Annotated in this window: 29 protein-coding genes and 5 pseudogenes; 23 read left to right on the forward strand and 11 right to left on the reverse strand. The window is 58.5% G+C overall.

The window, feature by feature from the left end:
• Nucleotides 1-1,178: 1,178 nt before the first annotated feature.
• Nucleotides 1,179-1,898: a MerR family transcriptional regulator gene (locus tag IVB24_RS10470; protein WP_247403307.1), complete on the reverse strand. Its 720-nt coding sequence runs from the start codon at nucleotides 1,896-1,898 to the stop codon at nucleotides 1,179-1,181.
• 1,811 nt (nucleotides 1,899-3,709) lie between these two features.
• Nucleotides 3,710-4,654, reverse strand: coding sequence for a LysR family transcriptional regulator (locus tag IVB24_RS10475; RefSeq protein ID WP_247444402.1), 945 nt, complete (start codon nucleotides 4,652-4,654; stop codon nucleotides 3,710-3,712).
• Between the two features lie 442 nt (nucleotides 4,655-5,096).
• On the opposite strand from IVB24_RS10475, the gene IVB24_RS10480 reads away from it, so the two are divergent.
• From IVB24_RS10480 to IVB24_RS10540, 13 genes are all read left to right on the forward strand, one after another.
• Complete coding sequence (locus tag IVB24_RS10480) at nucleotides 5,097-5,513, forward strand: response regulator (protein WP_247340056.1); 417 nt, start codon at nucleotides 5,097-5,099, stop codon at nucleotides 5,511-5,513.
• Nucleotides 5,510-6,142, forward strand: a complete 633-nt coding sequence (locus tag IVB24_RS10485; RefSeq protein WP_018455474.1) for a NodA family N-acyltransferase — start codon at nucleotides 5,510-5,512, stop codon at nucleotides 6,140-6,142. The genes IVB24_RS10480 and IVB24_RS10485 overlap by 4 nt, the downstream gene beginning before the upstream one ends.
• A 17-nt stretch (nucleotides 6,143-6,159) precedes the next feature.
• Complete coding sequence (gene nodB, locus IVB24_RS10490; protein ID WP_247340057.1) at nucleotides 6,160-6,798, forward strand: chitooligosaccharide deacetylase NodB; 639 nt, start codon at nucleotides 6,160-6,162, stop codon at nucleotides 6,796-6,798.
• Between the two features lie 14 nt (nucleotides 6,799-6,812).
• A complete protein-coding gene (nodC, locus tag IVB24_RS10495; RefSeq protein ID WP_247340017.1) occupies nucleotides 6,813-8,171 on the forward strand; it encodes a chitooligosaccharide synthase NodC in 1,359 nt (452 codons plus the stop codon).
• A gap of 22 nt (nucleotides 8,172-8,193) precedes the next feature.
• On the forward strand, nucleotides 8,194-8,823 hold the full coding sequence (gene nodS, locus IVB24_RS10500; protein ID WP_247444403.1) for a nodulation methyltransferase NodS: 630 nt from the start codon (nucleotides 8,194-8,196) through the stop codon (nucleotides 8,821-8,823).
• 11 nt (nucleotides 8,824-8,834) lie between these two features.
• A complete protein-coding gene (nodU, locus tag IVB24_RS10505; RefSeq protein WP_247340021.1) occupies nucleotides 8,835-10,547 on the forward strand; it encodes a nodulation protein NodU in 1,713 nt (570 codons plus the stop codon).
• Between the two features lie 4 nt (nucleotides 10,548-10,551).
• On the forward strand, nucleotides 10,552-11,466 hold the full coding sequence (nodI, locus tag IVB24_RS10510; protein ID WP_018455479.1) for a nodulation factor ABC transporter ATP-binding protein NodI: 915 nt from the start codon (nucleotides 10,552-10,554) through the stop codon (nucleotides 11,464-11,466).
• A 3-nt stretch (nucleotides 11,467-11,469) separates the two neighbouring features.
• A complete protein-coding gene (locus IVB24_RS10515) occupies nucleotides 11,470-12,258 on the forward strand; it encodes an ABC transporter permease (RefSeq protein ID WP_247340026.1) in 789 nt (262 codons plus the stop codon).
• 190 nt (nucleotides 12,259-12,448) lie between these two features.
• On the forward strand, nucleotides 12,449-14,458 hold the full coding sequence (locus tag IVB24_RS10520; protein WP_247340028.1) for a carbamoyltransferase: 2,010 nt from the start codon (nucleotides 12,449-12,451) through the stop codon (nucleotides 14,456-14,458).
• A 171-nt stretch (nucleotides 14,459-14,629) separates the two neighbouring features.
• Nucleotides 14,630-15,628: a nodulation protein NodZ gene (locus tag IVB24_RS10525; protein WP_247444404.1), complete on the forward strand. Its 999-nt coding sequence runs from the start codon at nucleotides 14,630-14,632 to the stop codon at nucleotides 15,626-15,628.
• Nucleotides 15,629-16,545: 917 nt separating this feature from the next.
• Nucleotides 16,546-17,382 carry an SDR family oxidoreductase gene (locus tag IVB24_RS10530; protein ID WP_247296043.1) on the forward strand — a complete coding sequence of 279 codons (837 nt, stop codon included), beginning with the start codon at nucleotides 16,546-16,548 and terminating at the stop codon, nucleotides 17,380-17,382.
• A gap of 260 nt (nucleotides 17,383-17,642) precedes the next feature.
• Nucleotides 17,643-19,400, forward strand: a complete 1,758-nt coding sequence (gene nifA, locus IVB24_RS10535) for a nif-specific transcriptional activator NifA (RefSeq protein ID WP_247772850.1) — start codon at nucleotides 17,643-17,645, stop codon at nucleotides 19,398-19,400.
• A 407-nt stretch (nucleotides 19,401-19,807) separates the two neighbouring features.
• Nucleotides 19,808-20,674: an electron transfer flavoprotein subunit beta/FixA family protein gene (locus tag IVB24_RS10540; protein ID WP_247444406.1), complete on the forward strand. Its 867-nt coding sequence runs from the start codon at nucleotides 19,808-19,810 to the stop codon at nucleotides 20,672-20,674.
• Nucleotides 20,675-21,155: 481 nt separating this feature from the next.
• On the opposite strand, the gene IVB24_RS10545 is transcribed toward IVB24_RS10540, so the two are convergent.
• From IVB24_RS10545 to gmd, 4 genes are all read right to left on the reverse strand, one after another.
• On the reverse strand, nucleotides 21,156-22,505 hold the full coding sequence (locus tag IVB24_RS10545; protein ID WP_247340037.1) for an MFS transporter: 1,350 nt from the start codon (nucleotides 22,503-22,505) through the stop codon (nucleotides 21,156-21,158).
• A 978-nt stretch (nucleotides 22,506-23,483) separates the two neighbouring features.
• Complete coding sequence (gene glmS / locus IVB24_RS10550) at nucleotides 23,484-25,310, reverse strand: glutamine--fructose-6-phosphate transaminase (isomerizing) (RefSeq protein WP_247340039.1); 1,827 nt, start codon at nucleotides 25,308-25,310, stop codon at nucleotides 23,484-23,486.
• A 218-nt stretch (nucleotides 25,311-25,528) separates the two neighbouring features.
• Nucleotides 25,529-26,506 carry a GDP-L-fucose synthase gene (locus IVB24_RS10555; RefSeq protein WP_276001279.1) on the reverse strand — a complete coding sequence of 326 codons (978 nt, stop codon included), beginning with the start codon at nucleotides 26,504-26,506 and terminating at the stop codon, nucleotides 25,529-25,531.
• Nucleotides 26,487-27,572, reverse strand: a complete 1,086-nt coding sequence (gene gmd, locus IVB24_RS10560; protein WP_247337061.1) for a GDP-mannose 4,6-dehydratase — start codon at nucleotides 27,570-27,572, stop codon at nucleotides 26,487-26,489. The genes IVB24_RS10555 and gmd overlap by 20 nt, the downstream gene beginning before the upstream one ends.
• Before the next feature lie 5,778 nt (nucleotides 27,573-33,350).
• Here gmd and bioB point away from each other — a divergent pair.
• From bioB to IVB24_RS10605, 9 genes and pseudogenes are all read left to right on the forward strand, one after another.
• A pseudogene (gene bioB, locus IVB24_RS10565) lies at nucleotides 33,351-34,335 on the forward strand (biotin synthase BioB).
• A gap of 50 nt (nucleotides 34,336-34,385) precedes the next feature.
• Nucleotides 34,386-34,739, forward strand: coding sequence for an aspartate 1-decarboxylase (gene panD, locus IVB24_RS10570; RefSeq protein ID WP_247400744.1), 354 nt, complete (start codon nucleotides 34,386-34,388; stop codon nucleotides 34,737-34,739).
• Nucleotides 34,740-34,826: 87 nt separating this feature from the next.
• Nucleotides 34,827-35,975 carry an 8-amino-7-oxononanoate synthase gene (locus IVB24_RS10575; protein WP_247400747.1) on the forward strand — a complete coding sequence of 383 codons (1,149 nt, stop codon included), beginning with the start codon at nucleotides 34,827-34,829 and terminating at the stop codon, nucleotides 35,973-35,975.
• Nucleotides 35,972-36,604 (forward strand): dethiobiotin synthase, encoded by a 633-nt coding sequence (gene bioD, locus IVB24_RS10580; RefSeq protein ID WP_247400749.1) that lies wholly within the window; start codon nucleotides 35,972-35,974, stop codon nucleotides 36,602-36,604. The genes IVB24_RS10575 and bioD overlap by 4 nt, the downstream gene beginning before the upstream one ends.
• Nucleotides 36,601-37,635: pseudogene (locus IVB24_RS10585) on the forward strand (adenosylmethionine--8-amino-7-oxononanoate transaminase); the annotation flags it as partial. The gene bioD and the pseudogene IVB24_RS10585, both read left to right, overlap by 4 nt.
• Before the next feature lie 227 nt (nucleotides 37,636-37,862).
• Nucleotides 37,863-39,328, forward strand: a pseudogene (gene istA, locus IVB24_RS10590) (IS21 family transposase).
• Entirely contained in the window at nucleotides 39,325-40,137 is an 813-nt protein-coding gene (istB, locus tag IVB24_RS10595; protein ID WP_247300139.1) for an IS21-like element ISBj11 family helper ATPase IstB, read from the forward strand. Before istA ends, istB begins: the two are co-directional and overlap by 4 nt.
• Nucleotides 40,138-40,266: 129 nt before the next feature.
• Nucleotides 40,267-40,497, forward strand: a pseudogene (locus IVB24_RS10600) (adenosylmethionine--8-amino-7-oxononanoate aminotransferase BioA); the annotation flags it as partial.
• 488 nt (nucleotides 40,498-40,985) lie between these two features.
• Nucleotides 40,986-41,592: pseudogene (locus tag IVB24_RS10605) on the forward strand (3-methyl-2-oxobutanoate hydroxymethyltransferase); the annotation flags it as partial.
• A 448-nt stretch (nucleotides 41,593-42,040) separates the two neighbouring features.
• Here IVB24_RS10605 and nolL read toward each other — a convergent pair.
• The 4 genes from nolL to IVB24_RS10625 form a co-directional block, all read right to left on the reverse strand.
• Nucleotides 42,041-43,162: a nodulation factor fucose acetyltransferase NolL gene (gene nolL, locus IVB24_RS10610; protein WP_247342295.1), complete on the reverse strand. Its 1,122-nt coding sequence runs from the start codon at nucleotides 43,160-43,162 to the stop codon at nucleotides 42,041-42,043.
• Nucleotides 43,163-44,236: 1,074 nt separating this feature from the next.
• A complete protein-coding gene (ectB, locus tag IVB24_RS10615; RefSeq protein WP_247342293.1) occupies nucleotides 44,237-45,499 on the reverse strand; it encodes a diaminobutyrate--2-oxoglutarate transaminase in 1,263 nt (420 codons plus the stop codon).
• 1,203 nt (nucleotides 45,500-46,702) lie between these two features.
• A complete protein-coding gene (locus IVB24_RS10620) occupies nucleotides 46,703-47,089 on the reverse strand; it encodes a response regulator (RefSeq protein ID WP_026232963.1) in 387 nt (128 codons plus the stop codon).
• Between the two features lie 90 nt (nucleotides 47,090-47,179).
• Nucleotides 47,180-47,809 carry a response regulator transcription factor gene (locus IVB24_RS10625; protein ID WP_051112989.1) on the reverse strand — a complete coding sequence of 210 codons (630 nt, stop codon included), beginning with the start codon at nucleotides 47,807-47,809 and terminating at the stop codon, nucleotides 47,180-47,182.
• Between the two features lie 2,160 nt (nucleotides 47,810-49,969).
• On the opposite strand from IVB24_RS10625, the gene IVB24_RS10630 reads away from it, so the two are divergent.
• The gene (locus IVB24_RS10630; RefSeq protein ID WP_247772851.1) at nucleotides 49,970-55,537 is read left to right on the forward strand and encodes an AAA family ATPase; all 5,568 of its coding nucleotides are present in this window, start codon (nucleotides 49,970-49,972) and stop codon (nucleotides 55,535-55,537) included.
• 742 nt (nucleotides 55,538-56,279) lie between these two features.
• Here IVB24_RS10630 and IVB24_RS10635 read toward each other — a convergent pair.
• On the reverse strand, nucleotides 56,280-56,924 hold the full coding sequence (locus IVB24_RS10635) for an FMN-binding negative transcriptional regulator (RefSeq protein ID WP_247342287.1): 645 nt from the start codon (nucleotides 56,922-56,924) through the stop codon (nucleotides 56,280-56,282).
• Nucleotides 56,925-57,671: the final 747 nt, after the last annotated feature.

Here is a 57,671-nt window from a genome sequence, read left to right on the forward strand (position 1 = left end):
TCCGAGCCCGTCTCAAAGTCCGCGGTGATCAGCACGGATCGGATCAGGCGGGCGCACGGCGTTATCCCGGCGAATACCTGTTTCAAGAGGGGAGGAAACGCCACGTCAACTCGGCCGAACAGCGCTGCTAACGTGGCTTGAACTCGCGTAATCCGCAGACAGACTGCGCACGCCTGACATGTTGCCACAAGCTACGTTCCTTCTAAAGAGGTCCGCGCAGCTCACTCCCGAGAGCGAGGTGCGCATCAGTGTCACTAGGTGGAAGAAGACACGATGTTCGTCGGCCTTACGATTGTGGAAGTGATGCTCATTCCAGTGGTACCAGACGAATGGGAACGTACTCTTCGGGCGGCCGTTCGGGCGCGCACGACAGCTCTGATAGCATTGCCGCGAGGGCGAGAAATGCCGCGAGTGCGGCGACTGCGACGCACGTGACCAGCGCGTAATCGCGAGGCCTAGAGTGGTTCATCATTCAACGCTCCGTGCGGTGTTGGTGCGGGCGGTCAGGTCTGCGCGACCACGTCGACGGTATTGTCGCGCCAGCGGTAAACGATGGACCCAGGAGCGGCATTGTCTCCCTTGGAGTCGAATCGAACCGTGGCAATGGCCCTTTCGATTGAGCCCGAGGTTCGGCCGCAGCGACCCGCGTGGCATCGACGGTGCCCGCCGTCTGACCGAGCCTGCCCATGCTTGAACTGGGGGCATAAGCGTAGCCTGCAACCTGCGGCAGATTGGCTTGAAGCCTTGAGCTTGGCGACATCGGCTGCCCCTGCAGCATTCTTCGTCGAGTGCGGCCTGGAGTTAAAGAGCGTGCCGTTTGCGGAGTCGCCGGCAATGGCCAAAGACGTGCATCCACCGAATTGCCCTCGCCCAGCGCTCTCACCGGGAACTTCCAAAAGTGGTGCAGATCATTGGAGTCTCCATCGGCCTAGCCGGCGCTCTGTCCGCCGCCCCGCCGCTGCGTCGATACTTTTAGAAGGTACAATTTGACGCTACGTACGGATCAAGTACTTCGAAGCGTGCTCGTCGAGCTTGGCAGAGCGAAGTCCCCAAGAGTGCCGACAACGCACATTCGCAGGCGAATTGCTACGGGCCAACGATCCTCAGTCAGACAAGGATCAGCATCAGCTCATTCAGTTAGAGACATTTGAGCAACCGAGTCCGGGCAGCCGGGTGCGTCAACTCTTTCCGAGCTGGCTCTCCAGCGCGGCGAGGGCGAGATCCAGGTATCGCATGAGGCTCGCATCCCAGCCGGCGAGATTGTGTGGTTCAGTCAATCGCGTCAGCACCTTCAGTATCATCGAGACAGTCGAATCAACTCCTGCGATCTCAGTCAGCAGCGAACGGGCCTGACGCGCGACCGCATTTGGTCGCTCACTGCATGGCGGCTCGCCCCGATCCATGCAGCTTCGTAGCTCATCCCGAATCTTGCGCCACCGATCTTCGCGGCTAGCGTTAGAGGCGCATGTGCAGATGGCCGAGGGGGCACGTTCCTGAATCCGCGACATTGCATCTAACGTGGCCGGCAGCTCGTCGACACTAACTTCTGTCTCACCTTGCGTCGTCATATTGCGCAATCGATCCCGTAATAATGTCGCCCGCGCGACTTGAATTTCAATTCGCTCGAGATGGTTGCGCAATAGGTCCGTGAGAGACGACCGCCCCTCGATGGCTTTGCGGATCTCAGGAAGCGAGAAGCCGAGCTCACGCAGCGCCCGTATCTGACAGACGCGTTGTAGGCTTTCACGATCGTACATGCGGTGACCGCCACCGGTACGTTCCGCGACCGTCAACAACCCCGTATGTTCGTAATGATGCAGAGTGCGTACCGTTACACCGGTCGCCTCTGCAAGTTCTCCAATGCGCCATCGGCGCCGTCGTGGTGTGGCTTTTGTCATGGTCCTCAATTTGCAAGCCTACAACCTGACGTCACGTGAGAATCAAGTGATTTCAATGATCTAGATGATGGTGTCTTGCTGCGAACCCCAGGAGCACTGAGCGCATGCTGTTAATCAATCAGCCGAGACAAGTGCAAGCATCAAGTTCGCCAGCGACGCCAATTCGTCCCTCGCTGCGCGTTGGATCACAAGTCTGGCGATCGCTACGCGATTCTCGCCGGTTCGCATGCATGTCGGTAAAGACGCGATTGCTCGATCAAAAAGATTTCCCAAGCTCGCGAGATCCTCCGGGTCGTAGACTCCGCTCGGCTTCTCCAACAGTAAGCTCCTTTCATTGCGGCACCTTCGCTGCACGTGGCGAAGCCGTTTGGCTGTGGTAGGGCAAAAACGAGACGGAGCGGCGACGTGCGCGAAAGAATGTGACAGGTGCGTTCGTGTGGTGCCGTTGTGCAACACGGCGTTTGCTTCCCTTTTGTCCAACACTGCCTGACCGAAACTGTGCAATTTCCGCTGGATGCTGCCGCAGCAGCGGCCATTTGCTGTCTGATCGCCACGCGAAGCGAAAGCAGGTACATGCAGCCCCGCTTGCTCTTGAGACACAGCTTCACGAACGGCTGCCCAGACAAAGTACTGATCTGATCAGATGGGTGGCGCGGCCGCCCGCTCGGCACCTAGCAGCGTTTTCGACGCGCTGCTAGTCCTGTTGAGATGGTTTTGTGGGCGCGAAGGCGTTGTTCGCGCATGGCAACATCTGGTTTTGGAATGCCACCAGATGATGGCTGCTCTTCAACGGCGCAAGTCTGCGACGCAAAGCGCCAGTATGATGAGAGAAGGCGGGCCGCAAAAACCATTCCCGGTATGTATCTGAACGCAAGCGCAGCTCGCGCGGTTGGCGGAACGTTACTCGCGATTGAGGACGAGCCTCGAAGGATCGCTCCGATACCCGTTGGACGTGGAGGCGCTCAAAACGAGTCAACACGCCCCCAGCGCAGCGCGGCCGCGCCGGGAAAAAACGACGTGCCATAACTCCTACAGCAATAACTCGCATATCCAGACGTGAGCCGGATCAGTGTTGCGCAGCACAGTCCAGCTGTCGCGGGTAATGGCTTGCTCGTCCAGAAGCTCACTCACTTTCATCCTCGAACAGTATCGCTTTGGGGTGCGAGCTGGACATAGATGCTTTGGGTAAGATTGGCAAATCATGTTACCGCACCGAAGTAGCTCTTCGAAGTCAGCGGTGAGGGGCCGCAACTCGGGAGTAATGGCGGCGGCATCCCGCGCGCCACGCGCCACGACACTTTCGAAAATAACACCACGGTCGCGAGATCCGAAAGGATGACCTGCACCCACCATCCGATGTGGTGCTTTGGCATTACTGCTGCGATCGCCGGGACCGTAGACGGCAAGGAGAATGCCCACCGGAGGCCAACAGCGGTGCGGGTGCCTACCAGTGTCCACGTTTGCAGCCTCGATCGCAGGTGTTGGTCTACAACCTGACGCGGTGTACGATTCAAGGGTTTTTAGTGCCAAGCCAGATTTCTTTCACCTGACTGGCCGGATCATTTCGCGAGCTCTGAGCTCAGCTCATGTAGAACAGTGCGATGCAGCCGTCGTGTCAGGAAAGTCATGCGGAGCGCCGCCGAACGAGCTGTATGAAGCGCAAGATCGTCACGCCAGCGCGAGATCAATAGCGCCGCCGACCCGATCAAACTACGCTCAAACGCGCCAATCCGAACACCAGCGAGGACCGGAGCCTCGAGCCTGGCGTAGATCTGGTTAACCGAGATTAGATCGCAAACGGCCGAACAATGCTAGAACGGGCCGTGACATTGGTTGGTCTCGGACGGAGAGACCATCATGGATGCCTCTTGCAAGAACATGTTGCGCATCCAAATGCTTGCAGGATCAGTATTATGAATGGCCGGCCACTGGACGGCCTCGGTGAATGTGAGAAGTCGCAGCGGAGGTTCGATGACCCGCAGGGGCATCGTGTCTGCGAAATGGCTGACCAGTCTTGAGGGCATACTCGCTATACGGTTGGTGCCCAATAACATAGGCGGAATCATACCAAAACCCTGCACTGCGACCTCGGTGCGTATTTTGAAACCATGCTCGAGCAAGAGCCATTCGTGAAAGGAGGGCCTCAGGGAGCCCCCGAACCGGGCTTCCACGTGCCCGATCGACATGTACTTCTCGAACGTAAGTCGCGGCGCCAGCTGCTTGTTCATGGGGCAGCCCACGCAAACGAACGTGTCCTCGAACAGTGCCGCCTTGGGATGCGCACTCGACATGAACATCTCCGGATACATGAGAAAATCGACTTCACCGCGCCGGAGAAGTTCATCGGGTTCCTCTAAGGGCGGCAGCAACTCGAAATTGATCGTCGGAGCTTCCCGCGCGACGCGGTCCACGATTCTTCGAAGAAACACGACAGTCATGAAGTCGGACAGGATGATCCTGAATCGCCGATTCGATTGAGACGGAGTGAAGCCCTCCGGAGAAATGATGGAGAGCTGAATGTGAGCGAGAGCCTCGCGAATTGGGGCTGCGAGCGCTTGAGCCCGCGGCGTTGGGAGAAGCTTCCGACCCCTCATCGTGAATAGCTCATCGCGAAAGTAAGTGCGAAGCCGCGCGACGGCAGCACTCATGGCAGGTTGACTGAGGTTGATGCTTCTTGCCGCCGCAGTGAGATTGCCTTGCGTCACCAGGGCGTCGAACGCGACGAGGAGATTCAGATCGAGGCCCTTGAAACGCATAATCTTGAGTGATCCACCGTGTGAATGTGTTCTATCGATACAATCGATTTTACCATTTGTACCGACTGAGGATAGCAAAGGATAGTTTAGCGAGATGCCAGATCTATCAGAATGGTTACAAATCGTAGCGCGTCTCAGCCCAGCGCCAGGGATCGATCAAGACATCTGGACCGTGCGGTCGCAGTTTCGCGCGTGTTGCGCAAGCCCTATCTCGGCGAGCTAGCACGGTGGGGATCCGCAAATGTGCGTGGGCGTATAGGACGAGCAAACCATCGTATGGCTTCGCCAACCCATTCTATACCGGCCGTGTACCGCTGTAGAATTGAGCGAACGCTTAACCTGACCGTAGATTTCCCTCCAGTTGGACCCCTTCGGTTGCGGGTGCCAAATGTGTTTTGGTCGCATCCGATTGCGTCCTTGCTGCGGAGAAATCGTGCCGAACATGCAAGCGAAGCCGTCCTTGGTGAATCTGATGCGAGTTGCGCACACGCTCGACGTCGTATCCATTGTGAATGCAGATCGGTCAGTGCGTGAAGGTCTGACAGATATGGTTTTTTCGGCGGGTTACGTACCCGAACCCTTCGAGAGCGCAGACGAGTTCTTGAAATCGGGCCGCCGTTTGATCACGTCGTGCTTGATCGCGGACATGCAGTCGAGCGTGATGAGTGGCTTTGAGCTTTTCCATCATCTGGCTGCATCCGGAGGCGCGATTCCCACCGTTCTGCTCACAGACAGCTTCGAAAACGATATGAGGCGAGTCCTGCAAACGGGACTCCAGTTTTTGAGCAAGCCTTTCGAGCGTAGCGAACTGCTGGCGTGCGTCAGGAGCCAGATAATGAATAGGAATTACTCTCTATGAAAATGATCGCGCCCGGATCCACACGAGGTGCTTCGGCGCGCCCTCCAGTTCGTTGGAGGCTGTGCTGGGAGAACGAGCTTCAACTTGCTGACCATATTGAGTTGTCCGACTTCTTCCGGAAGACCTATGGTCCGACCGGGGCATTCAATGCAAAGCCCTTTGAAGGTCATCGAAGCTGGGCCGGCGCAAGGCCTGAGATTCGCGCAATCGGCTACGATGATCGTGGTGTTGCGATTCACATCGGCGCACTGCGCCGCTTCATAAAAGTGGGTGAGGTCGATCTGCTTGTGGCTGAACTCGGATTGTACGGGGTGCGCCCGGATCTCGAGGGGCTCGGAATCAGCCACTCCATCCGCGTGATGTATCCCGTATTGCGAGATCTTGGGGTGCCGTTCGGTTTTGGCACGGTCCGATCTGCCCTGCAGAAACATATTACCAGGCTGCTCGGGCGACAGGGATTGGCGACTGTTTTGCCAGGGCTCCGTGTCCGGTCCGCTCGTCCGGATATCTATCTCACTGTGCCTCCGACGCGTGTGGAGGACGTGGTCGGCCTCGTTCTGCCGATTGCGAGGCCAATGAGCGAATGGCCGGCCGGTGAGATGATTGAACGAAACGGGCCAGAACTGTGACGTCCGCAGACGGCGAAATTAAAGCGCGGAGCGACTACGCCGACCCCGGCGGAGAGCACTGCGTCTATCTCACATTTGATGATGGGCCCAACCCGCATTGCACGCCGGCTATCCTAGATGTGCTGGCGCAGCATCGGGCCCCCGCCACCTTCTGCGTGATCGGTGCATATGCAGCGGGTCAGCCGGAGCTGATGCAGCGCATCGTCGCAGAAGGGCACGAAATCGCAAACCACACAATGACGCACCCGGATTTATCCAAATGCAAGCCCGATGAGGTGGAATACGAGATCCTCACAACGAACAAGGTCATCGGAATGGCCTGCCCGCGAGCCTCTGTGCGGCACATGCGTGCGCCGTATGGGACTTGGACCAAGGAGGCCCTCGCCGCGTCGGCGAAGGCCGAACTGGCAGCCCTGCATTGGTCAGTCGACCCGCAAGACTGGTCTCGTCCTGGCGGCGAGGCGATTGTTGCCGCGGTGCTGGCCTCGGCACGCCCGGGGGCGATCGTGCTCCTGCACGACGGGTGCCCTCCCGACGAGTTGGAACGCTGCCCTCACTCTGGTCGGCGCGACCAGACTGTGACGGCGCTCGCCAAGCTCATTCCAGCACTGCATGACCGTGGATTTGCAATCCGGTCGCTTCCTCAAACAAACTGAATAGATCAATTCCCATGAGCCTGCTTGCCACCATCGGCACCGTTGCTGTTGCCTCATACGCGTTGCTCTCCAGCGTTCATAAGAGCGCGCAGGCGCTTTATGCGCTGCGAACCGACGCCTCACTGCCGCCGTACGACTCGGTCGACGCCGGTGCTCTGCCCAGCGTGGACGTCATCGTGCCCTGCTTCAACGAGGACCCGCGCACGCTGGCGGCCTGCCTGAAGTCTCTTGCAAGCCAGGACTACCCAGGGCGATTGCAGGTTTATGTCGTCGATGACGGCTCTGCAAATGTCGCAGCAGTGGCCCCGGTCCATGCGAGCTACGCATATGACCCGAGGTTCGACGTCATTCTGCTGCCAAGCAACGTTGGAAAGCGCAAGGCGCAGATCGCAGCGATACGCCGGTCGTTCGGCGATCTCGTGCTCAACGTCGATTCCGACACGGAAATCGCCAGCGACGTGGTCAGCAAACTCGTACGCAAGATGCAGGATCCAGCCGTCGGCGCGGCCATGGGGCAATTGACGGCCAGCAACCGGAACGACAGCTGGCTGACCCGATTGATCGACATGGAGTACTGGTTGGCTTGCAACGAGGAGCGCGCGGCGCAGACGCGCTTTGGTGCCGTCATGTGCTGCTGCGGGCCGTGTGCCATGTACCGCCGCTCCGCGCTGCTATTGCTGCTGGACCAGTACGAGACGCAGTTCTTCCGGGGAAAGCCGAGCGACTTCGGTGAGGACCGCCATCTGACGATCCTCATGCTCAAGGCAGGGTTTCGAACCGAGTACGTTCCGGACGCCATCGCCGCCACGGTGGTCCCGGACAGGCTCTTGCCCTATCTGCGGCAACAGCTCCGCTGGGCGCGGAGCACTTACCGCGACACGCTGTTGGGCTTGCACCTGTTGCCCGGCCTGGACCGGTACCTTACGCTCGACGTGCTCGGACAGAACCTCGGGCCGCTGCTGCTCGCCATCTCATCGATTGCCGCGCTCGCTCAGCTCGCGCTCACCGGCACCGTGCCCTGGTGGACCGGTCTGACCATCGTCGCGATGACCATGGTTCGATGCAGCGTGGCGGCCCTCCGTGCCGGCGAGCTTCGATTTATCGGCTTCTCGCTGCACACCCCGATCAACATCTTCCTCCTGCTCCCGATGAAAGCCTATGCGCTCTGTACCTTGAGCAACAGCGACTGGCTCTCGCGCAAAGTAGCGCAATCATCAGACGTCGATGAGTCGAAGGCCTCGATCGAAGACGCGACAAATGGACCAAGCCTTAACCCGGGATCGGAAGCGCCTGGCTCAATTCGCAGGGCAGGTCTTTCGCGCGCTCCCTCGCAGCTGATCGCGTCTGATGGCATTGCCGCCGCGACTGACTGACAGCTTTGTAGGGGATTTAGTGGTGAGCGTGGACAAGACATATCAATCGTTGCAACGGGAGCTGACCAACGATGACCCATGGCGGCTTGACGACAATCCGTTCGAACGTGAGCGTCACACCCAATTGCTACGGCTATCGCTGTCGAACGGCGCCGTCTCAACCGGCCTCGAGATCGGGTGCGCGGCCGGTGCATTCACAGAGAAGCTTGCTCCTCACTGCAAACGGCTCACGGTCATCGATGTTATGCCGCGAGCGATCGGTCGAGCGGTCCAGCGGACCAAGAGGTGGTCGCATATCAGCTGGGCGGCGACCGATATTCTGCAGTTCTCGACCGAAGAGCTGTTCGATCTGATCGTGGTCGCCGAAGTTCTCTACTATCTCGAAGACATGACACGGATGCGTACCGCAATCGACAAGCTGGTGAAGATGCTTGCTCCAGGTGGGCACCTGGTCTTCGGATCTGCACGTGATGCCATCTGCAGGCGATGGGGGCATGTCGCTGGCGCCGAGACAGTCATCACGATGTTGACTGAAGCGCTCATTGAGGTCGAACGCGTGCAGTGCCAGGGGCAGTCGGCTGACGAAGACTGCTTGTTGGTCCGCTTTCGCAATCCGGAGCGATCTTCGATTTGTTCTAACGGCCGAGCTTGAAAGGAGCTACGATGCGCATTTGCGGTATTAAGTTGACGCATGACGGGGCAGTCGCTCTGATCGAGGACGGCCGGGTGGTGTTTTGTGTCGAACAGGAGAAGCTGAACAACAATCCGCGTTATCAAACTATCGACAACCTGGATGCCGTTGTTGGCGCCTTGGCGGAGCACGGGCTGGATCCGAGCGATGTTGATCAGTTCGTCATTGATGGCTGGGATGGAGAGTTCGAGTCACAGTTTGAAGTCCTTAGTGGGACGACGACCATCAAGCTCAAGGGCGCGCCGTATGTCGAACGGCAAGGCGATAGCCCCCTGACGTCCCGCGATCGGATCGGCCTCATGCTTGATGGGAAGCTATATCCCTATCAAAGCTATCCCCATGTCACCGGGCACGTAGCATCCGCATACTGCGCCAGCTCGTTTGCCAAATCCGGACAATCTGCTTTCTGCTTGGTGTGGGACGGCTGCATTTTTCCGCGCCTCTACTATGTCGAGCCCCACGGCATCCGGTTCATCGAGTGCCTGTTTCCGATAATAGGTCACGCCTATGCGACGGCAGGACACCACTTTGGACCTTACAGGCGGGCAGACCGGACCAGCTGGGATCTCGGTATTGCCGGCAAGCTGATGGCCTATATCGCACTGGGATCGCCCGACGAGGATTGTATTAAGACGTTTCATGAACTTTATGAGGCCCACTTTGCCACGGATGCTGAGGGCGCTTGTCCTGAGCTTGAAGAGATCAACAGCTCACAATCGCCACTTGAAGCTCTGCACGACTTCTTCGATGCGTGCGCAATGCGATTGAAGGAAAAACAGGCCCAAGACGTCCTTGCGTCATTTCACGTGTTTCTAGAGCGTCTGCTGGTTCGCACCATTGCTGATGTGGTGGAGCGGCATTCGAATCTTGCGGGGGCGCGTAACCTCTGCATATCCGGCGGCTGTGGCCTGAATATTAAGTGGAATAGTGCATTTCGTGCGACAGGCCTGTTCGATTTCGTGTGGGTGCCGCCCTTTCCGAACGACAGCGGCTCAGCCATTGGTGCTGCTTGCTCTGCATTGGCGGCACAGCAAGGCTTTAGAGCTCTGGAATGGTCGGTCTACAGCGGACCGGCCGTGCGTCCCAGCGAAGTCCCGCCCGAATGGGAGGGCGCGCCCTGCACTATGGGCCAACTTGCGGCAATCCTCGCTTGCGACAAGCCCGTGGTCTTCCTTGCCGGGCGTGCCGAGCTCGGGCCGCGAGCCTTGGGTGGCAGAAGCATTCTCGCGGCTGCGAGCTGGGAAGGAATGAAAGATCATCTCAACGACGTCAAACTTCGTGAGCATTTCAGGCCGGTAGCGCCGATATGCCTGGAGGATCGTGCCGCGGAGATTTTTAGCCCTGGAATACCTGATCCGTACATGCTGTTCGATCACCAGACGCGACCAGAATGGCGGGACAAAATTCCCGCCGTCGTGCATCTCGATGGATCTGCTCGTCTACAAACCGTTTCTAGAACCTCTCAGCATGAAGTGGCCGAGCTTCTCGTCGAATACGAGAAGCTCACAGCCATTCCGCTGCTTTGCAATACCAGCGCCAATCTGCATGGACGCGGCTTTTTCCCGGATGCTGCCGCCGCGTGCCAGTGGGGACGCGTCGATCACGTATGGTGTGACGGCCTGCTTTGGACAAAAAAGCGCGCAAGCGGGGAAGCGGCGGGAACAACGTCCGTCGCGATGGCGTAAGCAAATGTCAACCGCGGCAGTCGACCTTTTCCAGGTGAGCAAGTTCTACGACGACAGGGTCGTCGTGGACGCTCTTTCGTTTACGGTCTCGCCGGGAGAGTGCTTCGGTCTGCTGGGACCAAACGGCGCGGGTAAAAGCACGCTTGCGCGTTTGATCCTGGGTGTTGCATCGCCCGACGCAGGTAAGATATGCGTGCTCGGCGAGCCAGTGCCGGCGCGGGCGCGCTTGGCGCGCCGGGGGATCGGGGTTGTCCCACAGTTCGATAACCTTGATCTTCAGCTCACGGTGCGCGAAAACTTGCTCGTTTTCGGGCGCTACTTCGCCATGAGCGCGGCTGAGGTGGAAGCGGTCACGCCGTCACTGCTCGAATTCGCACGCCTGGAGAACAAGGCGGACGCGCGAGTCGCCGAACTGTCCGGCGGCATGAAGCGACGCCTGACGTTGGCACGGGCCCTCATTAACGATCCGCAGCTCTTGGTCCTTGATGAGCCGACGACCGGCCTCGATCCGCACGGCCGTCACCTGATTTGGGAACGCTTGCGCTCGTTATTAGGGCGCGGCAAAACGATCCTTCTCACCACCCACTTCATGGAAGAGGCGGAGCGATTGTGCGACCGCCTGTGCGTGCTCGAGCACGGCCGTAAGATCGCCGAAGGTCAGCCTCGCGCGCTGATCGAGCAGCAGATCGGCTGCCAAGTGATCGAGATTTACGGCGGTAACCCGCACGAACTGCTGCCGCTGGTCAGACCCCAAGTGCAGCGCGCTGAGGTGAGCGGGGAGACGCTGTTCTGCTATGTCACGGATCCAGAGCAGGTGCGCCTCCGGCTTGTCAACCGCACGGATCTGCGCTTTCTGCAGCGTCCTCCAAATCTGGAGGATGTGTTCTTGCGGCTAACCGGGCGAGAGATAAAGGACTGAACGATGTGGCAACGTTTTGCGCCGGCGCTCCCTGCTAATCCATGGAACTGGATGGCGGTATGGCGCCGCAATTTTCTGGTTTGGCGGAAAGTTGCTCTGGCATCGGTTCTTGGGAATCTGGCCGAGCCGATGAGCTCTCTGTTCGGTCTCGGTTTTGGCCTTGGAATGATCATAGGTGGTGTTGAGGGCACCTCATACATCTCGTTTCTGGCGGCTGGAATGGTTGCCACAAGCGCGATGGTGTCCGCAACCTTCGAAACGATCTATGCGGCTTACGCTCGCATGCAGACAAATTGCACCTGGGAGGCAATGCTCTGTACGCCCCTTACGCTCGGCGACATTGTCCTCGGTGAAGTGGCATGGGCAGCGAGCAAGGCCTTGCTCGCCGGGACCGCGATCACGATTGTGGCCGTCGCGCTGGGTTACGCAGAGTGGTCATCCATTCCCTATGCGTTACCAGCCATCGCCCTCACTGGCGTTACTTTCGCGAGCCTCGCAATGGTCGTTTCAGCACTTGCACCGAGCCACGACTATTTCATCTTCTACCAGTCGCTTATTCTTACGCCCATGATGTATTTAAGCGGGACGATCTTCCCAATGAGCCAGTTGCCCGGTTCGTTTCAACGCATCGCAGCCTTATTGCCGCTGAGTCATTCGGTCGATCTCATTCGTCCAACAATGCTTGGTCGACCGGTTGACAGCGTCGGATTGCATGTGGGCGCACTTTGCATCTACGCAGCAGTTCCCTTCCTCGTCTCGGCCGTGCTCCTTCGGCAGCGCCTGATGCGGTGAGAGGAATAAGGTCTAAAGCGAAGCATCGCGTGTGCGAGATGAGATATTGGGCTTAGCGAACTTCCAATCGCGTGCGACGCTTATATGCGTCTCGTCAGCTAGCGATGCCTGATCGGCCCCGCGGGGCCTACTCCCAAAGCAAGCGATACGAAATAGGCCAACAGGCCTCTCAGGATTAACGGAGAACAAGATGCTGTGTCTAGGATTGAGTGGCGGCCTCGACAAGGTCTATGAAAACCCCCTTGGGCTGCCGGGCACGTTTCTGCACGACGGCGCCGCGGTACTTGTCAAGGACGGGCGCGTGATCGCTGCCGTGGAAGAGGAGCGCCTTAACCGGATCAAACATTCAAACAAGCTCCCGAGCAGTGCGATCGAATACTGTCTTGCAGCCGCGGGTGTGGAGCTTCGCGACGTCGATCGTATTGCGTTCTACGCTACTGAATCCTATTGCAATGCAATGCTCGAACGGTTGTTTATCTCACAACCGGAAATCTCAATTCCCCTAGATGCGAATCTGCTGCTACGGCACCTTCTAGCCACGGAGTTCGGTACCCAAGTTGATCCTTCCCGGGTGTCATTCGTAGGCCACCATCAGGCCCACGCCGTGAGCGCTCTGGCGATGTCGGGTTTTGAAGATAGCCTGGTCCTCGCGATCGACGGTTGTGGCGACTTCCTGTCGGGTCTCTTGGCTGTCGGGTCAGGCAGCGAAATGACCGAGCTTATGACGTTTCCAGAGAATAACTCTCTCGGACTGTTCTATCTGGAGACGATCCGATATCTCGGCTACGGCCTGTTCGACGAGTATAAGGTTATGGGACTGGCTCCTTACGGAGATCCCGCACGCTATCGTGAGCTCTTTTCGCAATTCTATGAGCTCTGCGCAAACGGTGGCTACCGCGTTCACCTCGAACGTATCGGCCCAGCATTGCTGCACAATATCGAGGTCCGGCGAAAGGGAATGCCGTTCACGCAACAGCATCGAGATGTGAGCGCATCGTTGCAGGAGGCGCTGGAGCGGATCGTGTTTCACATTCTGCGGCATTACCGTGAGTCGACCGGAATGAAACGGTTGTGCCTGGCTGGCGGGGTGGCCCACAACTGCACGCTGAACGGAAAACTCCTGTATTCAGGCCTGTTCGAAGACATCTTCGTGCAGCCGGCTGCGCATGACGCCGGATGCGCATTGGGCGCGGCATTGATGGTGTCGAACGAGGCCGGGCAGCCTGCGCCCCGCGAGCGACTACAGACGGTTTATTGGGGGCCAGATGTCGGCAGCGACGATAGCATCGAAAAGGAACTGAAGGGATGGGCCGGACACCTCGAGTTTGAACGGACCGCTGACGTCGCAACCAGAGCAGCCGAGTGGATGGTTGATGGCGCCGTGATCGGGTGGGTACAGGGCCGATCGGAGTTCGGCCCTCGTGCGCTCGGCAACCGTAGTATTCTTGCGGACCCGAGGCCCGCGGCGAACAAGGACCGGATCAATGCGATGGTCAAGAAGCGCGAGGGTTATCGACCATTTGCGCCATCGGTTCTGGAGGAGGATGCGGGCGCGTTCTTTGAGTTGCCGGATGGTCGCGCAGAATATCCCTTCATGAATTTCGTCGTTCGCGTGCGCGAATCCAAGCGTGCTTTGCTGGGCGCGATCACGCATATCGATGGTACAGCTCGGCTGCAAACTGTTTCCCGCACGAACAATGCCGCCTATTGGGAACTCATCAATGCGTTCAAGGGCCTGACTGGCGTCCCGATTTTGCTTAATACGTCGTTCAACAACAATGCCGAACCGATCGTAGATTCCGTTGCCGATGCGATTACGGCGTTTTTGTCAACCGAGCTGGATGGCCTTGTGATCGGTTCATTCCTCGTCAAGAAGCGGGCAACAACACTCGAAAGCTGGACTGCACTCGCTGTATCACTGCCGCCCCATGTATCTCTTTACCGGGTTCGCGCTCATGCGGGCCGAGAACGCCAGGAGACAGTCTGCGAGATCCGCATGGGTCACTCCAGCCAGGAGAGCGTGCGCGTCTCGCATGACCTGTTCGACATGCTGATGCAAATTGAGAAGGAAGCTGTTCTTGCCGATCTTCTCGCCAGGGTCACCTCTGATAGGACTAGGCGAGAAGCTCTCGTGAACGAACTGCGCGGGCTCTGGGATCTGCGCCGTATTCGGCTGCATCCGTCACAGACTGCGCGGTAGTAAAAGTGAGCAATGCGGAAGCGGGCTCCTTGGGCGCCTCTTGCATGACCTGCCAATCGCGGTGCCGTGGAGGAGGGTTGCGGGTTGATCGCCTTGCGTCCAGGTGACCAGCCGTCCATCGGTGAGGATCGGAATCGCAGATGAGTAGGTGCGCCACACAAAACTGCTCTTATGCAACGAGAAGGGTTTAATAACTTGACGAAGGAACGCTTTGTTATTTCTCGGAGGCGTACCGGCTTTGGTGACTGTCTCTGGTCGCTGGCGTCAGCCTGGTCGTACGCGCAGCGGACCGGGCGGACGCTCGTCGTTGACTGGCGCGGTTCCTGCTACATCGACCGACCGTTCAGCAACGCCTTTCCGGTGTTCTTCGAGCCGGTTGAGGACATCGCTGGGGTACCGGTGATTTGCGATGACCGGATCAACCAGCTCTCGTTTCCCGGACCGTTCTTCCCGCGGTGGTGGAATAGGCCGTCGATCGACTGCATCAATCGTCCGGATGAGCAGATCTTCCGAGAACGTGACGAACTGACCGAGCTGTTCCAGGCGAGAGAAGATAACGAAGCCAACACCATTGTCTGTGACGCCTGCCTGATGTGGCGTTGTGGCGAGGCAGCCGAACGACTGATCTTTCGGAACATCAAGCTCAGGTCTGAGATTCAAGCGCGGATCGACGCCTTGTATGAGGAACATTTTGGCGGCCATAGCATCATTGGCGTTCATGTTCGGCACGGCAATGGCGAAGATATCATGGACCATGCGCCGTACTGGGCCGATTCGGAACTCGCCTTTCGTCAGGTCTGCATGGCAATCCGTAAAGCCAAGGCTTTGCCATATCCAAAGCCTGTAAAGGTCTTCCTGTGCACGGACAGTGCACAGGTGCTCGACCGCCTATCAGGTCTGTTTCCCGATGTCTTCGTCGTACCAAAACGTTTCCAGGTCGATCGGGCAGGGCCGTTGCATAGTGCGGAAATGGGAATTGAAGGTGGAGCTTCCGCTCTCATTGACATGTATCTTCTTGCGCGATGCGCTACCGTGATCCGCTTTCCCCCCACCAGCGCCTTCACGCGCTATGCCCGTCTGCTCGTTCCGCGGATTATTGAATTCGACCAGCGCAATCCGGAGCGCTTGACCCTGATCGATAATCCCTACGAGCATGTCGCGGCTTCCTGAAGCGCCAGAATGTGGGCCTGAACAATGGCGGGCTAGATCATCGGTCTGATACTGCTGGCTTCGACACGGTCGAGTTTCGCAACGTGTCGCAGGAACGTTGGATGGCGACTTCCGTCCCGCAAGCGACGGCTGACCGGCGCACTACCATGGATGCGGTGCGGTGGGAGGGCGAACGCCTGAGAAGCGTAAGGCCGATGCCAGCGGGGCCGGCGGTCTTGCCCGGCAACACTTCGGGCCCTCCGGTGTAAGTCGAGTCGCGCGGAAAGCTTACAGTTCTGTCATCCTCCAGCCAAGTCCGCCGTCGCTGGCCAGACGGTGAAAAGCACGGCAATGGCGGTCCGGGTCGCCCAGGAAATCTAACGTAACAGACAGTCACGTCAGAATGTCCCAGCAGCAAGGAGGCGCGTCCGGTAGATGGATCGCCTTTGCTGGGCAGGGCTTTCGTTTTCTGGACGACGGCCTTTGTTCATGCTCCGCTCGCGGAGTCCTTTCGGACGGAGGTGTGATGAACCGCGTGGCCGGCGGCCCATCGGTATTGCTCAAGAGCCGTATGTGCGGCCGCGCGTATCCAGGCCGAGAGCAACTTGGACGAACCGGCCATTAAATCCTGATCTCCGCCCGCAGCTAATCTATCTCGTCTAGCGCGCATGACCCACAGACCACTCGTGGAGTGGTGACGCAGTCAGCTCGCCATGGAAACCCCAGCCTCTGGCTCGAAGGCGTAGCGCACGCAGTGGGCGGCACCCGGGAGCTCGACGACAGCCATTGCTGCGGCGTTGCCGGTGTCGCAAAGCAAACAGGCCAGATGTTCGAAACCTGCCATTTGCGACGTAAAAGCGCGCCACCTGTGCCCTGCTTCGCTCTGGCCCGGATCCTGCACCAGGTGCACGGGCGAGGGGAGCGGAAGGGAGTCGCGTGTGAATCTAGGTCTACCAGATGACAACGCGGTCGCAGCTAAATCGTCGGAAACGGACCCTCGTGGTCCAATTCACGCCGATGGAGCGGGCCGTCCGCTGCGTGAGCGGAAGACGCTGGTATTGACCGGGGCATCGCGCGGTATCGGTCGCGCCACGGGAAGATTGTTTTCGGAAGCCGGTTGGCGCATCATTTCTTGCGCGCGCCAACCATTCGACGCGGTGCGCTGCCCATGGGACTCAGAGGGGGATAGCTATATCGAAGTCGACCTGAGCGATCATCGGACGCTACCGCGCGTGATTGCTCAGATAAAGGAGCGCCTTGCCGGCGCACCGCTGCAGGGACTGATAAACAATGCCGGAAACTCACCAAAAACGCCAAACGGTGCCCGGCTCACGTCGCTGGCGACCTCAGTCGATACCTGGATGAGCGTGTTCCACCTGAATCTGGTGGCGCCGATCCTGCTCGCGCAAGGTCTGTTCGATGAGCTAAAAGCGGCTTCAGGCTCGATCGTCAATGTGACTTCGATCGCCGGTGCGCGGGTGCATCCATTTGCAGGCACGGCATATGCCACGTCGAAAGCTGCGCTCGCTTGTCTCACGCGCGAAATGGCGCACGACTACGCCTCACATGGCATTCGCGTCAATGCGATCGCGCCCGGCGAAATCAAGACGGACATTTTGTCGCCTGACACGGAAGCGCATCTTGTGCCAAAGATCCCACTACGCCGGGTGGGTACACCCGAAGAGGTCGCCAAGGTCATTTTCTTCCTATGTTCAGATGCGGCAAGTTATGTCACTGGCGCCGAAGTGCCGATCAATGGCGGGCAACACTTGTGAGTGAATCCGTCCCTGGCGAACCCGGCTAACTGAGCTTTATCGATGGAAGCCATGTTGGCCGGGCGAATCCGCGCAGCGAGTTGGAAAGAATAAAGCGCAAAATCTAGTCACTGTAAGTGCTGCCGGCGTGCCATGAAGAGCCGTCATCTCTCGCCCCCGCCCTGAGAGCTGGATGTCAGATCGAGGCAGGCATGCAACACGAGTCTAACAAGTCCGATCGAGGTGATGGGGAGGACCAAGAAAGGAACGGAGAAGTCACTATGCTGGACAGCGTTTCCCCGCGCGAAACACCAAACTCAACCTCCGGCGCGGCCCCTTCCGCTTCTATTCTGCCATCGCAAGAGAAATCGCTAAGCACGATCTTTGAAATAGCGCACACGCTCACCGCCGTATGCCGGCTCGAAGCCAAGCTGGCGAGCGTCATCGAGCGTCTGCCATCGCTCGTGCAGATGCGGCGCGGCATCGTATGCCTGTTCGAACATGACGGGGTGCCCGAGATCATCGTAGACGGCGGGCGGAGCGAAGGGCGCGACGCGCGTTGCGGGGGGCGCTTGCCGCAAGGAGCAATTGATCAAATTGTGGCGACGGGGCGGCCGCTCATCGTCGAGAACGTAGCGCTGCATTCGATCTTCAGTTCTTCGGACGTCGAGATGCTAGACGCTGCCGGTAACACGTGCGTTGCCTTCATCGGCGTGCCCATAGAGATTGACGAGAAAGTTGTGGGTACGCTGAGCATCGACCGCGTCGCAGACAACGAGACGCATGCGCAGCTCGAGGACGACCTCCGCCTGGTGACGATGGTCGCAAGCCTTCTGGGCCAGACGGCGAAGCTGCATTGCACCTTTGTGCGCGACCGCGGGCGGCTTATGGACGAGGAGTTCGGGCCGCAGAAGCAGCCGTCGTCCGAGCTCAAGCCTCATGGGCGGGAGCGTAAGAAGGTCCAAGTCGAGGGAATTATCGGCGACAGTCCGGCGCTGCGCGCGATGCTTGAGAAGATCGAGCTGATCGCAAAATCGAATAGCACAGTTCTGTTGCGTGGCGAATCGGGTACCGGCAAAGAGCTGGTAGCGAAGGCTATTCACGAGCGTTCAGCGCGCGCCAAACGCCCCTTTATCAAGCTGAATTGCGCAGCCCTCACCGAGACGGTGCTGGAATCCGAATTGTTCGGTCACGAGAAAGGGGCGTTTACGGGCGCATTCAACGCGCGCAAGGGTCGCTTCGAACTCGCGGACAAGGGAACGTTGTTTCTGGATGAGATTGGCGAGATCTCGGCGTCGTTCCAGGCGAAACTCCTGCGCGTGCTTCAGGAGCAGGAGTTTGAGCGGGTGGGCGGCAATCAGACGATCAAAGTCGACGTCCGCGTGATTGCTGCCACGAACAAGAATCTTGAAGAGGCGGTGGCAAGGAAGGAGTTTCGTGCCGATCTCTATTATCGCATTAGCGTGGTTCCTCTGCTACTGCCGCCGCTGCGCGAAAGACGCACTGATATTCCGCTTCTCGCCGCTCGATTCTTGAAGAACTTCAACAATGAGAACGGCCGTGCTCTGGTCTTCGAGTCAAGTGCGATTGACGTTCTTATGAATTGCGGATTTCCCGGGAATGTCCGTGAGCTGGAGAACTGTGTGCAGCGGACCGCGACCCTGGCGCACGGATCGTCGATCGCAAGAGACGATTTTGCCTGCCGGCACGGGCAATGCCTGTCGGCCACGCTATGGAAGTGCGGGCCGGAGCAAGTGGCGCGACAGCCGAGCCCGATAATCTCACTTCCCGCGAGGCTGAGCATGCCGCCGACACAAGCTGTGGCACACGTTCAGCCGGTCGGTAGCGAACTGACGCCGCTAGAGCCACCCGGCCGACCCAACATAGGTGCCGCCAAGGTCACAGATCGCGAGCGCGTAGTCGCAGCGATGGAAAGGTCCGGGTGGGTACAGGCAAAGGCGGCGCGCTTGCTTGGACTGACGCCGCGCCAGATTGGCTATGCCTTGAGAAGGCACCGTATCGAGATCAAGCGCTTCTGAATAAAGAGTCGGCTCGCGTCTCTCTCGATCGCCGGGCGCGGTAGGAGAGCGTGCGCAAGAGGCGGTACTCTGGTCCATGAAGCGGATACGAAACCGATGTGCTCTGCTTGGACGTGGCGGAGCGTAAGCCATCTTCGCGTCAGCCGCGTGCTGGTCATCGTCTGCTTGCAATGTATTCGCCCTATGAGAAATGATTAGGTGTCGAACCAGCGCAAGATCGCGGCCGGGCCGTTTATGGCGCGACTCAGATGAGAGAGATCACGTCCCGCTTTACGCAGCTCGTCGCAGTCCCAACGGTCTCACCGTCAATCGCCAGCCGTTGCATTCCTCTCTCATCGGCGAAGTGCCTGGGGTGGTATGACAGTTGCTATTCGTGGGGAGCCTGCTCAACATCTTAGGAGAAGCATATGCACAGCATCGTCTGCATCAAACAGGTCCCCGACTCCGCACAAATCCGCGTGCATCCTGTCACGAATACGATCATGCGGCAGGGCGTGCCGACGATCATCAACCCATATGATCTGTTCGCACTGGAAGCTGCGCTCGAGCTACGAGACAAGTTCGGCGGTGAAATCACTGTTTTGACAATGGGGCCGCCGTCGGCCGAAGAATCTCTCCGAAAGGCGCTGACATTCGGTGCCGATCGTGCTGTCCTGCTCACCGATCGTAGTTTCGCAGGCTCTGATACGCTGGCGACGAGTTACGCTCTGGCGTGCGCGATTCGCAATATCGGGAAGGAATATGGCCCACCAGACGTCATATTCACTGGCAAGCAGACTATCGACGGCGATACGGCGCAGGTGGGACCTGGCATTGCAAAGAGGCTCGGGGTCCAGCAGCTTACGTATGTTTCAACAATCAAAGCGTTGGACTTCAAAGCACGCACGATTGATGTGGAACGGCGCTGCGAAGGAGGAGTCCAAGTGCTGCGTTCCAACCTTCCTTGTCTCATCAGCATGTTAGAGGCAAGCAATCAAATTCGCCGCGGTGCAATGATCGACGCCCTGCGTGCGGCCCGTGCCTCCATCGTAAAATGGAGCGCTCAAACTGCCGGCGTGGATGACATGGCCAAATGCGGTCTGAGGGGGTCGCCGACGGTCGTCAAGCGTGTCTTCGCGCCCTCCGCACGAGCGGAGAAGGCGACGTGGGTGGAAGCGGCCGAGCAGCCGGCGCAAGCGTTGATCGACGCCATGTTCAAGCGCAACCCTGCGCTCGAGACGGAGCTCGCGCAGCTTGCGCGCGGTACCTCATCCGCCCAAACTAGCGGTGCGTGAAGTCGCCGCTGATCGAGCGGAGCCAGCGACAGCCCGGGTCGTGGTCATGCATTGGCCCGACGCTCGGTGTACCAGGCACGATTCAGGCTTTTCGACCGCTCGCTAAGAATTGGCGAGCTGCGATACACCGGTTCTTCCTATGCGAGCCGTATCGGGACGAGCCGTCGCTGGTGCTGAGTGGGAATGGCTGAGCACTACCGCAACGCTCGATTCGTTCTGTGGTCGAGCGGCGCGATGATAATGCTCGTACTTTGCGGTTACGTGAAAAACGAGCAGAGCTCGCGCGAGGGAGATACATCCCTCGCGCGAGCTCCACGTGCGCTGCCATGCAAACTTAACGGGCACGTCTTGAGGCTGCATGAATTCCGCAGTGGCCCGCGGCCGGCAGAGTGGCACGCGGACTACCGAGATCACCGCAAGGACCGCCACGCACCCCGCTCAGTTCAGTCTTGGACGTGAAGGTCCCCCCGTGGGCGGGCTGCTAACGTGTGGTAAATTGCGCGCTTACGGCCCGGTTAGACCCCTCGGGTCGCGACAGCTTCGCAACTCTGTTGGTGTTTCCTGGATAAATCCTGAGCGCGGCGATAATGCCGAGCAAAGCTGCAAACATCAACCAGAAACCCGGCGAAGCCTTGTCGTCGGTCCGATCGATCAGCCAAGTCGATGCCAGCGGCGTAAAGGTACCAAAGAGAGCTGCGGCGAGTGCGAAGGCTAAAGAAAAGCAGGTTGTACGAACGTGCTTCGGCACGATTTCGACCAAAGCGCCCAACATGGCGCCGCTGTAGGTGCCAAAGTAGAACGAGAACATCATCTCCACTAGCAGCATCTTGCCAAAGCTTGGGTCGGTCACAAGCCAAGACAACGCCGGGTATACAGTCACCAAGGCGAGGCCGGCAATGGTCAGCAAGACCGGCTTCCGACCGATTCTGTCAGAGATCGCGCCGCCAATTGGGTTCCAGATGAAGTTCGTCACGGCGACCAAAAGCGTCACCAAGAGCGTGTTCTGCGAGGACAGCTGCAATACGTGCTTGCCGAACGTAGGCGTGTACACTGTGACGAAATAGAAGGTCGTGGTCGTCAGCATTGCGATCATCATGCCAAGAATGACAATGCGCCAGTTCGCAACTGTGGAGGCAAAGACCTCGCGGGCCGTTGGGTGGGTCTTCATGACGAGAAACTCCGGAGTTTCCTCCAGCGTCCGGCGCAGGAAGAAGATAAGCGGAACGATCAAGCAGCCAAGGAAGAATGGGATCCGCCAGCCCCAGGCGGCAACCATTTCGGCCGGAAGTGCTTCGCTCAAAAAATATCCGATAAGAGCCGCGACAAAGATCGCAACCTGCTGGCTCGAGGACTGAAACGATGTGTAAAAGCCGCGGTTACCCGGAGTGGCAATCTCGGAGAGGTAGACGGAAACGCCGCCAACCTCAACGCCGGCAGAAAAGCCCTGCAACAGCCGTCCGAACAGCACGATCGCGGGTGCGGCAATGCCGATCGTTGCATAGCCGGGACAAAAGGCGATGATGACGGTGCCAATAGCCATAATCGAAAGCGTGATGATCAGGCCTTGCCGACGGCCAATCTGGTCAATATAGGCTCCAAGCACAATCGCGCCAACAGGTCGCATCAAAGCCCCCAGCCAGAACACACCGAAGGTGTTAAGCAGTGAAGCGGTTTCGCTTCCTGATGGAAAGAACGCGTTGCCGATGGCACTGGCATAGAACCCGAACAAGAAGAAGTCGAACTGCTCGAGGAAGTTGCCGCTCGTCGCACGTAAGATGGCGCCAATGCGCGGTTTGGCCTTTGACGCTTGCGCGATGGACGCTGGTGACATGGCGAGTTTCCTCTCGGTTTGAAATGGCCGGTTCCGGAGAAAATCTCACGCCAGCCGAGTGCAGTTTCATGGCCGCGAATCTGCCATCAGGGCACTATCGACCAACCCGTAAGCGCCTGACGTTTCCGGCATATTTTCGGCAATTGCCGCAAACTCGCACAGTTTTTCGGGCGTTATTCCGCTCGCGTCGCAGGAGTGACTCTCAACCTATTGAAACCTCGGGCAATTCTCGGTGGAAAGGTTGTTGTCTGTGGCGTGGCCGAATTCCTCATTGAGCGCACCGACATGCAATGAAAAGCAAGGACGAGATGCATGGCATACGAGCGGCAGGGAAGAGCTGCCGTGAGATGTCTGCTAGAACAGCTCGCGAGCCTGCGATTGGAGCCGAGGTGCGTTAGCATCTCACCCGATGTCCAGCGATTTGGCCTCGAGTTGCTCAACTTAACCTGAGGTTTACGGAAAAGATTTGGTGAGTGTGCTGGTGATCGAGCCCGTCCGATAGCGCCGATCGCCATGCTCGGGCAAGTGCCACGTTGTCCCTCGAAGCGAGGCGCGCCTCGTACTTCGAGGGGCGCTGCGGTCCTAATGCGGTCCAAAACCCGCGCTGAGGGGGAGGATCACAGCGGGCCTCCTCAGCGATAATGGGCTTAATCGAACAGCTTCATCTGGCTTCCACGTCGTATTAGAAACCTGGATGTTTGTCACGAATTATGACCAGGTCCAAGCAATCGGAATGTCGTGATAAGCCCTGCGCGACTGCTTGCTTGCCGGAGGCAAGGCCACGCCAGCCTCGCAACCTGATTGGCCGTAAATTTTGCACATGAGGCTCAGCCTCCGTAAGCGAGGGCTATGAACCGCCGCGAAACCATGCGGTGGCATCGGGCCAGGAGCTGGGCGGCACATCGTAATTCGATCTGACCGAGGCTTGTGCGCATTCGGAATCTGACCGCGACAAAATCCAGGTCGCATCACCTTGCCTTATTCGACAGTTACCGATTTCGCGAGATTTCGGGGTTGGTCGACGTCCGTGCCCATCAGGATGGCCGTGTGGTAGGCCAGAAGCTGCACCGGAATCGCATAAACAATCGACGTAAACGTCGTATCCATCTCCGGCAGCACAATCGTCGCGAGTGAATCCATGGATACCTCTGCGGCTCCCCGAGCGTCCGTTATCAAGATAATCTTGCCGCCGCGTGCGGCGACCTCCTGCATGTTCGAGATGGTTTTTTCGAACACCCGGTCGCAGGGAGCAATGACGATTACGGGAACGCTCTCGTCGATTAAGGCGATCGGGCCGTGCTTGAGCTCTCCGGCCGCATAGCCCTCGGCGTGAATATAGGAGATCTCCTTCAGCTTCAGTGCCCCCTCCAGGGCCAATGGAAACGACGTGCCGCGACCAAGATATAGCACGTCACGCGATTTGGCGATGTCGCGTGCGAGCTTCTCGATCTGCGGCTCGCCGGCAAGCGCCGCGGTAACCAGCCGTGGAATTTCGATCAGCGCCCGCACGAGATCGACCTCGTCGCTCTCCGGCAATTCACCGCGCGCCTTGCCAGCAGCAACCGCAAGCGCCGCAAGGACGACCAGCTGGCATGTGAACGCCTTGGTCGAGGCAACGCCGATTTCAGGTCCGGCGAGCGTCTGCAACACTGTCCCGCTTTCGCGCGCAATGGTCGAACTCAGTACGTTCACGACAGAGAGGGTATGCAGGCCTTGCGATTTGGCATAGCGGAGCGCGGCCAGCGTATCGGCCGTCTCGCCGGACTGCGAGATGAAGATAGCAAGATCTCCCTTGCGCATCGGCGCCTCACGGTACCGAAATTCGGATGCGACATCGAGCTCGACCGGAATACGAGCCAGCCGCTCGAACCAGTACTTGCCGACATGGCCGGCGTAGCCTGCCGTACCGCAAGCCGTGATCGAGATATGTCCGATCTCGTTGAAGTCGAACGGAAGCTCCTGCGGCAGTGCCACGCTCTCGGTGGCGATATCGACGTAACGCGCCAGCGTCTGCCCGATCACCTCTGGCTGTTCGTGGATTTCCTTCGCCATGAAGTGGCGGTAGTTTGCTTTGTCGACGAGAACCGACGACGCGCCAGATTTCATCACCTCCCGGCGGACAACTGTGCCTTGTGCGTCGTAGACCACGCTGAAGTTGCGGTTGAGCACAGCCCAATCGCCGTCCTCAAGGTAGGTGATCAAGCCGGTAAGGGGCGCGAGCGCGATAGCATCCGATCCGAGATACATTTCGCCTTCTCCATGTCCGATCGCAAGTGGTGAGCCCTTGCGCGCACCGATCATGAGGTCGTGTTGACCCTTGAACAGGATTGCAAGCGCAAACGCGCCGACTAGCCGCGGCAGCGACGCTTTTACGGCCTCCTGCGGCGAGCAGCCATCTTTCAGATAAAAGTCGATGAGATGCGTCACCACCTCGGTGTCTGTTTCAGAGGCGAAACAGGCGCCATGCTGTTTTAGCTCCGCTCGCAGCTCGCGGAAGTTCTCAATTATGCCGTTATGGACGACTGCAACATTGTCCGTTGCATGGGGATGAGCATTGTGCTCCGTCGGCTTGCCGTGAGTAGCCCAGCGCGTGTGCCCAATCCCGACATGGCCTGAGAGCGGATGACAGCGAACGCGTGTCTCAAGGTTCCTCAGCTTGCCCTCGGCGCGTCGAAGCTCGATATGGTTTCCTTTGAGCGTTCCGATACCCGCTGAGTCATAGCCACGATATTCCAGTCGCTTCAGTGAATCGATCAGACGATCCGCGACCGGACCGCGCCCCAAGATGCCGACAATTCCGCACATTTAGTCAGTTTACCTCAAGTTCAAAACAGAGCGTCCCGCAAGGCGCGCCTGACCAATTCGCTCGCTTTAGTTATCCGCCAGTCTAGCCGTGCCTGCCCTCCATCGGGCACGCGGCACCCGGAGGTGCTCGAACTCCAAGAAAACGTGGAGCCCTGTCGAATTCGCCGGGAGATCCTAAAGCAACTGTCTGGCAATCGCACAATGAGCGCCGTCAGCAGTTAGCAGCTGCATGAGGCTCTCGTTTTGTCCGATGTACCCGATACGGCCAAGAAGGCCCGGTAGGTCTGGCGCATTCCATCTACAAGCCATGTCCTCGCGCGCCAGCCGAGGCTTGCGAGACGGCTGACGTCGAGCAGCTTGCGCGGCGTGCCATCGGGGCGCGACGTGTCGAAGGCAATCTCGCCGCTGTAGCCGACGACCTCGGCGACGACACGGGCGAACTCGGCGATGGTGATGTCCTCGCCTGTGCCGATATTGATCAGCTCCGGTCCCGAATAGCTCTTCATCAGGTGCACGCAGGCATCCGCCATGTCGTCAACATAAAGGAACTCGCGCCGTGGCGTGCCGGTGCCCCACACGGCGACACTCTTTGCGCCCGCGACCTTCGCCTCGTGGAAGCGGCGGATCAGCGCGGCAACGACATGGCTCAATTCGGGATGATAATTGTCGCCGGGGCCGTAGAGATTGGTGGGCATCACGCTGATGAAGTCGCTGCCATACTGGCTGCGATAGGCTTCCGCCATCTTGATGCCGGCGATCTTGGCGATCGCATAGGGCTCGTTGGTCGGCTCCAGCGGGCCTGATAGCACCGAATTCTCGCGCAGCGGCTGTGGGGCTAGCTTCGGATAGATGCAGGACGAGCCCAAAAACATCAGCTTTTCGGCGCCGTTTTGATGCGCGGCCTGGATCACGTTCGCGGCAATCGTGATGTTGTCGTAGATGAACTCGGCCCGCAGCGTGTCGTTGGCGACGATGCCGCCGACTTTTGCGGCGGCGAGGAAGATCACATGCGGCCGCGTTTTCGCGAACCATTCGAACACGGCCGTCTGGTTGCAGAGATCGACCTCGCGCCGGTCGACCGTGACGAGCTGCACGTCCTCCCGCGCGAGCCGGCGCGCAATCGCGCTGCCGACCATACCGCGATGGCCGGCGACGTAGACGCTTTTGCCCTTCAGCTCAAACGGTGCGCTTGCCATGGGCCGCCTCCCGTTTTGCTTCCGCCAGATCGCTTGCCATCATCTCCTCGACGAGCTGGGCGAACGTGTGCTTCGGCTTCCAGCCGAGCACCTGATGCGCCTTGCTGGCGTCGCCGACGAGGAGATCGACCTCGGTGGGGCGGAAATAGGTCGGATCGATCTTCACCACCGTCTTGCCGCTCGTCTCATCGACGCCGGTCTCCTCAACCCCTGCTCCACGCCATGCAATGCGGCGGCCGAGCTGGGCGAACGATAGCTCGACCATCTCGCGCACCGAGTGCATCTCGCCGGTGGCGAGCACGAAATCGTCGGGCTTGTCGGCTTGCAGGATCTTGTGCATGCCCTCGACGTAATCGCGCGCGTGGCCCCAGTCGCGCTTGGCTTCGAGATTGCCGAGATAGAGCGTCTCCTCCAGCCCGACCTCGATACGGGCGACAGCGCGCGTGATCTTGCGGGTCACAAATGTCTCGCCGCGGATCGGGCTCTCGTGGTTGAACAGGATGCCGTTGCTGGCGAACATGCCATAGGCTTCGCGGTAGTTCACCGTGATCCAGTAGCCGTAGAGTTTTGCCACGCCGTAGGGCGAGCGCGGATAGAACGGCGTGGTCTCCTTCTGCGGGATCTCCCGGACGAGGCCGTAGAGCTCGGAGGTCGAGGCCTGGTAGAACCGCGTCTCCTTCACCATGCCGAGGATGCGGATCGCTTCCAGCAGCCGCAGCACGCCGATCCCATCGGCATTGGCGGTGTATTCGGGACTCTCGAAGCTGACCGCGACGTGGCTTTGGGCGGCCAGATTGTAGATCTCGGTCGGCCGGATCTGCTGCACCAGCTGGATCAGATTGGTCGAGTCCGTCATGTCGCCGTAGTGCATCAGGAACGGCACGTCCCCGAGATGCGGGTCCTGGTAGAGATGGTCGACCCGCGCAGTGTTGAACGAGGACGAGCGCCGCTTGATGCCGTGCACGACATAGCCGAGCGACAGCAGATATTCGGCCAGATAGGCGCCGTCCTGTCCAGTCACGCCGGTGATTAGGGCGACCCGCCGTTTGCTCTCTTGGTTTGACAAATCGTTGCTCTGCGCAGGCTAATGTCGGTCCCCGATCGACGACGTCAATCGCGTCTGGCCTCTTCGAAATGCGGAAGCGTCACGCTCTCGAACGGCCGAGTTCTGGATTCTGTATAGGCATTGCATCAAGCGCTCAACTGTACGGAGGTAACCTTCCACATCGAAAGGGTTTTGAAGGACTATACGAAAGTTTGTAGTCCGGAAGATTCCGTTCGGCCTTCGTCAGGCGTTTCTCGGCGTGGGCGCGACCAATGAAATTGCGGCGCGGATGGGAGGTAAGCAGACCCGTTTGGCCGAGAAGCGTTCCACAGTCCGTTCGTGGTCAACTCGCACGTTGAGCCAGCGAGTTTCCCTCATTTCGTGTCATTGCCTAAGAGTTTTCCAATCTTGCTGTTCATCCAGTGCAACCGCGAGCAAGCCGGCCAAACAAAGCATTGAAATTCGTTCTCTGTCGCGCAGTACTTATCATCGTCGATCATTTCTGGACAATCAAGTTGGTGATCTGGCAAGCAAAAGTGAAGGCGCGCATACTGCCTCCGTGCTGTTTGAGTTCACAGAAAAACGCTGGATGAATGAGGCCAGTGCTATATGGGACCTCAAGGGGGTTATCGCGACGATTAGTGTGCCCTGCGCCCCCGAAGAGCGAATTCAGTCGCGAAAGGCATCTGGCGGTTCATTGCTCGCGAGTGGCCAAGGAATCAACAACAATGGTGCGTTTAGCGGGCGGACGATATGGCTCACAAGGTCAGTGCTCGGTTCGGCGACCATTCCGCCGGGGGTGTTTTCCGCGCTCGCAAGCATGTCTTCGGGCCGGCCGTAGTATGACCAGGCAAAGCCCGCTTGTGGGTGAATTAAGCCGCCTCGAGCACGTGCCGCTGCCATTGAAACTGGCGGTTTGCTGGTCCCGAGCGCCCCTTCTCTTGTCGGCAAAGTCCGGTTCTTGAGCAAGCATTCTGCGGATACCAGCCTGAGCTGACGGATCAACTGCGTTCTACCTCGGCAGAAAAAAGTCGGATGAGCTGCTCGCGGAGAGTGGATAGGTCGACCCGGGCCATTAAACCAAGTGCCCCCGCTCGAATGCGCCGAAAGCAGCGTAAGCTTTAGAGGCGCGTCTCGAAATGGATGGCCGGCTTATCGGGTTCGAACGCGGTGTTGCCCTCAATCAAGGTGCCGAGATCAATCTTCAGTCCCTCGCGGGTATAAACTTCCACATCATCTATTCCAAGGCGCTCACATGAGCTTCTCAATACTCGCTCGTCAGGTCTTGATGGGCCTCATTGCCGGATCGGCGTTCGGCTCTTGGGCAATCGTCAGGCCTGCACCTCGAGCAGATCCAGCTCGCGGTTCACTCTTGCTCCCGCGATGACCGCTACCCATGCCTAGCACTTGCGCGGCCTCGTCTCGGATTACTGTTGTTCATCTAGTCTGCTTTCGTTCAACGAGGCTGCGTCCGTCCGACCATGGCATGACGTGCATTCGGGAATGGTGATAAGCGCACCACGATGACAGCTTTTGGCGAGGCCCCGTCACAACGGGGGCGCCGCACATATACGCGGCTCCCGGATCGCCATTCTTGAAACCAACAATGGCCCGGCATTGGCCCTCACAGTGATCGACGAGCAAGACCCTGTTGGATCTATCGGGTCCTCTCACATGACCGCTCCGGGATACCGCATCAATCTCGCCGCGGCTGGTTTGGAACTCAGTACCCGCAAACGTATTTGGCAGCCTCCCAGGCTGGATTGGTCCTTCTTACATGTGGGCGATCTTGTCTTCATAGGGCCGGCGATTGCGTGGACAGGACAGAAAGTGCGTTCTTCGGCTGAGCGCGATCCTCAGCCGCTTTGGCAGAAGACCTCTCATCGCAAGCGGTCGGCCTGCTCCGCTGGAAGCAGCCGAACATTGGTGCTCCCTAGCTGTGCACTCTACAATCTGACGCTACGTATGATTCAATCCCCCTCCGAGCTTATCGCGTGAATATGTCGAACCCTTATTCGTTTGCCAGGAGCCAGCCGCAAGACGAGCAGGGCGGGAGGCGCTTCACCAAGGCAGTGGCTTTGGATATCAATCGTCTGCGGAAGGCGCAGCTCAGGTCCGCTCGAGTGTGCGCGCATAGCTACCCCCAGCTGTGAGACTGCTCGTCGGCGGCCACGAGTGATCAAGCAAATCAATCAAGCTTACTTGAATGTGTGGATAGGAGGTGCCTTGGCGACGGAATCGATCGGCCATGGCTGGAAGCTCTGGCGAGTCTGTGCAAATTGGCTTTGTCTATCCAGCCGAGCTCTCCCGCTGTCACCATCGTAATGGGGCTGCTTCCCGGGAGTTGTCGGTGCCGCGGCGGCTGAGCAGAATTGGAAACGAGATTAATCGGCAGCGCGTTAACCTGGTCAAAGAGCCAAACTCCCGTCAGGTAACCCAACAGTGACTTCGCCGTTCTAGATAACCTTGAACTATGGACGACCTCGAAAGGCTTCGTCAGCTGCAGGCCACGCCGGGTTGATCATCGCGGGTTCGATATTTGTGGGAAGATTTGCCGAGCGTCACGTTGGAAGCCTAAGCGGTACTCAGCCCTGGTCCCATTGAGAGCATCGCGGCTCGAGTCCAGATTGGCGCGTTTGCTACAATCGTGTTGGTATTGAAGACTTGCTACGCCGACTACTCCAGGTCGGCCGGGGGAAAAACAGCGGTTTTGCAGGCAATCAAATGGCTGTTGGAACGAGCGGCGCAGTTGGCCATGCTCTCTGATGGATGGGCGGGGCCTTGTAGCGGGCGCCGATCGGCGTCCTCCCATTCATCTTGAGGCGCGAGCGATTGTTAGGCCGGCATTCTCCAGCACATCCAAAATCGTTTCAGCAACCGCCCGCGGATCTCGCTCGTCCTCTTTGCTAACGTTACAGGCCAAGGTAGCTGCGATGATCGCGTGCGCTGTTTTGCGCTGGAGGCAATCGTATTCGGCATACTCACCGCAAGTATTGCAGTTGATCACTGGTCGGCCGCTCCAGGGATCGTGCATTGCGATCTCGCACCAGTTATCTGTGTGACATTTCGGACAGAGCATAGATCGAGATTTCCTTGTGGTCTGACCTCGCGCGCTCCAAGGCCATCAGTTGAACGGCCGCTCGCTAGCCAAAGCTGTAGAAGTCATTGCTACTCCGAAGGCCGTGTTGCCCGTCTTTGGATACGAAAAACGTCATGGACGCGGCGGCGGAGGCAATCCAGGCACCCGAGGGCGGCTTCGGCATGAGCGACCAGTCGACGCATCTCTGGCGAGAATGCTGGCAACGGTGTATGCCTGGAGCTACCTGTTTTGGCGTAAGCAAGCTATTGCAGGTTCGCCGCGGCCGCATCACGGCTACGTAAGATGAGTATGGCCTCCAACTTCCATTCCACTCTGAGCTGCGAGGCCCCGATCTCCAGACGTCGACCTTCTGCGTGAGCACTCTGTCAAATCGGGCAACCGCAACGCGAGGATGCTGCTGCATCTTAGAATCCGGTTCCCCTCCTGGCTTCGTCGCCACACGTGCAATGATTCGCCGAGGCGACTTCACTGCGGCGCCAGGGACAAGGCGGGCGTTCTGCAATCTGGGCGCCAAATGACACACTCGAAATTGTGTCGCCCGGAAGCTGTTCTACGGCCAACCACGCTCGCCAGCTGTAAGAGACCCTACAATCTGACGCTACGTACGATTCAAGCCCTAATGTCTAGAGTCGCGCATTCGCGCCCTTTGCCGCGCTTGCTGCGAGCGGGTTGTCGCATCTCAGACATCAACAGAGCGGTCGGCAGATAACGGCAAATGAGGTGCTTTTGCGAAAGCCAACCTACGGGATCTTACGTAGGGCATGTGTCGCATTTTCTTGATCTAAAAATTGCATCGTCTTCCGCATGAAGGAAAAAAAGCTGTTCTCAGACGCCAAACATTGGAGAAGCCGTGCTGAAGCGACCCGAAGAAAAGCGGAGTCGCTCGAGGACGACACATCCAGATGCAGGCTCCTCAAGGTCGCTGAAGAATATGATAAGCTGGCTCGCCTCGCGGAGGGGCGGCAAAGAAATGAGCTTGACGGGCAGTTCTGATCGCCACCGGGCGGACGGTTGCACCGATCGTCAACGCCTTGTGACCCCGGCGCGGGTGTCTCTCCGTTGGAGCTCACAGCCCGTTAGCTGAACTGCGAAACTGCGTCATGCCGTAAGGCCAATGAGCTAGGCTGCTGAACGAGTGCGGTCCGCGCGTCCGAGCCTCTGACCATGAATCCATTCTGAGTCGCGGGGCCGGCCACATAGATGACGCATTGACGGTGTCTCAGGCGGCAAGCCGGCTAACCGCTAGACATGAGAAGGATGAGATGAAAGCCCACCGTCAGGTCGTCGAATCAAAGCCTCTCGCTCGATGAACTGGCGAGGCATTGGCGTCGCGCTTTGCATCATGTGCTGAAGCCAGGACTTTTGTTTGGGTGACAAAGTAGCCGGTTCGCCGGATCATGCCACGCGAATTGGCTTCCGCCGCCATTTTGGCGTGAGGCGTTTCAGTCGAATTCTGGCACCTTGCACCAAGCACTGCTGAGCTCAACGCCATACATTGCGGACATGTTCAGGCGAAGAGGCGAGCAGAAGCTCCTGCTGGAACGGCTTGCCAAGACGGGCCATCATAGATCTCTGCGCAGATTGTCTGCATGAGGCCGGGTTCGCAACGAAGGCGCGAATGACAAGAAAATTGAAGAGACGATCAGATGTCGAAAGACAAACCCAAGAGAACTCCCCGGTGAACGATGCGGATAGAACCGATGTTCTTCATCCAAGTAGGTTCGGTGCAGATGATCAGCGGTAGCTGGGGCTGCCCATGCCGGGGTGCCAGCCGTTCGATGTGCGACTCGGACAAGACGAGTGGTGCCGGATGCAACTCTATCGGCCAAAAGGAGGACGCATGAGGAGGCACAGTGTAGAAAGACTGGAAGCGGGGCGCGTTCGCGAGGGCCAATTCGCCACTGCACCAGGGTCTGGCCCTTCTGGTCTCTTCTTCGTGCAGGGGCCTTGTGGCTGCCAACTCAAGATCATCGGCTTGATCCGTCCGGGATGGGAGCATGTCTCAGTGTCGACGCCACGGCGATCTCCAAACTGGGAGGAGATGTGCCTCGCTAAAGATATGTTTTGGGATGAAGAGGAATGCGTGATGCAGCTGCATCCTCCTCATTCGCAGTATGTGAACAATAGTCGCTATTGCCTGCATCTCTGGAGGCCGACCCGTCAGGTCATTCCGATGCCTCCGGCAGCCTTCGTGGGCATCGTCGGGCTCGGGCCGTCTGAAGCGGCAACTCTGTTTGCGCAGATGAGTGCGACACCTTAGCGGATCTCGCCCCGCCGATGCCAAGTCGGGCGGTGGCGACATAATCGAGAGTCCCGCGGAGTTGCTCACCACAGCGCTCGCAGAGTCGGCTCGTCGAGGCCGCCGTTTATTGTGCGGAATGTGACGCGCATAACAACACCATTGAGGATTCAGCCAGGTGAGCAGATCCGTCGCTCCGTTATACAAGGCGCGCGGCCAAATACATTTGCATCGGAAGAGGCTCCTACGGGGCGCAACTACCGGACGCACCGCCTAGCTACCTGAGTGAGGCGCGCCTGCGGGGAAATCCGGCATGAGGGGGCGGCGATTAGCCTGATATGAGCGCCATGCCCGCGCAACTCGGCGATATTTCTCGTTCAATACAGGGCAAGAGTGTTGCTTTGCGGAGCTACGCACGACCTTGTCGTCTGTACGATCGAGCGAAAATCTTGGGGGTGCTGTGGAAGTCGAAGGCAATAGCGGCCGCAACGGCGCGCCGGTCCGCCGCGACTGGGAACGTGCCGAGGCGGAAGGGGTTTACGTGCAGCCAATTGCCGAGCTCCTATTTCAGGCCCAGACCGTTCATCGCGGTAATTTTGACCCAAACCACGTCGAAACCGCAAGCCTAACTCAGCATCAAGACCGGCGGCTGTCCTGAAGACTGCGCCTACTGCGCACAGAGCGTGCATTGCGACACTGGCCTGAAGGCGACTCGCTTGATGGATCGCGCTGATGTGGTCGCCACCGCGCAGCGCGCCAAGGCGGCCGGGGCGAGTCGCTTCTGCATGGCCGCGGCGTGGCGCAGTCCAAAGGACCGCGACCTCGATAAGGTCTGCGACATGATTGCCGCCGTTAAACGTGTTGGGATGGAGACGTGCGTAACGCTCGGCATGCTCACGCCAAAGCAAGCCGCACGGCTCGCCGACGCCGGCCTCGACTTCTACAATCATCACGTGGACACTTCACCGGAGTTCTACCGCAGCATCATCACTACCCGGGCCTTGCAAGATCGGATCGACACTCTTACGCGTGTGCGCGAGGTGGGGGTCAAAGTCTGCTGCGGCGGCATTATTGGCATAGGTGAGCACGTCGATGACCGTCTCGGCATGCTGGTACTACTCGCCAATCTTCCCAACCATCCGGAAAGTGTACCGATCAACCTGTGGAACGAGGTGAATGGGGTGCCGGTGAAGGTCACGGCGGAGCGTCCCAATCCGATTGCACTGGTGCGCCTGGTGGCGACCGCGCGGATCATGATGCCCAAGAGCGTCGTACGATTGGCCGCCGGGCGCCAGTACATGAGTGATGAACTCCAAGCCCTATGTTTCTTGGCGGGTGCGAACTCCATCATTTTCGGCGATGTGTTGCTGACTACCAAAAACCCGCAACTTGACGGTGATGTAAGTTTGTTAGCACGGCTCGGCATTACGTCTGGACTCGCTTAAGCCATCAGAACAACGGCGCGCTGCGCGCAAGCCACTAGCGTAGGTAAGAAATGCAGATTGTCTTGATGAAGGGAAAGATTCATTGCGCCTCGGTAACTGAATCCGACCTGCACTTTGGAGGCTCGATCTCGATTGATCGCGCACTTTTGGACGCGGCCGGCATCCTGATTAACGAACGCGTCGAACTCTACAACCTCGAGACGGGGGCACGCTTTGCAACGATTGTGACAGAAGCGCCGCAAGGGTCCGGCACGGTAGACGTGAACGGTGCGGCGGCGCGATTGGCGATGCCCGGCGATAGGATAAGCATCGTTGCATACGCCTCAGTTGACGAGGGGGAGGCAAGAATCTTCAGGCCGCGCATTGTGCTGGTTGACCGACAAAATCGCATCGTGCCGATTTGAATCCAACAAGCTAACCGCCGTAAAGACCCCGTCGTTGGCGGCCAGTTGGGAGTTTTGGGGCGTCGATCCTTGCTCAGCGAGTGAAGAATGAATTCCATCATTGCGGGTAAAGCCGCCAGCTATGCGGCAGGCTTAGATGCGCTCAAACACGAGAAGCGGAGTCTCAAGCCGCGCACCGGGATTGACTTTTCATCCAACGATTATCTGGCCCTGGCGAGCGCGCCGCGCATGAAAAAAGCGATCGTCACCGCGCTTGAAGCCGGTACTCCGATCGGAGCCGGCGGATCACGGCTTCTGCGCGGCAACTGCGAGGAGCACGAATGCCTCGAAGCAGCAGCGGCGCGGTTCTTCGGCGCGCAGACCGCGCTCTTCTTCGGCGGTGGTTATGTGGCAAATTTTGCGGTGCTGACAACGTTGCCGCAACGGGATGACCTGCTCGTCCTTGATTCCCTGGTTCACGCCAGCATTCACGAAGGAGCACGAGCTGGCCGAGCCGCGTTTCGAATCACCGCCCATAACGACCCGCAGTTTATCGTAAGCGCAATTTGCGACTGGCGTGCCGCGGGCGGAGCGGGGCAGGTCTGGATCGTAGTCGAGAGCCTCTACAGCATGGATGGCGATTTCGCACCGCTTGAGGACCTGCTCGCGATCGCGGACCGGCACGATGCGTTCTTGGTTGTGGATGAAGCTCATGCCACCGGCGTTTACGGCGAGCAGGGGCGAGGGCTCACAGGGCCGTTTGAAGGACGCGAAAATCTCCTGGTTATTCATACCTGCGGCAAGGCGCTGGGAGCTGCCGGCGCGCTTGTCACCGCCTCTGGCGTGCTGCGCGACTTCATAATCAATCGCTGTCGCCCGTTTATCTTCGCGACCGCCCCCTCGCCGTTAATGGCGGTGGCCGTACGGGAGGCTCTGTTGATCCTGCAGGAGGAACCGGAGCGCCGACAGCGGCTGGCGAAGCTTGTCGCGTTCACGCATCAGGAGATGGTTGCGCGAGGCGAGAGAAGTCCTTCGAACTTGCAGATCCTGCCCTACATCGTTGGCGAGAATGCCCGCGCCATGAGGCTAGCGTCCGCGCTACAGGCTCGCGGATTTGACATCCGAGGAATCAGACCGCTAACGGTGCCGGCCGGCACGGCCCGTTTACGAATTTCACTGACGCTCAACGTCGGAGAGGATGAGGTGCGTGCGATGCTCGATGCCCTCGCTGAGGAGACGAGGGGCGGATCTCGATGAGGCAGCGGATCGTGGTGACCGGCACAGATACAGGGATCGGCAAATCTGTCTTTTCGGCAGGCCTTGCCCATCTTCTCGGCGCGAATTATTGGAAACCAATTCAGGCCGGTGTTGAAGGAGAGACCGATAGCGAGCAGGTCGCACGACTGAGCGGTCTTCCGGCCGATCGGATCGTTCCGGAGCGTTACCGCCTTAAAACGTCCGCCTCGCCGCACCATGCCGCCGAAATAGACGGAATTCGCATCGACCCCGATTCGCTCGTCCTGCCGCATACCGGGGAGCGACCGCTCGTCATCGAAGGCGCTGGCGGGCTGATGGTGCCGCTGAATTCTAGTGCACTCTACATCGACATCTTCGAGCGGTGGCGACTTCCCGTTGTGCTTTGCGCGCGCACGCTACTCGGGACCATCAATCACTCCCTGCTCTCGATAGAGGCCTTACGAAAGCGCCAGATCGACATTCTTGGGATCGCATTCATCGGGGAAAGAAATTCGGAGACTGAGAGCGCAATTTGTGACATCGCGCGGGTGCGTTGGTTAGGACGGCTGCCCTGGATTTCTCCTTTGACGGCAGAGAGCCTACAGGCTGTCTTCAAAGGCTCGTTTATTCCCGGCGATTTCACGCCATGAAGCCAAACAAGAGGTGGCCAATTTGGCATCCATTCACGCAGCATGCTCTTCACAACGAGATGACCAAGGTTGTGCGTGGCGATGGTGCTTATCTCTACACTGCGGATGACAATCGAATCATAGATGCAATCTCATCCTGTTGGGTCGTCACTCACGGCCATTGCCATCCGCAGATCGTGAGCGCGATTCAGGAACAGGCCGGCAAGCTGAACCAAATCATTTTCGCCGGCTACACGCATGATCCGGCTGAGGAGGTCGCTCGGCTCCTTTTGAAACTCACACCCCAAGGCTTGGACCACGTGTTCTACTCGGACAGCGGGTCAGCCAGCGTGGAAGTCGCCTTGAAGATGGCACTCGGTTATTGGCATAGGCGAAGAGCGAACACGCATCGTTGTCATGCAGCACTCCTATCACGGGGACACGTTCGGCGCGATGTCAGTTGGTGCCCGCGGTGTCTTCAACGCGGCGTACGGATCTCTCCTGTTCGACGTCACCTCAATCCCGTTCCCTGCGAGCGGTCGTGAGCGGGCGACGCTCGATGCGCTTGAGTCAGGATGTCGGAACGAAAATCCCGCAGCCTTTATTGTCGAGCCTCTGGTGTTAGGGGCAGGCGGAATGCTGATGTACCCAGCTTGGGTGCTAAGAGAGATGAAGCGGATCTGCGAGGCGTCGGACGTTCTGTTCATTGCCGATGAGGTCATGACGGGCTGGGGCCGCACCGGAACAATCTTCGCCTGTGAGCAGGCCAATGTTGTGCCAGATATAGCGTGCTATTCCAAGGGTCTCTCACGGGAGGGGCGCTGCCGCTCGCGGTGACACTCTGCCGGGCAGAGATTTTCGATGCCCATTATTCAAAAGACCGTACCCGCACATTCTTGCACTCGAGTTCGTATACGGCAAATCCGGTGGCCTGTGCCGCCGCCAAGGCTAACCTGGATCTGTGGAAAGACCAGGAATGTCACCGACGCATCGCTGCGGTCGCAACCATGCAAGAGCAGGCAATTGAAGCATTCCGCGTCGATCCGCGCTTTGACTGCGGCGCGGCAATCAGGATGGAAGTGCAGCGTCAATCAGGATGAGAGAGCTTCGCCGGGCTCGTGACGCAGGGAGGGCGTAGCCCGACCGGAGTTACGAGCCCGGCGACGGCGCGATCCGAGTGGACCGCGCCGTCTGGTGATCGCGGCTGGCCGGTGATGGATGGTTCTTCTCGCCAAAGAGGAATCACCCGTTGCCAGGCTGCCATGTCACCGATCACCAGATGAGGCTCTACATGAAGTTCCGTCAAACCAATTCGCCGCCAGAGGCGGCCGCGAAGGCGTCGCAGTTCGTCGACCGCCTATCGGCTCGAGAAGGATCTGCGTCTTCCGTCGCAAAAGAAGTCACCGCGGCAAAGGCGCCGGCCGGATCCCTTGGCCAACGTCTTCGGCCTGGAGGTCGTGCCGATGCTGAAGGCGGCTCCCGGCGTGCGGCCTGTGGCGATCTTCGAGGAGATGCTCCGACGCCATCCTGAGCTGGGGGCTGGAATCCGCCGCACGCTCGAGCGCCGGATCCGCGCCTGGCGGGCGATCCACGGCGAGGAGCAGGAGGTCATCTTGCGCCAGACCCATGACGTGGGCCAGGTCGGCCTGTCCGACTTCACCGATATGGGCGAGCTTGGGGTCGCCATCGCTGGCGTGCCGCTCGATCATCGCCTCTATCACTTCCGGTTGGCCTATTGCGGGTTTGAACACGCCCATGTCGTGCTCGGTGGCGAGAGCTTCGTCGCATTGGCCGAAGGGCTGCAGAATGCCCTGTGGTCGCTCGGTGGGGCACCGCGGGAGCATCGGACCGACAGCCTGTCGGCCGCCTTCTGCAATCTCGATCGCAATGCAAGGGACGATCTGACCAAGCGGTACGAGGACCTCTGCGCCCACTACGGCATGCGGCCTTCCCGCAACAATCGCGGCATCGCCCACGAGAACGGGGCGATCGAAAGCTCCATGCCCATCTCAAGCGAACGATCGCCGATGCGCTGCTGTTGCGCGGCATGATCTCGCCGCCTATCGCGGCTTCATCGACGAGATCGTCAGCCGCCGTAATGCCCGCAACGCCAAGCGGATCGACCACGAGCGCGCCACCCTGCAGGCGTTGCCAGATCGCCGCACCTCGGACTACGAGGAGGTGATTGTCCGCGTGACGTCAAGCGGCGGCTTCACCTTGCGCAAGGTGTTCTACACCGTGCCGTCGCGTTTGATCGGCACCAACTGCGGGTGCGCCTTTACGACGATCGTCTCGACGTGTTCGTCGGCGGCACCCATCTCGTCACCCTGCCGCGTGGGCGGCCGCATCCCAACGGCAAGCACGACCAGGTCGTCGATTATCGGCACGTGATCCATTCCTTGCGGCGCAAGCCAATGGCGCTGCTCAATCTCGTCTACCGTGATCGGCTGTTCCCGCGATGCCTATCGCCGAACCTTCGATTGCTTGCGCGAACGGCTGCCGGACAGGAAAGCCTGCCGGATCATGGTCGATCTGCTTGCTCTGGCGCACGAGCGCGGCTGCGAGGCCGAACTCGCCGATCAGCTCGCGACCGAGCTTGATGCCGGCCGACTGCCCGACCTCGGACGGCTGTGCGCTTACTTCGCGCCCGATCCGGCCTGCGTGCCGCAGGTCGTGGTGCAGCTCGCCCCGCTCGCCAGCTATGAGTGCCTCATCGGTGCCGGCGAGATCGGAGGTGCCGCATGAGCACGGCCAACACCATTGACACCGCGCGCCTCAATCTATTGCTCAACGAGTTGCGGCTGCCAGCCATCAAGGTGCTGTGGCCGCAATTTGCCGAGCAGTCCGACAAGGAAGGCTGGCCGGCGGCCCGCTTCCTCGCCACCATTGCCGAGCACGAGATCGCCGAACGCGGCCGCCGCCGCGTCGAGCGCCATCTCGTCGAGGCGCGGCTGCCCGCTGGAAAGACCTTCGACAACTTCGACTTCGAGGCTGTGCCGATGATCTCCAAGGCACAGGTGACCGCGCTCGCCGCCGGCGATGGTTGGCTCGGCAAGGGCGCCAATCTGCTGCTGTTCGGCCCGCCCGGCGGCGGCAAGAGTCACTTGGCGGCAGCCATCGGCCTGGCCCTTATCGAGAACGGATGGCGCGTCCTCTTCACCCGCACCACCGATCTCGTCCAGAAGCTCCAGGTGGCGCGGCGCGAGCTCAATCTCGAGGCCGCCATTAACCGCCTCGATCGCTTCGACCTCCTGATCTGCGATGATCTTGCCTACGTCACCAAGGACCAGGCCGAGACCAGCGTGCTGTTCGAGCTCATCAGCGCTCGCTACGAGCGGCGTTCCATGCTGATCACCGCCAATCAGCCCTTTGGAGAGTGGAACAGGGTCTTCCCGGATCCTGCTATGACGCTCGCCGCCATCGATCGCCTCGTTCACCACGCCACCATCGTCGAGATGAACGTCGAAAGCTATCGCAGGCGCACCGCGCTCGAGCGGAAGCGTGGTCCAGGGCGACCATCCTCGCACGCGACACCAAAAACACTCGCTGATTGACGCTCCGCGACAATCAGAGCGAACAAAACTCTTGCGCGCGACAATCATCGCGGCAATCATCACCTCGCCGCGACACCGACTCGCCATCCTGATTGTCGCGCGCTTCCCATCCAGATTGTCGCGCTATACTTTGAAAACGTTCGCCATAACGGCACCATTACAGCACTGGATCTGAAGACGAGAGATACCGGCTATCTCGCAGGCGTCGGCCCGAGGCTTCACGCCTTCTTTAAAGACCGTAATCTCTTGCTGCGCCCACGCGGTAATACGATTTATGTGATGCCGCCATATTGTGTAACAGCAGGTGACCTGGACGAAATATATGCAGGGATCTGTGACGCTGCCGATGCGCTTGCCTGAAGATGCGCGCGGCAGCGCAAGATCAAGGATCCTGAGCTGAGCTTCCCGAACGACTTGAGAGAGCCTTGCCATAGACCTACGAAATGGACGATTGTGACCTCGCATCTGCAATGTGGGTGCTGCCGGCCGGGCGAGATCGCGGGCGTCGCCGGGCCGGTCCACAGTGTCATCGCGCGTTCGGCTTCAGTCCGATGGCGTCGTTGTGATTGGTTGCGTGTTCATCTGTGTGGAAGTTCCGCCGTTATTTCGATTACAAGAGATTGCCTGGACGGCAGGTCTTATCAAGCGTCTACGGACGCGAAGATGCTGGACACGTCATCCGCATTCCGGAGTTTGCGGCAGCCGTGCGAGCGCTGGTGCCCAATCATTGGAAACTTTGTGCTTCCGACTTCAGTGACGCTCCTTTTCGGCCTCCCTATTGACAGATACCTTCGCTCTTCCAAGGGGAAGGCCATTTCCAGAGACAGGCGAGGTCGGATCAGATCGACATGAGCCACGTTTCGCAGCTGTCGGTTGAACGCGTCACGATTCCAGTTCTGCAACGATGCAAGTAGGAAAGGCGCGCCATCGTCATGACCACGGCTTATGATGCGGTAACGACTCGTATCGCCGATCCTGTCGTCGACGTCATTCTTGTCGGCCATAGCGTCGGCAACGTATGCCTTGGGTTTGATGACCACTTTACCGGTCAGCATGGCGATGTAAATCACCACCTGGACGTGGTCGCGCGAAAAGGCCCGGCGCCCAGCCTGTAGCTGACATGCCGTTTCTCAGCTTTCATCTCAGTCCCGACGACGCAATACGCAACTCTGGAGGCGTCCTGCAGCGTGGCGCAGACACCGTCAAGGTTGAGGGAGGGGGTAAGCGTGTCGAGATGCGAGCCTTGGGGAATTGCGAAATTCCCGTGATGGGTCGTCTTGGTCTCGCGCCACAAAGCGTCAAGGCGATGGGCGGCTTCAAGGTACAAGGTCGGAACGCGGACGATGCCCTACGTCTGCTCACGATGCGCACCAGCTACAGCAGCCCGGATGCTTTGCTCTTGTCCTCGAAGGCATCCTGGCCGCGCTCGCCGCGCGAGCGACCGAATCTCTGAGCACAACAGGCTCGCGGTGAGCAAGCGCATCGCCACCTCATCGAACAAGAACGGCTTGTGCGTTGCCGAGGGCCTTTTACTTCGGGCAGCTGTGGGACGAGACGGAGAGTCGAACGACTGGGACGTCTCGGGTTCAGTACGGCACTCGAAGAAACATCTGGCCGAGTGTGATTGGATTAGGTTCGATCGCCAGATCTGGGTCGAAACCCGGCGGCTAGACGACTAGGGCAGCGAAGCTAAGTCTCACGACAGTCGATCTTATTTGAAGGGACGCAATGGGCTGAGTTCCCCGGTGCCATGCAAACCCGAGCAATACACGCTCCGATGGGTTGCTATGCTCGACCGGCGGCACGCCGTCGCCGCCGGACCTGGGTCGAACGCTATTCCCGCGGCGTCACAAGTCGATGCTATCGCAATGCCCTGCCGTACTCAAATATCAAATGCATACAGCTAGTTCATTGCAGGTTTGGCTTGCGGAAGACCTGAGCGTGGCGGCATTCCAAGGACGAGCTGTGACAGATATGGAACGCCGCGAACAATCGAGCGCACCGTTAGCGCGATCACAATAATCGCGGCCCCGAGCATACCCGCGATGATCAACCGGGTCGTGAGATTCCAAAGTTCTCCGAACTGTACGAAATCCATGAGACGGAACACGGTACCCTGGACCAGATAGAGCAGCAGCGTGGTCTGGCCCAACTCCACCGCGATAAAGCGGGCCATTCGATTTGAACGGCGAACGCTCCAGCATTGCAGCAGGAGTTCGATAGCGATTGCTGAGGCGGCTGCAGAGCCAACAAACATCAGAAGCACGTTTTTAGCCGACCGAAAATCGTGAATTACCCCAAGATTATTGTAGACATAGGTGTCCTTGCCCCAAGCTAGAAAGCATACGCAAGTCACTATCGAGAGAAATAAAATCAGGAGCGGCTTGTGATGTCGCGATGTACTCGTCCATCGTTTTCTCGATTGAGCAAGCAAGAAGCCGAAGCAGAAGAACGGGTAAGTGAATCTGATCAGGGGTGATATGGACAATGTCAGAGGCGCGAGTGCGACCAGTATGGCTAAACCAGATATGACCCACGATTGGTGGCTGAGCTTGATAGAAATTTTGAGGAGAAGATAGGAAACAAACGTCGCCCAGATGAACCAGTATGTGCCAGCGAAATCGTCTACAAATGCCAAAAGTCCGCTCGTTAGGCTGGTCGCGTGCCACAATGCCGCCAGCTTAGCTGTCTCCATGAACGTCCACCAAAACAGCATCGGCAGCAAGAGCTGCTTCGCACGGTCGCTGGCGGCTCGAGTGAACGACTTTTGCAGCAGCGATCGAGAAGAAAGATATCCGCTTATCGCCATAAAGAGTGGCATGTGAAACATATAGATCGACTTGTAGTACGGCGAATACCAAAACCCGTCGTCTTGGTAGATGACATACTGAATCAGGTGCCCAACGATCACCAGAACAATGAGCGCACCCTTCGCAAAATCTAAGCTTAGATCTCGATCGTGTGCCTCTGCCGTGCGCGAGCTCGGGGCGATCGTTCCAGTCACGCGTAGCAATGTTTCAAACATCTAGATATCTGTTGTTGATGAGCCGGCGGCCCGTTGTCCGCTTCTTCTGCCTCATTTGCGATCCAAACGAAAGGTCATGGCGGGAGTTTTTGGAACGGGAATAAGCTCAGCTGTTAGGCCTTGAAGATGGAGCTGGCCGTCGCTGAATGCCTCGCGGAACTTTGTGGCAGAGCAGATATCTAATTTGAACTGTTGGTGTAGGACTACGGGCACGGCATACTACTTGCAGGCGCGGTTCTGGGGGGAGACTGTCGCGCTCAGTCTCCCACTCAGCCCGACGCATCTCAGACCCGGCAGGTGCGTCGGGCTTCTTCGGTTGGCCCAGCATAGTTCACCTTTGGTCCGTCACCTTCGCTTACCGCCGAGGCGCTCACGCCAAATAGGGGCTTCTGATAGCTGAACTCGGCACTCGCACTTCCGCAAATGGTTCGTCCAAAGGCCCGGTCGCCAGCCAATCAGCCGGTGTGATATCTCTCGTCATCGCGTTGCTGTCCTTTGCGGAATCAGCACCCCGAGCCTACCGGCTCAAGGTGGACAACGCCGACCTCTTCAGAAATTCAACAGAACCCGGGACATCGCCACCGCGCGTTCGTTGACGGATTTCGTCGCAAAGCCGGCGGCCCGAGTGATTGCTGCTGCACCTACGCTGTAAACGGCTCAGCCTGGATCGCTGCTGCACAATACACGGTCCTAACAAAGTACTCGTGCGGCTGGGCAGTGGCCACCAAGAAGCCACACTACACCATTGGACTCCATTCCGCACCACGAGCTCACCTTCGGCAAACCTCAGATTGGAAACTTAGATAAGGCAGCTCGACCAGAGTCGCTCGCGACTGCGAGGCTCTATGGTCAAAGGTGCTGCTCGCACTCACGTGTTGTGGACCGAGGAGAGCAGCAGGCGTTCTCCGCGCAACAGCCGACTTGGCGGATTACAGATAGCGTTGGCCTTCAGACTTTACGTTCATGATCATGGCCTCAAAACTCCTGAACCATTTCGGCGGCAAGCAAGGACTCACGCCAGTGACTTGCGGCGATGCGGTCGCTAGCAACAGTTTCTCTCGTGTGCCTACAAGTTTAGCTTGCTCGGGCTGAATTCAACGTTTCGGTCAATGACTCCTCGAATATGTCTAGGCCTTGTCCCAACGTTTCTTGCTCGATCGTAAGTGCAGGCAAGAACTTTAGAACCTGATCGGTCGGTCCGCATCGCTCGACAATCAATCCCTTCTCAAACGCTCTATGTGACGTCGCCTCTGCGATTTCGGTCGTTTTGCAATCGAATCCGCATACCATGCCCCGTCCACGAACAGCAAACCCGTTTCCGTGCTGGTGCGCGATAGCATCGAGTCGACGCCGCATAAATGCGCCCAAGCGTCGAACCTGTTGCGAGAACGTCTGGTTGCGCCAATACAGATTCAAAGCCGCTTTGCCAGAAACGAGTGCAAGGTTGTTTCCTCGAAACGTCCCCGTGTGCTCACCTGGTTCCCATGCGTCAATCGCTTCTTTGATCAGGAGCATCGATAGTGGCAAACCGTACCCACTCAGCGATTTCGACATTACAACAATATCTGGCGATAACGCGGCGAACTCGAAACTGAAGAACTCGCCTGTACGGCCACAGCCCATTTGGATATCGTCAACTATGAAAATAGCTCCGACCTCTTTTGCCAAAGCCTCAATTGACTGCAACCATTCCTTACCGGCGACGTTAATGCCTCCCTCACCTTGCACGGTTTCGACGAGAATGGCGGCTGGAAGATCAGTGCCACTGCTCTCGTCCATTAATACCTTTCGCACGTAATCCGCCGCACTGTGAGCGGAGCCAAGATACCCATCATAGGGCATGAACGTTGTGCCGGATAAGGGAATGCTGCTGCCTTTGCGGTAAAAGCGGTTACCGCTCGCGGCTATGGCTCCCAAGCTTTGACCGTGATATCCATTCGTGAAAGAAATGACGTTGTGTCGTCTTGTGATCTTACGCGAGAGCTTTAGAGCTGCTTCAACAGCGTTAGCTCCCGTAGGCCCTGTAAATTGAAAGCGGTAGGAAAGATTCCGTTCACGAAGGATGACAGAGCTAAAGGCCTCCATAAATTCGACCTTAGCTGGGGTGGCCATGTCCAAGCCGTGGACGACGCCGTCCGAGTCCAGATACTCGCTGATTGCCGCTTTGATCTCCTGATTGTTGTGGCCATAATTTAGCGCTCCAGCGCCGGACAGAAAGTCAATGACCTTTCGGCCATCCTCTGCGAACATAATCGAGCCGCGCGCCCTGCTGAACACAGCAGGAAAGGAACGTGAGTACGAGCGCACGTTAGACTCTAGCATTTCGACTGTCTTCATTCTGTGCGGCTCGTGTCCTCCAACCATGTCGTCGTCTCCTCGACAAGAAAATCTGCCCGACGAACAAGCGCGCGGCCAACATTGTACAGGATTGGCGGATCATGAGCGCACGGTTCCGGCGCCTCTCGGCGTCCTTTGGGCTCTGCGTAGGGCGTCTGAAAATCAGCTCCAACGGCTTACCCGAGGAACCAGGCGGAACAAAGCTACTATGTCTAGCAGTTTCGTCCCATCCAGCGAGGGCCCAGGCTAAGTCGTCTTTCGCGGGCAGGTTTGCTTAGTCGCGCGCGATCGAAGAATTTGCGCATACAGCGCGGTTAGCTTGGAAGCGGGGAAGTATGTGGGCCGAGAAAGTTCATCGCGACCAGAGGGCCGATGCGCTCCCGGCGACCGCGGAGCCCGCCAGCCGGAGGCGTGTGTTGGATGCTCACGCTCAGGGTCCCGGCGAGTAGAAGGGACAGGGCCGCCGCGGATCTGGCCCGGTGCGCGGGCTTATCGCTCGTCCAGAGCCGCCGCTTTGGGCCTTGCGTTTGGCCGGGATCGGCGCGGAGGGTGGTGGCGTGGATGCGTTCGGCAGCAAAGGCGTGGCTTGAAATTGCTTCGACCAGTGGCATTTGTGTTGCCCTGCAACCCGATTGCGTAGGTTCGGGTGCTTCGGCCCGCCAAAGGGTTGCTGGGAGCGAACGCAAATTGGCGAGTTTGGCGTACACCGCTCGATCCTTCGAAAGCTCAACATCGAAAATGCGGCCTTTGGGTTTCCTGTGAATTCCGAAGCGATCGCCTCGACAGACTGCGGGATTTTGGACGCGATCGTCCCGTCCTGCTCCCGCAAACTCGGTGCCAGATTTGTCTGGAGCGGTGGCACAAGTTTCAGGTGAATTCTTTGTTCTAACGACGTCCTGCCGGCAAGCCGCTGCCGTGGCACTTCGCGCTAAGCTCAGCAAGGATCTTAGGAGTGAAGGTAGGGCGCTCGTTAAACCGATGAGGCCCTCGCCTCCTCTGATTGCGCGATCATACCAAAGGCGCCTTGTCAGGAGCCCGACGTTGCAAGTGCTTCAACCAGATGCCGAATGTGCAACAACAATGACAGGAATGCGGCAAGAAAGGCGATGGTCCACTGGCACGCGGTAAGCACGGGCAGTCGCGCATTGATCGACATCGTAAGCGCCGCGCGAGTGCGCTTGGTCCAGACTGCTTCCCCATCTTTCACGCGTTCGTTCCACCCTGCTCGCGAAGCGCTGCATCGAGGCAGGCGCTCAACTCCAGGTCAGCAAACGGCTTGGCAAAAAAACCGGCTACGCCCGCGCTCAACGCGCGAGCTCGCGTGCGATCATCTGCGAAGGCAGTCATCAAGATGAACGGTGCAGCGTGGCCCTGGGCTCGCATCTTTTCCAAAAGTTCAAAGCCGCTCATCATGGGCATCTGCACGTCTGCAATGACACAGGACGTGTGGTTCAATTGAGACGACCGCAAGAATTCTTCAGCCGATGCAAACGTATGAACGATGTGGCCCTGCGATTTCAAAAGATTGTTCAGTGCGGCACGAATCGCAGGATCGTCGTCAATAACGGAAACAGTTGAATACCTAGACAAGACGACCTGTTCTTGGTTGGGCGAAGGCGCTGGCGACGCATGACGGCCAGCAGAAGGGTGCGCGTGTACGACGAAATTGTAAAATCATACTTAGGTTTGTACCGTGAAACGCTCAGTCCCAATTCCCAGCCTCTCAGCCATCCTGATCAAATCGGCTAGCGATCGAGCTCCCATCTTCTTCATCACGTGGCCGCGATAGATTTTGACTGTAATCTCGGCGAGCCCGAGTTCCGCGGCTACCTGTTTGTTCAATAGCCCGGCGGCGACCAGTTTCAACACATCCTGCTCTCGTGGACTTAGGGCCTCAAACAAGGACTGGAGCCTGCTGACCACCTTGTCTACACCTCGTCTCTTCCGATCCTGTTCGATAGCTGCGACTACGCCATCGAGTAGTTCCTGATCGCGAAACGGCTTGCTGAGAAAATCGATTGCTCCACTCTTCATGGCTTTGACGGTCATCGGAATATCGCCATGAGCGGTGATGAAAATGATGGGAATGTGAATCTTCTGTTTGGCTAACTCATTCTGGAGCTCAAGGCCGCTCAATCCAGGCAGCCTGATGTCAAGCACAAGGCAGCTAGGAACATCAGGGAGCTCGCTCTGGAGCATTTCCCGGGCGGATCCGTAAGCAACGACATCTAGACCGATCGAACGAAATAGGTTGACCAGCGATTCGCGCATTGAGAGGTCATCGTCGACGACGAAGACGCTCGGCCTCACCTCAGGCCCGACGACATTTGGGGCTTCCTTCCGGGGTTCAGAGCGCTTGGTCACGATAAGAGCCTCACTTGTACGATTTACAGTAGACTTATTGCCTCACTACGACCTTCGATCGAGCGGATAGGGCTTTTGAGGACTTCCGCGCAGTGCAAATCTTTGAAATTTTCAAGGTATGTGACCGGCCAGCCATTCGCGCCAGCGTGACGCAGGCAGGAAAGTGTAGCAAAAACCGCTCGACTGGTCGAGAACTGCCTTTGGAGTCTGTCCGCCGTCGCGTTGGATTGGCTCCCAAGCGGCCGTCAAACGATCAGCAGCCGATCGAGCAGCACCGAATCCAGAACTTGAGGCGCTCGCTTTAGCGGCGGCGCGTGTCGCCTGGCCTTCGCGAGTGAGACTGCAGCGGACGGCTCATTATGCGGCTGAAGGATCAGAATGCCCGTCGCCTTGGTAGTTGCACGCGGGGGCGCGAGCTGAGCGAATCGGCCCGATTGTGCCTGTGCATGCGCCGATCCCGCCGGCGTTGAGATCGGCAAGCGGAGTAGACTATCGCACCCATGCTAAGGAAAATAGACATCAGAGCGAGTAGCAGCGGCATCAGCAACATGAACTCTTCTTTTCCGTCGTCGGAGCGCCTGTGAGTTGCTCTGTGTGAGGAAAGCACCTTGCACCGATTTCGTACAACCTGACGCAAGGTGCGATTCAAGTCCTTTCCGTCATGTTTGTAGGAAAGATGCTCGAATTCGAGCTGCTGCAGGGGCGCTCACGTGCGTTCGTGGCGTTGCTTCCTTCACGAGCCTCGCACCCCAACATGAGGCGGCGTAATCTGAAGGAGAGGCGGGACACACTCCATTCGGTGTCCAGCTGCGGACCGGTTCGCCAAAAGGCAGTTGCATTTGCTCTCCTGCACCAGCCAAACAACCGCTGCTCCAGCGAAAGAATCATTCTTCCACCAGAATTTGCGGGCATCAGAGGTCCGTGCCCGGCACCTTGAAGGTTCGCTCTTGACCTACATAGGAAGGACAAAACGCGCCCCGAGCGGTCAACCTGAAGGTGTTGTTAGACCTGCCAGTAGCTCATCGATCCGCTAAGGGCCCAGGGCCAGGCAGAAGCATTAAAGGGGAGCCGACGCACTCCGTCGACAAGAAAGTGCGTCGGGTTCGCCCCACATCGCCAGTACATCCGTGGTGATGCTGCCTCCAATGAAGCAACCAGCGTGGCAAAGCTGAGGCTCGCTCAGCAAGGCAGAGTAGGTCGTGACTCCCCGCTACTTCGTGCCGGCCAGGAAGGGGGGCTTGGTCATTCGTAGCGTCAGGTTGTACGCTGCCGGCGCAGATCTATCGAATCGGCAAAGAAGGCGTTCCGCTGTACTTTATTCTAATTGCAATTCTCTTCACCGGTTTTGGGGTAGCCTACGCCTTGCTTGAACAGCGGTTCAAGCAGCGAGAACTCTCTCGGTCATCGGCTTCGCACGGCCGGCAATTGCCCTGCGGCGAACGGCAGCGAGCGGCATTCCGATCAGCGAGGGCCTATACGGGCGCTCGGTGAGCATCAGGGGTGCCTTTGTCGCGGGTCAGTTGCTCCATCATTGGAGGAATGAAGAGAATAGTTATGGGCGCGGTTTCGCTCACACTTGGCTTTCAGATCTGCCCTTCATGCTGTGGTTCAGAGTCGATGACTGCATTGCGCATTCCAACAATGGAGCCAGGAGTGAACGTCGATTTCGAAAACAGCACCGCTCGTGTCGCCGGGATTTCTAGCCTGAGCGCCCTTGCGGCGTTTATGTTCAGCGACTCGAGCGAGCATCTTGCTTCTCCTCGGGTCTTAGAACGGAAGCAGCGATCCGGGCCCTGCTGCACGTCGGGCAGTGCGCCATGGTCGGGTAACGGGCCACGAGCCCACTCCATCGAATACAATCCTTCGCCGACACACTGCGCTAGCGAGAGCGCCGCCGCCGATTCTGTGCAGGCTCAGCCGGCGCGCAGGATTGGGCTTGATCGACACGCTTGGGCCACGTATTCGGTGTGTAAGTCGCATCTCGGCGTGCCGCCGTCCACTCTTTGGCGGCCTTAATCGGTAATCCGGCCCCTTTGCGAAGTCTCTTCACAAGCTCGCCCGATATGTGTCAGCTTCCTGCTCAGTCCTTATTGATCGGGCGGGCAAATGCCGCGGGACCTCAGCCGAACTCTGTTCGGCTCAAGCATCGACAGTGACATCCAGCTCCTGTGGGAGGACGGTGATCGCGCGTTCTGCCGTGGGTGGCACCGGCAAATCCACGGCAGCAGGGCTGTCGTGCTTGTCGTGCGGCCCATCGCGGAACACCCAGCGACGCTCGACCGCCTCGCCCATGAGTACGAGCTGAGGGAGGAGCTAGACGAGGGATGGGCGGTGCGGCCGTTGGAACTCATCCGGGAAGCCGGTCGGACTATGCTGGTCCTGGAGGATCCATGCGGCGAGCCACTGCTAAATTTACTCGGGATCCGTATGGAGCCGAAGCGCTTCCTGCGCCTCGCTGTTGGTATCGCGAGGGCCGTGGGCAGGCTTCACCGGCACGGCTTGGTCCACAAGGAGCTGAAACCCGCTCACATTCTGGTCAATTGTCCTGACGAACAGGTGCGACTCACTGGGTTTGGTCTGGCTTCCCGTCTTTCCCGCGAGCGCGTGCCGCCTGAGCCTGCCGAGTTCATCGCCGGCTCGCTGCCCTACATGGCGCCCGAACAGACCGGACGAATGAATCGCTCGGTCGATTGTCGCAGTGATCTCTATTCACTTGGCGTGACATTCTACCAGCTGCTGACCGGCGCGCTGCCGTTCACGGGCTCAGATCCCTCGGAGTGGATCCATTGTCATATTGCAAGAAAAGCAACACCGCCCGTCGAGAAGTCGCAAAACCTCCCGGAGCCGATATCTCAGATTGTGATGAAACTCCTCGCGAAAACCGCCGAGGAACGCTACCAGACTGCCGCTGGCCTTGAGCACGATCTGCAACACTGTCTCGCAGCATGGGCCAACCACGGTCGCATCGACCCGTTTGAGCTCGGCACAGACGACACACCTGATCGGCTGCTCATCCCCGAGAAGCTCTATGGCAGAGCCCTTCAGATCGAGGTTTTGCTTGCCTCTTTCGATCGCGCGGTGAAGAGCGGCGCGCCGAAGTTGGTGCTCGTCGCCGGTTATTCCGGTGTCGGTAAGTCTTCGCTCGTCCAGGAGCTACACAAAGCACTGGTGCCCTCGCGCGGGCAGTTGGTATCAGGCAAATTCGACCAACTGAAGCGCGACGTTCCTTATGTGACGCTAGTGCAGACGTTTCAGAGTCTTGTCCGTCCTCTTCTCAGCAAAAGTGAGGGCGAACTCGCCACCTGGCGGCAAGCGCTCCTGGAGGCGCTCGGCACGAATGGACGACTGATGGTCGAATTGATCCCCGATCTGAGCCTGATCATTGGCGAGCAGCCCGCAGTTGCTGAGCTTCCAGCCCGGCAAGCGCAAATGCGTTTCCAGCTGGTGCTTCGCCGCTTCATTGGCGTGTTCGCGCGGCGAACCCATCCTTTGGTGCTCTTCCTCGACGATTTGCAGTGGCATGATGCCGCAACGCTCGACTTGATCGAGGATCTCCTGACGCAGTCGGATCTGCACCTGCTGCTGATTGGAGCTTACCGCAGCAACGAACTTGATGCAGGCCATCCACTCAAACGCAAGCTCGACTCCTTCAGGAGAGCCGACGTAAATTTCGAGGAGATCACGCTCTCGCCGCTCGCTGCAGACGATGTCGCGCGGTTAGTCGCGGATACCCTTCGCTGCGGACTAAAACGCGCTGCCCCGCTTGCAAAGTTGGTGCATCAGAAGACGATGGGTAATCCGTTCTTCGCCATTCAATTCCTTTCTGAACTGGCCGAAGAGCAGCTATTGACGTTCGATCACGAGTCGGCGCGCTGGCGGTGGGATCTCGAGCGTATTCACGCAAAAGCGTACACCAAGAATGTCGTGGATCTGATGCTCGGCAAGCTCATCCGCCTGCCTGAGGCAACGCAGGACGCGCTGCAACAGCTGGCCTGTTTCGGCAACATCGCCGGGACGGCGGAGCTTGCGATCGTGCTCGAAATTTCGCAGGAGAAGGTGCATGCGACCCTGTGGCCGGCGATCCGGCAGGAACTCATCGCGCGCCACGGAACAGCCTACCGCTTCCTCCATGATCGCGTTCAAGAGGCGGCCTACTTCCTGGTGCCGGAATCCTCGCGCGCTCCTGCCCATCTGCGGATCGGTCGGTTGCTGGCGGCACACGTTCCTGCGCACAAACGCGAAGAGGCTATCTTCGACATCGTCAGCCAACTCAATCGAGGCGTCGCGCTAATTGCCTCCGGTCATGAGCGTGAGCAGCTCGCAGAGCTGAATTTCGTCGCAGGGCAGCGTGCCAGGGCGTCGGCTGCCTACGCCTCGGCACTCACATATTTCACCGTCGGTGCTGCGCTGCTCGCGGAGCACTCTTGGGGAAGGCGCCACGAACTCGCGTTTGCACTGGAGACAAGCCGGGCTGAATGCGAATTCTTGGTAGGCCAGCTGGACATTGCAGAGAGCCTCCTGTCGGTACTGTCGAAGCGCGCCTTGAACGCGCCCCAGCGAGCAACGGTCGCATGCTTGCGGGTCGATCTTTACTTGGCGCTCGGCCAGCACGGGCGGGCAGTGCTCACAGGGCTCGAATATCTTCACGACGTCGGGATCGAGTGGTCGCAGCATCCGACGGACCAGGAAACATTAACTGAATATCAGCGGATGTGGTCACAGCTGCCCGAGGCAATCGAGGATCTTTCTAGGTTGCCTGCAATGACAGATCAGACCATGCTTGCCACGCTTGCCGTCTTGACGCGCATTCTTCCGCCCGCAGGTTTCACGGACGCCAATTTATCCGCTCTGGTCATCTGCAGAGCTGTCACCATCAGCCTCGGATACGGCAACACTGATGCTTCTTGCGCCCATTACGCATGGCTGGGCCGAATCTTGGCCGGGCGCTTCGGCGACTACCAAGCAGCTGACAAATTTGGTCGTCTTGCTTGCGACCTGGTTGATCGCGGTGAGTTCTCCCGCTTTCGGGCTCCCGTCTATTTGGCCTTCGGGTGCAACGTGATCCCGTGGACGAAGCCCCTAAGAGGTGGCCGAGTTTTGATTCGGCGAGCGCTCGCAGCTGCGGTCAGCAGCGGCGATGTCATCTATGAGGCGTACAGCTTGCTTCATCTAACCTCAAATATGATGATGGCCGGAGATCCCCTGAAAGAGGTGCAGAACGAGATAGAGAAAAGCTTTGCTACGATACGGGATAGAAAGGTTCAGTTTGCTGCTGATACCGTAGCCGCTCAGCTCGCAATCATTAGAAGCATGCGCGGCCTCACGCGCTCATTCGGTTGCTTGGATGACCAACAGTTTGACGAGCTAGAGGTCGAGCGATCGTTGGCTCGGAGTCTGGAGCTGTCACCTAGTGAAACCGTCTACTGGATCCGCAAACTTCAGGCGCGATTTCTAGCCGGCGATTATGCTGCGGCTGTTGATGCTCGCTCCAAGGCGGAGCCCAAATTATGGACTCTGCCGACAGAGCCCTTGATCGCGGAGTTTCACTTCTTTGGTGCGCTGTCTCACTCATGTTACTGCGACAAGCTAGGCGAAAGCGAACAACAGCAACATTGGCTTATCATTGATGCCCATTACAGACAGCTGCAGATATGGGCGACGAATTGCCCCGAAAATTTTGAGAATCGGGCTACCTTGGTCGGCGCTGAAATTGCAAGGCTCGAATACCGGGATGCACACGCAATGCGACTGTATGAACACGCAATCCAGACCGCAGCACGTAACGGTTTCGCCCACCACGAGGCAATCGCTTGCGAGCTTGCAGCGCGCTTTTATGCTGCGCGTGGTTTTGACAGAATATCCCGGGTTTACCTGCAGGACGCCCGGCGCGGCTACCTTCGTTGGGGGGCGGATGGCAAAGTGCGTCAGCTCGACGAGCTGAATCCCCATCTCAGCCATGAGGAGACCGCTCCTGCCGTGAATGGCCTGCGGATCGGAGCTCCGGTTGAGCATCTTGACCTCGCGACGGTGACAAAAGTGTCGCAGGCGATTTCCGGCGAGATTGTTCTTCAAAAGCTAATCGACACGCTTATGCAGACTGCCATTGAGCAGGCCGGCGCCGAACGAGGTTTGTTGATTCTGCTACATGGAGGCGAGCCACGGATCGAGGCGGAAGCCACAACGGTAGCGGATGCGCTGCTTGTAAAGGTGAATGAACAGCCCGTAACGCCGATGGCCCTTCCCGAGTCCGTGCTGCATTTCGTCCTGCGTGTCCGCGAAAACGTCATTCTCGAAGATGCTGTCGCCGAGCCTTCATTTGCGGAAGATCCGTATATCCGCGAGCGCAAAGCGCGTTCTATTCTTTGCCTGCCACTGATCACGCAGGGCAAGCTGATCGGCGTACTTTATCTGGAGAATAATCTCGCCGCGCGCATATTCTCGGCTGCCCGCAACTCGGTACTTAAAATGCTTGCCTCCCAAGCTGCAACAGCGCTGGAAAACAGCCGGTTGTACAGCGAAGTTCAGCAACGGGAGTCGAAAATCCGGCGCTTACTTGACGCTAACATCATTGGAATATTTATCATTCGCGAAGGAGGCGAGATCATCGAAGCAAATCAAAGCTTTCTCACGATGGTTGGATACGACCGAGAGGATCTCGTCGCGGGGCGAGTGAACGGTCTCGACCTGACACCGCCAGAATGGCACGAGCGTACACTGAATGCGGAAACAGAAGCAAAAAGGACCGGAGCGGTTCAGCAGTTCGAGAAAGAGTATGTCCGCAAGGATGGCAGCCGCGTGCCGGTGCTAGTTGGCCTCGCCGTATTCGATGCGCGAGACGACCAAGGTGTTGGCTTCGTCCTCGACCTGACAGAGCGAAAGAGAGCGGAAGCGGAAGCCCGTGAAAGCGAACGACGGTATCGCGAGACTCTGATGGGGCTGGCACACGCCAATCGGATCACGACAATGGGACAGCTGGCCGCCTCAATCGCCCATGAAGTCAACCAGCCGATTGCCGCGATCAGGAGTAATGCGGGGGCGGGGCTAAATTGGCTCGGTGCTCAACCGCCAAATCTGGAAGAAGTTCGGCAGACCTTCGGGTTGATTGTCCGTGACAGTATGCGAGCGGGGAACGTGATCCGCCGGATCCGCGCTCTTATGAATAAGGCTCCTATGCAAACGGAGCTTCTCGCAATTGACGAATTGATTTTAGAGGTGCTGGGCCTAGTTCGCGCGGAACTTGCGAAAAATGATGTATGGGTGCAAACGCGACGGACTGAGGCGTTGCCGCTCGTCCGGGCAGATCGCGTCCAGGTGCGGCAGGTGATTCTCAATTTGATCACGAACGCCATCGAGGCCATGAGCGAGATCAACGAAAGTGATCGCGAGTTACTGATCAGTGCGCGGACAGATGACTCGAATAACGTAGTGGTCACTTTTCGGGATACGGGTCCAGGATTCGATCCGAACTGCGCTGACCGCGTGTTCGATGCGTTTTACACCACCAAGTCCGAAGGCATGGGCATGGGGCTGGCCATTTGCCATTCTATTATTGAGGCGCACGGAGGCCGGATGTGGGCGGGCGCCAATGATCCTCGCGGGGCCGTCTTTCAGTTCAGCATGCCGGTTGCGCCGGAGGGCGTGGATCGGTCGGAACAGGTCTCTTCAACGTCTTAGGCTCGAATTCGACATCGAGCAGGGCGCTCCGGGAGCCCCGATCATCGTGACAGAAGCAACGGCGAGACCTCGAGGATTTGAGACATTCGCGTTTCTTACTGCCCATCGGGGAGTGTTGGAGCGTGCGCAGATTGTCGCGAATTGTCAGAAGATCTGCAATCTGACCCTAACGTCGGATTCAAGACGCTTTGAGGGCTTCCTGCAAGTCTCAGAGGCTTGCAGGGCGTCAAGCGGAATAAGACGAAAGCTGCACACGCAGTGTTCGAGAGAATGACGGCAATCGCCCTCCAAAGCATCTTTTGTTTGAGTCGGGAGGGCGACATGATTTAACTTAATGCATGCAACCGTCGCCTGTGGCAGTGCAGATCTTCAGTGTGGGTGATCAGTTCGGCCCATGGCAACATTCCGTACTAAACTGGTTTCGAAACCGCTTGCTTTGAGAACCGTGGAGCCGGGGCAGCCCACTTGAATCCGATCTCAATGCAGAGCATTCTGTCATGCGCCCCGAAGCGCACCTCGGATTGCAACCGAGGTACCGCTCTTCTTCTCCGGAGTTGGCCTCGGGGCCGCGCGCCGCTGTTGGCGGTTGCAATAGCTGACGCGCAAGCGATGGCGTCCTGTATGGTTTTCTCTGCTCTGTGAAAAGCACCTGCCGCGAGCAGGAACCGTCCGCTGCCGGCGCATCGCTGTGCAGAAGGAGAGCAGTCGAGGATATGGAGAAATGCAGGTGGTACCGCGTCGTTCACAATACGTCGTTCGGGTTCGTCATCGCAATGAGGTGAGCCACACGACGGTCTTCGTCACGGTCGCTCTTTGATAACCCCTCGATGACGCCGGCGCGATCCGCCGCGTTGCGGTTCTGGCTCATCTTCCGCGTCCCATCCAACCGTGTAATTTGCAATCGCAGGCCGACAATCCCCTTCAGCTCCGTTTTGATGAAATCGGCAGGGGCGTCAGACACCGCCCAGCGGTCTTTGCCCGAGCGCTCATGCACATCGGTCAGCCGCGTGACCACCTTTCGCAGCCGATCGGCATCATCGAAGAATTCGATCGGCCCGTAGGCATGCACAGCGACATAGTTCCACGTCGGTACGGCCTCGCCTCTCTCGTGCTTGGTCACGTACCAGGAGGGGCTGACATAGGCCTCCGGCCCAGCGAAAATGGCCATCGCCTCGCCAGCCGGTGTCAGCTTCCACTGCGGATTCGCACGCGCCACGTGGGCGTAAATCGTGCCCATGGAGCCTTCGCGCTCGTCGAGTACTACGGGCAGCATCGTTCCAACAAGCCCTTCGTGAGTAGCGGTGATCAGTGTCGCCGTGCGTGCCTCGCGCATCGTCCGATGAACGTCGGTGATATCGACAACTTGGAAGGAGCGCGGCGTGTACATCGACGAAGCTCCCCGGCAGCCCGACGGAAAGCCGGGCGACTCATGATTCGGACTAGGGTACGCCTCGTGTCGGATCACAGAAACGATCAGTTTTGGTGGGTATTTTCATTCCTCCGCGCTCTAGGCCCCTGGGCCAGTAAGCCTATGATGAGTCAAAGGTGCAGGTGCAGATCGGAGGGTGCGTTTGCACGCTGGCCAGCCGTTGCCTTCCACGGACCGCCTGCAGACGAATTCGGCTCTTCGTGCCGATGACTGCAGCACATGAGCAGCTTCACCTTAGAGCTATGAGTGGGACGCCAGAGTTGCGGCTGAGCCCTTGCCGCATCAGCTCGCCGCGCCGCGAGTCGCAGGTTGGCGGTGACTGGTTGTGCTAGATCCGCGCCGGCACTGGACGGACATATCAAAAGCAAGGAAATCTTGGCCATTCCGGCGGCGTGATGATCGCCGGTCAAGAAGTCGATAAGAGGCGTCCGTCTGTGAGATGTGTCTGGCACGCGACATACAGGCCCAATCTGGCCCACCTATATCGCAGACAGGGGCCTAACATCCGACGTGCAATCCAGGATGACGAGGATCCCAGCCGCGCCGCCTATCTGTTTCCCGCGGGATGCGAATGCACCACGCGTTCTGGTGCTGGTCGAAAATGGCGAAGAGCTCAAGCGCCTCCCGCCGGTCCAGCACGTCAAGAGCGACGGCCCATCCTCCTAGCCTAGGGTCTGTACCTAATTTGCGCCACGTGATTCTCTT

Source organism: Bradyrhizobium sp. 192 (assembly GCF_023100965.1).
Lineage (GTDB): Bacteria > Pseudomonadota > Alphaproteobacteria > Rhizobiales > Xanthobacteraceae > Bradyrhizobium > Bradyrhizobium symbiodeficiens.

What these genes read in the sequence shown, in the direction of transcription:
- IVB24_RS10480 (WP_247340056.1), top strand. Translation starts at nt 5,097, where the DNA reads ATGCAAGCGAAGCCGTCCTTGGTGAATCTGATGCGAGTTGCGCACACG.
- nodC (WP_247340017.1), top strand. Translation starts at nt 6,813, where the DNA reads ATGAGCCTGCTTGCCACCATCGGCACCGTTGCTGTTGCCTCATACGCG.
- IVB24_RS10555 (WP_276001279.1), bottom strand. Translation starts at nt 26,506, where the DNA reads ATGGCAAGCGCACCGTTTGAGCTGAAGGGCAAAAGCGTCTACGTCGCC.
- IVB24_RS10630 (WP_247772851.1), top strand. Translation starts at nt 49,970, where the DNA reads ATGCCGCGGGACCTCAGCCGAACTCTGTTCGGCTCAAGCATCGACAGT.
- istB (WP_247300139.1), top strand. Translation starts at nt 39,325, where the DNA reads ATGAGCACGGCCAACACCATTGACACCGCGCGCCTCAATCTATTGCTC.
- IVB24_RS10520 (WP_247340028.1), top strand. Translation starts at nt 12,449, where the DNA reads ATGCTGTGTCTAGGATTGAGTGGCGGCCTCGACAAGGTCTATGAAAAC.
- IVB24_RS10545 (WP_247340037.1), bottom strand. Translation starts at nt 22,505, where the DNA reads ATGTCACCAGCGTCCATCGCGCAAGCGTCAAAGGCCAAACCGCGCATT.
- bioD (WP_247400749.1), top strand. Translation starts at nt 35,972, where the DNA reads ATGAGGCAGCGGATCGTGGTGACCGGCACAGATACAGGGATCGGCAAA.
- nifA (WP_247772850.1), top strand. Translation starts at nt 17,643, where the DNA reads ATGCTGGACAGCGTTTCCCCGCGCGAAACACCAAACTCAACCTCCGGC.
- nolL (WP_247342295.1), bottom strand. Translation starts at nt 43,162, where the DNA reads ATGTTTGAAACATTGCTACGCGTGACTGGAACGATCGCCCCGAGCTCG.
- nodU (WP_247340021.1), top strand. Translation starts at nt 8,835, where the DNA reads ATGCGCATTTGCGGTATTAAGTTGACGCATGACGGGGCAGTCGCTCTG.
- glmS (WP_247340039.1), bottom strand. Translation starts at nt 25,310, where the DNA reads ATGTGCGGAATTGTCGGCATCTTGGGGCGCGGTCCGGTCGCGGATCGT.
- IVB24_RS10515 (WP_247340026.1), top strand. Translation starts at nt 11,470, where the DNA reads ATGTGGCAACGTTTTGCGCCGGCGCTCCCTGCTAATCCATGGAACTGG.
- IVB24_RS10485 (WP_018455474.1), top strand. Translation starts at nt 5,510, where the DNA reads ATGAAAATGATCGCGCCCGGATCCACACGAGGTGCTTCGGCGCGCCCT.
- IVB24_RS10540 (WP_247444406.1), top strand. Translation starts at nt 19,808, where the DNA reads ATGCACAGCATCGTCTGCATCAAACAGGTCCCCGACTCCGCACAAATC.
- IVB24_RS10525 (WP_247444404.1), top strand. Translation starts at nt 14,630, where the DNA reads ATGCAACGAGAAGGGTTTAATAACTTGACGAAGGAACGCTTTGTTATT.
- nodI (WP_018455479.1), top strand. Translation starts at nt 10,552, where the DNA reads ATGTCAACCGCGGCAGTCGACCTTTTCCAGGTGAGCAAGTTCTACGAC.
- IVB24_RS10475 (WP_247444402.1), bottom strand. Translation starts at nt 4,654, where the DNA reads ATGCGTTTCAAGGGCCTCGATCTGAATCTCCTCGTCGCGTTCGACGCC.
- panD (WP_247400744.1), top strand. Translation starts at nt 34,386, where the DNA reads ATGCAGATTGTCTTGATGAAGGGAAAGATTCATTGCGCCTCGGTAACT.
- IVB24_RS10470 (WP_247403307.1), bottom strand. Translation starts at nt 1,898, where the DNA reads ATGACAAAAGCCACACCACGACGGCGCCGATGGCGCATTGGAGAACTT.
- IVB24_RS10575 (WP_247400747.1), top strand. Translation starts at nt 34,827, where the DNA reads ATGAATTCCATCATTGCGGGTAAAGCCGCCAGCTATGCGGCAGGCTTA.
- ectB (WP_247342293.1), bottom strand. Translation starts at nt 45,499, where the DNA reads ATGAAGACAGTCGAAATGCTAGAGTCTAACGTGCGCTCGTACTCACGT.
- IVB24_RS10635 (WP_247342287.1), bottom strand. Translation starts at nt 56,924, where the DNA reads ATGTACACGCCGCGCTCCTTCCAAGTTGTCGATATCACCGACGTTCAT.